The 57,671-nt window shown below is 60.9% G+C and carries 43 protein-coding genes (2 of these 43 cut by a window edge); 26 read left to right on the top strand and 17 right to left on the bottom strand.

All coding sequences use genetic code 11. From position 1 onward, the window contains the following. Positions 1-540 carry the 3' portion of a peptide chain release factor 1 gene (gene prfA, locus ROSERS_RS14760; RefSeq protein ID WP_041335494.1) on the top strand. 543 nt of this gene lie to the left of the window's left edge, so the window shows 540 of its 1,083 coding nt (coding positions 544-1,083); its start codon lies off the left edge, out of view; the stop codon is at positions 538-540. 114 nt (positions 541-654) lie between these two features. Then, a complete protein-coding gene (gene add / locus ROSERS_RS14755; protein WP_011957579.1) occupies positions 655-1,716 on the top strand; it encodes an adenosine deaminase in 1,062 nt (353 codons plus the stop codon). 18 nt (positions 1,717-1,734) lie between these two features. On the opposite strand, the gene folK is transcribed toward add, so the two are convergent. Beyond that, positions 1,735-2,235, bottom strand: coding sequence for a 2-amino-4-hydroxy-6-hydroxymethyldihydropteridine diphosphokinase (gene folK, locus ROSERS_RS14750; RefSeq protein WP_011957578.1), 501 nt, complete (start codon positions 2,233-2,235; stop codon positions 1,735-1,737). Positions 2,236-2,377: 142 nt separating this feature from the next. On the opposite strand from folK, the gene ROSERS_RS14745 reads away from it, so the two are divergent. The 6 genes from ROSERS_RS14745 (at position 2,378) to ROSERS_RS14720 (ending at position 7,808) form a co-directional block, all read left to right on the top strand. Further along, positions 2,378-2,815, top strand: coding sequence for an SRPBCC family protein (locus ROSERS_RS14745; protein WP_011957577.1), 438 nt, complete (start codon positions 2,378-2,380; stop codon positions 2,813-2,815). 5 nt (positions 2,816-2,820) lie between these two features. Further along, positions 2,821-3,372 carry a bifunctional pyr operon transcriptional regulator/uracil phosphoribosyltransferase PyrR gene (gene pyrR, locus ROSERS_RS14740; protein WP_011957576.1) on the top strand — a complete coding sequence of 184 codons (552 nt, stop codon included), beginning with the start codon at positions 2,821-2,823 and terminating at the stop codon, positions 3,370-3,372. Positions 3,373-3,385: 13 nt separating this feature from the next. Beyond that, positions 3,386-4,342 carry an aspartate carbamoyltransferase catalytic subunit gene (locus ROSERS_RS14735; RefSeq protein WP_011957575.1) on the top strand — a complete coding sequence of 319 codons (957 nt, stop codon included), beginning with the start codon at positions 3,386-3,388 and terminating at the stop codon, positions 4,340-4,342. 11 nt (positions 4,343-4,353) lie between these two features. Beyond that, a complete protein-coding gene (locus ROSERS_RS14730; protein ID WP_011957574.1) occupies positions 4,354-5,847 on the top strand; it encodes a dihydroorotase in 1,494 nt (497 codons plus the stop codon). Further along, positions 5,847-6,632: an iron-sulfur cluster-binding protein gene (locus ROSERS_RS14725; RefSeq protein WP_011957573.1), complete on the top strand. Its 786-nt coding sequence runs from the start codon at positions 5,847-5,849 to the stop codon at positions 6,630-6,632. The genes ROSERS_RS14730 and ROSERS_RS14725 overlap by 1 nt, the downstream gene beginning before the upstream one ends. A 90-nt stretch (positions 6,633-6,722) precedes the next feature. Further along, complete coding sequence (locus ROSERS_RS14720; protein ID WP_011957572.1) at positions 6,723-7,808, top strand: quinone-dependent dihydroorotate dehydrogenase; 1,086 nt, start codon at positions 6,723-6,725, stop codon at positions 7,806-7,808. 36 nt (positions 7,809-7,844) lie between these two features. On the opposite strand, the gene menC is transcribed toward ROSERS_RS14720, so the two are convergent. The 3 genes from menC to ROSERS_RS14705 are packed head-to-tail and all read right to left on the bottom strand — an operon-like array spanning position 7,845 to position 10,707. Further along, the gene (gene menC / locus ROSERS_RS14715) at positions 7,845-8,957 is read right to left on the bottom strand and encodes an o-succinylbenzoate synthase (RefSeq protein ID WP_011957571.1); all 1,113 of its coding nucleotides are present in this window, start codon (positions 8,955-8,957) and stop codon (positions 7,845-7,847) included. After that, positions 8,954-9,805 (bottom strand): hypothetical protein, encoded by an 852-nt coding sequence (locus ROSERS_RS14710; protein ID WP_011957570.1) that lies wholly within the window; start codon positions 9,803-9,805, stop codon positions 8,954-8,956. Before ROSERS_RS14710 ends, menC begins: the two co-directional genes overlap by 4 nt. Positions 9,806-9,846: 41 nt before the next feature. Further along, positions 9,847-10,707, bottom strand: a complete 861-nt coding sequence (locus ROSERS_RS14705) for an alpha/beta fold hydrolase (RefSeq protein ID WP_011957569.1) — start codon at positions 10,705-10,707, stop codon at positions 9,847-9,849. 254 nt (positions 10,708-10,961) lie between these two features. On the opposite strand from ROSERS_RS14705, the gene ROSERS_RS14700 reads away from it, so the two are divergent. The 10 genes from ROSERS_RS14700 (at position 10,962) to ROSERS_RS14655 (ending at position 24,004) form a co-directional block, all read left to right on the top strand. Next, positions 10,962-11,981: a LacI family DNA-binding transcriptional regulator gene (locus ROSERS_RS14700; RefSeq protein ID WP_011957568.1), complete on the top strand. Its 1,020-nt coding sequence runs from the start codon at positions 10,962-10,964 to the stop codon at positions 11,979-11,981. Positions 11,982-12,073: 92 nt separating this feature from the next. Further along, positions 12,074-13,225: a Gfo/Idh/MocA family protein gene (locus tag ROSERS_RS14695; RefSeq protein ID WP_011957567.1), complete on the top strand. Its 1,152-nt coding sequence runs from the start codon at positions 12,074-12,076 to the stop codon at positions 13,223-13,225. 12 nt (positions 13,226-13,237) lie between these two features. After that, complete coding sequence (locus ROSERS_RS14690; RefSeq protein ID WP_041333757.1) at positions 13,238-14,404, top strand: dihydrodipicolinate synthase family protein; 1,167 nt, start codon at positions 13,238-13,240, stop codon at positions 14,402-14,404. 3 nt (positions 14,405-14,407) lie between these two features. After that, on the top strand, positions 14,408-15,232 hold the full coding sequence (locus tag ROSERS_RS14685; RefSeq protein WP_011957565.1) for a sugar phosphate isomerase/epimerase family protein: 825 nt from the start codon (positions 14,408-14,410) through the stop codon (positions 15,230-15,232). 443 nt (positions 15,233-15,675) lie between these two features. After that, the gene (locus ROSERS_RS14680; protein ID WP_011957564.1) at positions 15,676-17,400 is read left to right on the top strand and encodes an IS1634 family transposase; all 1,725 of its coding nucleotides are present in this window, start codon (positions 15,676-15,678) and stop codon (positions 17,398-17,400) included. 339 nt (positions 17,401-17,739) lie between these two features. Further along, a complete protein-coding gene (locus tag ROSERS_RS14675; protein ID WP_011957563.1) occupies positions 17,740-18,687 on the top strand; it encodes a PAS domain-containing protein in 948 nt (315 codons plus the stop codon). Next, positions 18,687-19,832, top strand: coding sequence for an acyl-CoA dehydrogenase family protein (locus ROSERS_RS14670; RefSeq protein ID WP_011957562.1), 1,146 nt, complete (start codon positions 18,687-18,689; stop codon positions 19,830-19,832). Before ROSERS_RS14675 ends, ROSERS_RS14670 begins: the two co-directional genes overlap by 1 nt. 82 nt (positions 19,833-19,914) lie before the next feature. Beyond that, entirely contained in the window at positions 19,915-20,964 is a 1,050-nt protein-coding gene (locus ROSERS_RS14665) for a Gfo/Idh/MocA family protein (protein ID WP_011957561.1), read from the top strand. Beyond that, positions 20,958-21,389: a hypothetical protein gene (locus tag ROSERS_RS14660; protein ID WP_011957560.1), complete on the top strand. Its 432-nt coding sequence runs from the start codon at positions 20,958-20,960 to the stop codon at positions 21,387-21,389. The genes ROSERS_RS14665 and ROSERS_RS14660 overlap by 7 nt, the downstream gene beginning before the upstream one ends. Further along, positions 21,380-24,004, top strand: a complete 2,625-nt coding sequence (locus ROSERS_RS14655) for a CBS domain-containing protein (RefSeq protein ID WP_011957559.1) — start codon at positions 21,380-21,382, stop codon at positions 24,002-24,004. Before ROSERS_RS14660 ends, ROSERS_RS14655 begins: the two co-directional genes overlap by 10 nt. Here ROSERS_RS14655 and ROSERS_RS14650 read toward each other — a convergent pair. From ROSERS_RS14650 to ROSERS_RS14640, 3 genes are read right to left on the bottom strand one after another with little or no spacing between them, the layout of a single operon-like run. Beyond that, complete coding sequence (locus ROSERS_RS14650) at positions 23,988-25,352, bottom strand: DNA-processing protein DprA (protein WP_011957558.1); 1,365 nt, start codon at positions 25,350-25,352, stop codon at positions 23,988-23,990. The genes ROSERS_RS14655 and ROSERS_RS14650 overlap by 17 nt on opposite strands. Further along, on the bottom strand, positions 25,349-25,573 hold the full coding sequence (locus tag ROSERS_RS14645; RefSeq protein ID WP_083763304.1) for a hypothetical protein: 225 nt from the start codon (positions 25,571-25,573) through the stop codon (positions 25,349-25,351). Before ROSERS_RS14645 ends, ROSERS_RS14650 begins: the two co-directional genes overlap by 4 nt. Beyond that, on the bottom strand, positions 25,570-27,543 hold the full coding sequence (locus ROSERS_RS14640; protein WP_011957557.1) for a hybrid sensor histidine kinase/response regulator: 1,974 nt from the start codon (positions 27,541-27,543) through the stop codon (positions 25,570-25,572). The genes ROSERS_RS14645 and ROSERS_RS14640 overlap by 4 nt, the downstream gene beginning before the upstream one ends. A 774-nt stretch (positions 27,544-28,317) precedes the next feature. Here ROSERS_RS14640 and ROSERS_RS14635 point away from each other — a divergent pair. Next, positions 28,318-29,280 carry an IS110-like element ISRfsp2 family transposase gene (locus ROSERS_RS14635; protein WP_011957556.1) on the top strand — a complete coding sequence of 321 codons (963 nt, stop codon included), beginning with the start codon at positions 28,318-28,320 and terminating at the stop codon, positions 29,278-29,280. Between the two features lie 224 nt (positions 29,281-29,504). On the opposite strand, the gene ROSERS_RS14630 is transcribed toward ROSERS_RS14635, so the two are convergent. Beyond that, positions 29,505-31,793: a GAF domain-containing protein gene (locus tag ROSERS_RS14630; protein ID WP_041335490.1), complete on the bottom strand. Its 2,289-nt coding sequence runs from the start codon at positions 31,791-31,793 to the stop codon at positions 29,505-29,507. 222 nt (positions 31,794-32,015) lie between these two features. Between ROSERS_RS14630 and ROSERS_RS14625 the strand changes: the two genes are divergently transcribed. Together ROSERS_RS14625 and ROSERS_RS14620 are read left to right on the top strand one after the other, a co-directional pair. Beyond that, entirely contained in the window at positions 32,016-33,278 is a 1,263-nt protein-coding gene (locus ROSERS_RS14625; RefSeq protein ID WP_011957554.1) for a glycosyltransferase family 4 protein, read from the top strand. Between the two features lie 5 nt (positions 33,279-33,283). After that, positions 33,284-34,495, top strand: coding sequence for a glycosyltransferase (locus ROSERS_RS14620; protein WP_011957553.1), 1,212 nt, complete (start codon positions 33,284-33,286; stop codon positions 34,493-34,495). A gap of 41 nt (positions 34,496-34,536) precedes the next feature. Here the strand turns inward: ROSERS_RS14620 and ROSERS_RS14615 are convergent, their stop codons facing one another. The 4 genes from ROSERS_RS14615 to ROSERS_RS14600 all read right to left on the bottom strand — a co-directional run bounded on the left by ROSERS_RS14615 (position 34,537) and on the right by ROSERS_RS14600 (position 40,958). Continuing rightward, a complete protein-coding gene (locus ROSERS_RS14615) occupies positions 34,537-36,105 on the bottom strand; it encodes an arginine decarboxylase (protein WP_011957552.1) in 1,569 nt (522 codons plus the stop codon). Between the two features lie 470 nt (positions 36,106-36,575). Then, positions 36,576-37,580, bottom strand: coding sequence for an amidohydrolase family protein (locus ROSERS_RS14610; RefSeq protein ID WP_011957551.1), 1,005 nt, complete (start codon positions 37,578-37,580; stop codon positions 36,576-36,578). A 28-nt stretch (positions 37,581-37,608) separates the two neighbouring features. Next, positions 37,609-38,028 (bottom strand): metal-sulfur cluster assembly factor, encoded by a 420-nt coding sequence (locus tag ROSERS_RS14605; protein ID WP_041333752.1) that lies wholly within the window; start codon positions 38,026-38,028, stop codon positions 37,609-37,611. Positions 38,029-38,360: 332 nt separating this feature from the next. Further along, a complete protein-coding gene (locus ROSERS_RS14600; RefSeq protein ID WP_011957549.1) occupies positions 38,361-40,958 on the bottom strand; it encodes a metallophosphoesterase in 2,598 nt (865 codons plus the stop codon). Between the two features lie 235 nt (positions 40,959-41,193). Here ROSERS_RS14600 and ROSERS_RS14595 point away from each other — a divergent pair, with 235 nt between their 5' ends. Further along, the gene (locus ROSERS_RS14595; protein ID WP_011957548.1) at positions 41,194-42,279 is read left to right on the top strand and encodes a glycoside hydrolase family 172 protein; all 1,086 of its coding nucleotides are present in this window, start codon (positions 41,194-41,196) and stop codon (positions 42,277-42,279) included. Positions 42,280-42,308: 29 nt separating this feature from the next. Further along, positions 42,309-42,521, top strand: a complete 213-nt coding sequence (locus ROSERS_RS14590) for a hypothetical protein (protein WP_232282622.1) — start codon at positions 42,309-42,311, stop codon at positions 42,519-42,521. Between the two features lie 45 nt (positions 42,522-42,566). On the opposite strand, the gene ROSERS_RS14585 is transcribed toward ROSERS_RS14590, so the two are convergent. After that, positions 42,567-43,529, bottom strand: coding sequence for an IS110-like element ISRfsp2 family transposase (locus ROSERS_RS14585; protein ID WP_011957546.1), 963 nt, complete (start codon positions 43,527-43,529; stop codon positions 42,567-42,569). 317 nt (positions 43,530-43,846) lie between these two features. Between ROSERS_RS14585 and ROSERS_RS26480 the strand changes: the two genes are divergently transcribed. Beyond that, positions 43,847-43,990: a hypothetical protein gene (locus ROSERS_RS26480; protein ID WP_011957545.1), complete on the top strand. Its 144-nt coding sequence runs from the start codon at positions 43,847-43,849 to the stop codon at positions 43,988-43,990. Positions 43,991-44,039: 49 nt separating this feature from the next. On the opposite strand, the gene ROSERS_RS14580 is transcribed toward ROSERS_RS26480, so the two are convergent. The 3 genes from ROSERS_RS14580 to ROSERS_RS14570 form a co-directional block, all read right to left on the bottom strand. After that, on the bottom strand, positions 44,040-44,714 hold the full coding sequence (locus tag ROSERS_RS14580; RefSeq protein WP_011957544.1) for a lysophospholipid acyltransferase family protein: 675 nt from the start codon (positions 44,712-44,714) through the stop codon (positions 44,040-44,042). Positions 44,715-44,737: 23 nt separating this feature from the next. Continuing rightward, positions 44,738-45,178 carry a DUF2231 domain-containing protein gene (locus ROSERS_RS14575; protein ID WP_011957543.1) on the bottom strand — a complete coding sequence of 147 codons (441 nt, stop codon included), beginning with the start codon at positions 45,176-45,178 and terminating at the stop codon, positions 44,738-44,740. Positions 45,179-45,321: 143 nt separating this feature from the next. Continuing rightward, positions 45,322-48,234: a S8 family serine peptidase gene (locus ROSERS_RS14570; protein ID WP_232282621.1), complete on the bottom strand. Its 2,913-nt coding sequence runs from the start codon at positions 48,232-48,234 to the stop codon at positions 45,322-45,324. A 490-nt stretch (positions 48,235-48,724) separates the two neighbouring features. Between ROSERS_RS14570 and ROSERS_RS24245 the strand changes: the two genes are divergently transcribed. Continuing rightward, the gene (locus tag ROSERS_RS24245) at positions 48,725-53,650 is read left to right on the top strand and encodes an ExeM/NucH family extracellular endonuclease (RefSeq protein ID WP_011957541.1); all 4,926 of its coding nucleotides are present in this window, start codon (positions 48,725-48,727) and stop codon (positions 53,648-53,650) included. 745 nt (positions 53,651-54,395) lie between these two features. Here the strand turns inward: ROSERS_RS24245 and ROSERS_RS14560 are convergent. Continuing rightward, a complete protein-coding gene (locus tag ROSERS_RS14560; RefSeq protein WP_011957540.1) occupies positions 54,396-55,757 on the bottom strand; it encodes a S8 family peptidase in 1,362 nt (453 codons plus the stop codon). A 137-nt stretch (positions 55,758-55,894) separates the two neighbouring features. Here ROSERS_RS14560 and ROSERS_RS14555 point away from each other — a divergent pair, with 137 nt between their 5' ends. Next, on the top strand, positions 55,895-57,671 hold the 5' portion of the coding sequence (locus tag ROSERS_RS14555) for an alpha/beta fold hydrolase (RefSeq protein ID WP_232282620.1). Its footprint extends 233 nt past the window's final position; only the first 1,777 of its 2,010 coding nucleotides appear in the window; the start codon lies at positions 55,895-55,897; the stop codon falls past the right edge of the window.

Genomic DNA, 57,671 nt, shown 5'->3' with positions numbered 1-57,671 from the left:
CGCGTGCAGCGGGTGCCGGCCACCGAAGCGCGCGGGCGGATTCACACCTCTACTGCCACCGTCGCCGTCCTGCCGGAAATTGAAGAGACCGAGATCGAACTGAACCCGTCCGATTATCGGGTCGATGTCTTTCGTTCGAGCGGGCATGGCGGTCAGGGGGTCAACACCACCGACTCGGCGGTGCGGATTGTGTACAAGCCGGGAACGCCGGAAGAAATCGTTGTGACCTGTCAGGATAGTCGTTCGCAACTGAAGAACAAGGCATCGGCGCTCGCCGTCTTGCGCGCCCGTCTCTATGCTCGCGAAGAAGAGAAGCGCCGCAAAGAACTGGGAGAGTCGCGTCTGGCGCAGGTCGGCGCCGGCGAACGCGCCGAGAAGATTCGCACCTATAACTTTCCGCAAGACCGGGTGACGGATCATCGGATCGGGCAAAACTTCTCGAATCTTCCAGGTATCCTCGATGGCGATCTTGACCGTCTGATCGATGCGCTGATCATTGCTGACAACGCCGAACGCCTTGAGGCTGTGGCAACTCGCTGATCGCGCCTGATCCGCCCCGGTTCATAGCAACGACGCCCCGCTCCGACGTACACGGATCGACGCCGTAGACCTGCGCCTGGTGACCAGATACGGTGCGTCTGTTGAGGAATCGAGGTGGCTGTGAGCACCCAGCAGCAACTGCTCCCCGAGATCGATGAGTTCGTCACCCGCATGCCGAAGGTTGAACTGCACCTTCACCTGGAAGGCGCTATTCGTCCCTCTACCCTGCTGGCGCTTGCCGAACGCAACGACGTCGATCTGCCAGCGCGCGATGAAGCGGGGGTGGCGCAACTCTTCAACTATCACAACTTCCACGAATTCCTGACCATCTTCATGGTTCTGGCGCGATCCCTGACAACCGGGCGCGATTTTGAGCAGGTGGCGTATGAACTTGGCGAGGATCTGGCGAAACAGCGCGTTCGCTATGCTGAAGTGATGATTTCGCCGGTTCAGTATCATCGCCGCGCTCTCGATCTCGATGAAGTGGTGCAGGGTGCAGCATCCGGTTTTGCACGCGCAACCCGTGAGTATGGCGTGCGGTTCGGGCTGGTCTTCGATTATGGGCGCCAGTTCGGGGTGGAACTGGCCTGGCAACTGCTGGAGCACGCTATCCGCAATATGCCCTATGGTGTGGTTGGCTGGTCGATCGGCGGCGATGAGATTAACCATCCGCCGGAGCCGTTTGCCGGAGTTTTTGCTGCGGCCCGGCGCGCGGGGTTGCAGGTGATGGCGCACGCTGGCGAAGTGGTCGGTCCTGCAAGTGTCTGGGGCGCGATCGATGCGCTGGGTGTCCGCCGCGTGGGGCATGGCATTCGCAGCATCGACGATCCAGAACTGATCACTGCCCTCCGAATGCGCAATATCGTGCTCGATGTCTGCCCGACCAGCAATGTGCGCACCGGCGCCGTCTCTGGTCTCGATGCGCATCCGCTGCGTCGCCTCTTTGATGCTGGCGTACCACTGACGATCAACACCGACGATCCGGTCTTCTTCAACACAACCCTGTGCAATGAATATCGCATGGCAACCCGGCTTTTCGGCTTTACCGCCGATGACCTGACGCGGATAGCGTTGACCGGCGCGCACGCGGCGTTCCTGCCCGAAACGGACAGCCTTGCACTGGCGCATGAACTTGAGGAAGAGATAGCCGGTCTGCGCACAGAACTGGGGATATGATGCCTGGCGGCATCAGCATCAGACGCCTGGATCGTACAGTTTCACCTGGTCGGCATCATCGACATCGGCAAGTAACTGGGTGACGGTATAGTACAACACCGGGTGCATCAGATCGGGCGCAAGTTCGGCAAGCGGCTTCAGGACGAATGCGCGCTGAGCCAGACGGGGGTGGGGGATGGTCAATTCAAACGACTCCATCTGCGCCGTACCGTAAAAGAGAATGTCAAGATCGATAGGGCGCGGACCGTACTGAATCCCCCGGCGCCGCCCCATAGCACGTTCGATCTTTTGCAGTTCAACCAGCAGATCGAACGGCTTGAGCGTCGTGCGACCTTCAACCACTGCATTGATGAACGCATGCTGGCTGACATAGCCCAGCGGCGCCTGCACATACAGGCGTGAGGCGCGCGTAACCTTGATGACCTGGCTCAAACGCACGACCGATTCCCGTAGCCGGGCAACGCGGTCACCAATGTTGCTGCCAAGCCCGATATAGACGGTTGTTTCATGCTGCGCCATTGATGGTGGATCCAGAAAGCGTTTCTCGATTGTCAATCTGTCTGTTCTCCCGTATTATACGACCGAATCGCGCGCTGCGCTGTTCCGTAGCACGGAGCCGTCCGCAACGTTTCGATCATGCAGTTGGGAAAGGAGCAGGACAATGTCGTCGGTGGAACACAGCATCTTCATCAATGTGCCGGTTGATACGGTGTTCGAGGCGCTTCTGCGCGTCGAAGACGCGCCGAAATGGGTTGTCGGTCTCGAAGAAGTGCACGATGTGACCGGGCGCAACGTTGGCGACACGTTTGCCTGGACGTTCAAAATGGCGGGAACGCTGACCTTTCGCGGCAAAACAACCTTCGCCGCGATTGAACCGGGGCGCTATCTGCGCGAAGAGGGGAGCGGCGACCTGTCGAATGTCTGGGTGTGGCGCCTGACCCCCGAAATGAGCGGCACACAGGTGCATGTGCGCATCGACTACACGGTCCCGGGCGGCGCTCTGATCGGCGGGATTCTCGACAAACTGTTCGTTGAACGGCAGAACCAGAAAGACCTGGAGCAAACGCTGAGCAACCTGAAACAGATGCTCGAAGGGTAGCGCATATGGGGGAAAAGCAGATCCTGGATGCTGATGATATCCGCCGCGCCATCACTCGTATTGCGCACGAGATCGCCGAGCGCAACGCCGGGGTGCGTGATGTGGCGCTCGTCGGCATCCGGCGACGTGGCGCTCCGCTGGCGATGCGCATTGCGGCTGCACTCGAAGAGATCGAGCGCGTGCGCGTGCCGGTCGGTGTGCTGGACATCACCCTTTACCGTGACGACCTCGGCATCCGCGGTCCGGCGCCGGTCGTGCACGCTACCGATATTCCCTTCGACATCAGTGGGCGCACGGTCGTGCTTGTCGATGATGTGCTCTACACCGGGCGCACTATTCGCGCAGCGCTCGATGCACTGACCGATTTCGGCAGACCGGCGCGCATTCAGCTGGCGGTGCTGATCGATCGCGGTCATCGCGAGTTGCCGATCCGCGCCGATTTCGTGGGGAAAAACGTACCTACCTCGCGCGATGAACGGATCGCCACCCGCCTGCATGAGGTCGATGGCGGCGTGGATGGCGTCTTCATCGTGCGCACCACAGCGACCAGCGGGTAAGGAGTTCTGAGTTATGAGCGTACCTGCGGAGGCGGGAAAACGACGGGATCGTCGCCGGCACGTGCTCGATCTCGACGATTTCTCAACTCAGGAGATCGAAGAGATTCTCGAAACCGCCGTCAGCATGAAAGAGGTGCTGGGGCGGGCAATCAAGCAGGTGCCGACCCTGCGCGGTAAAACGATCGTCAACATGTTCTTTGAAGAGAGCACCCGCACCCGGATTTCGTTTGAACTCGCCGGGAAAGCGCTCTCCGCCAATGTCGTCAACTTCACGGCGCGCGGCAGCAGCGTCGAGAAGGGTGAATCGCTGATCGACACCGTGCGAACATTGCAGGCGCTTGGCGCCGATATGCTGGTCATGCGCCACAGTGAGTCAGGAGCGCCGTACCTGGCAGCGCAGTATTTCCACGGTTCGGTGATCAACGCTGGCGACGGGCGCCATGCGCACCCGACCCAGGCGCTCCTCGATCTCTTTACAGTGCGGCAGCGACTGGGGCGTATCGAGGGTCTCAAGGTGGTGATCGTCGGCGACATTCTGCATAGCCGGGTTGCGCGGTCTAATCTGTGGGGCTTTACCCGTATGGGCGCTTCGGTGACACTCTGTGCGCCGCAGACGTTGATCGGTCCGGAGTCGTTCTGGAAAGCGACCTGGCCCGACCTGACGATCACCAGCAACCTGGACGAGTGTATCAAAGATGCCGATGTGATTATGACCCTGCGCTTGCAGAAGGAGCGAATGGAAGCAGGGTTGCTCCCTTCCCTGCGAGAGTACAGTCGCTTTTTTGCCATCACTGCTGAGCGCGTGGCGCGCGCTGCGCCGCACTGCCTGGTGATGCACCCCGGTCCGATGAACGAAGGCGTCGAGATCATGCCCGATGTCGCCACATCAGCCCAATCCGTGATCGAAGAGCAGGTCGCGAATGGCGTGGCAGTGCGGATGGCGTTGCTCTACCGTCTCTCTGGCGAGTGAAAAGAGTTCCTATGCGGTATCTGATCAAGAATGGTTCGATTATCGATCCGGCACGGCGTGTTGCCACCATCGGCAACGTGCTGGTCGAAAACGGCAAGGTCGTTCAGGTGATCGATCTTGCCGATCTGACCATCGCGCCGGAGCCACTCGATGACCACACCGAGGTAATCAATGCGCGCGGTGCGGTGATTGCCCCTGGCTTCCTCGACCTGCATGCCCACGTGCGCGAACCGGGCGAGGAGCACAAGGAAACTATCGAAACTGCGACGAAAGCGGCAGCTGCTGGCGGATTTACCACGCTGTGCGTGATGCCGGATACGCGCCCGCCTATCGACTGCGCTGCGGTGGCGCGTCAGATCCGTGACATTGCGCGGCGACGCGGCGTGGTGCGTATCGAGCCGATCGGTGCGATCACCGTTGGACGCGCCGGGCAGACCCTTACCGAGATGGCAGAACTTGTCGAAGCCGGATGTGTCGGCTTTTCTGATGAGGGAAACACCGTGATGGACGCCACAGTGATGCGGAACGCGCTGGCATATGCGGCGATGCTCGACACGCCGATCATGGCGCATTGCGAAGATGTGCGCCTGACCCGTGGATGGGGCATGCACGACGGCGCTGTCGGTATTCGCCTCGGTCTGCCAGGGTACCCGGCTGCTGCCGAAGAAGCCATGGTTGCGCGCGATATTGCGCTGGCGGAAATGACCGGCGCGCATCTGCATATCTGCCACGTCAGCACTGCCGGAAGCGTCGCGCTTATCCGCGCTGCGAAAGCGCGCGGCGTGCGTGTAACCGCCGAGGTGACGCCGCATCACCTGACACTGACCGATCGCTGGGTTCTGGGCAATCTCGATGTACCGCACGGCGAAGGGAAATCAGGACATCGCGCGGGGCGTGAGCGTGTCGATGCGAATGAGGATGGTCTCGATCTTCCGTCACGTCTCAAATCAACCCTGTTGCCGCCCTACCACACATCGACGCGCGTGAGACCGCCGCTGCGCACCGAACAGGATGTGGAGGCGTTGATCGAAGGATTGCGCGACGGGACGATCGATGCCATCGCGTCGGATCATGAACCGCAGAGCGCGGTTGATAAAGAGTGTGAGTACCGCCTGGCCGCGTCGGGCATCAGCAGTCTCGAAACGGCGCTGGGGCTGGCGTTGACCCTGGTGCACCGCGGGAAACTCGACCTGGTCGACCTGGTCGCCAAATTTACCGAGGGTCCGGCGACGGTGCTTGGACGTGCGCCAGCAACCCTGCGCCCCGGTTCGCCAGCGGACATCGTTATTTTTGACCCGGACTCGCCGTGGATCGTCGATCCTGCGAGGTTTTTCTCAAAAGGGCGTAACACGCCGCTCGCCGGTCAACGCCTCAAAGGGCAGGTGATGCTGACCATGTACCGCGGGCAGATCGTGTTCCGCCGCGGCAATTTTGGCATCGGCACCGGCGCGTTGCAGCAGGCGTCGCGGCTCGAAGGCATCCTCGGCAACGAGAATGGCGAATAATGGCACGCCAGCACACACTTGCGATCGCCGACCATCGCCAGGTGACGGCGCACCTCCGCTGGCTTGCGCTGCATGCGCCCGATCTGGCGCGTGATGCGCGTCCCGGTCATGCACTGCTGGTGCACTGCAACGACTCCGATGACCGGTATCGGTTGCTGCGTCGTCCGCTCTTTCTGGCTGCAACGATGCCGGAAATTGGACAGCTGGCGCTGCTCTATGAACCGCACGAGCCGGGGCTGGCATGGCTGGCGCGCCGCTTGCCGGGTGAAACCCTCGATGTCGTGGGGTTGTCTGGACGTCCCTTTCCCCTGAATGATCGTCAGCGCAATCTGTTGCTGGTTGGCGCCAGCGCGGGGCTTGCCGCGCTGATCTTCATGGCACGCTTTACCGCCCCCTACGCTGCTGTGACTCTGCTCGCCTTCGCCGATGACCAGGAACGCCTGCCGCCACCCTTTCTGCTCCCCTCCGCCGTCGAGTATGTCACTATGGTGGACATGGATGTTGCAGCATCCGTTGCGGCAGCGCTGCAACCGACGGACAAACCGTCAATGCTGGCGTGGGCGGACGCGGTCGTGGCGGCATTGCCGCGCGAGGCGCTTGCGGAGCTTGGGCGGATCGTGCGAATGGTGCGCCTGCGCTGGGCACGCGGGTTTGCGGAGATGCTCATCGAATCGCCGCCTGGCTGCGGGTTCGGTGCGTGTGGAACATGTGCTGTCGAACTGCGAGGCAGAGTGCGCCTGCCGTGCGTCGAGGGACCGTGGTTCGACCTCCGCGACGTAGCATGAGAATCGCAGGGAGAGATGAACCATGAGAGTACGCCGATGCGAGCGCCAGAGCGGTTCTCACAGAGGTTGGGCAGATTGGACAGGGTTGAAATGACTTCTCTCTATGCATTGATCCGACCGCTTCTCTTCCGGCTCGACGCCGAGCGTGCCCATGATCTGACAGCGAAGGCGCTGCGGGTGACGAGTCGTGCGCCGTTGCTGCCGCGTCTGATCCGTGCGCTGTATGCCTGGGAGGATCCGCTCCTGGCGGTCGATTGGTCGGGGCTGCACTTCGCCAATCCTGTCGGCGTCGCCGCCGGGTTCGACAAACGCGCCGATCTGGTCGATGGGCTGGCGCTCCTCGGTTTCGGGCATATCGAAGTCGGCACAGTCACACCGCGCCCGCAACCTGGAAACCCGCGTCCACGCCTCTTTCGTCTGCCGGAAGACACTGCGCTGATCAATCGCCTCGGCTTCAACAGTCCGGGCATGGTTGCGGTGGCGCGTGCATTGCGCGCGCGTCGCTCACGCGATGTTATCGTTGGCGTCAATATCGGCAAGAACCGCGACACGCCACTGGAACGCGCCGTTGAAGATTATGTCGCAACCTTCGTTGCACTGGCGCCGATCGCCGACTATGTGGCGGTCAACATCTCATCGCCGAACACGCCAGGCTTGCGTCGCCTGCACGAACGCGCGGCGCTCGAGACGCTCCTGCACGAACTGACGCGACTCAATCGCGCTCTGCCGCATCCGCGCCCGATTGCGCTGAAGGTGTCGCCCGATGAGACCCCGGATCAACTCGAAGCAGTCGTGCGCGCCGGTTGCGATGCTGGCATTGCAGCCTTCATTGCCACCAACACCACCCTGGCGCGTGATGATCTGCACAGCCGGCTGGCAATCGAAACCGGCGGATTGAGCGGTCGTCCACTGACGCAGCGCGCGCGTCAGGTCATCGGCGCGATCTACCGCCTGACGCACGGGGCGCCGCCGGTGATCGGCGTCGGCGGCATCGCCACGGCGGAGGATGCCTATCAGCACATTCGTGCAGGTGCACGGTTAATCCAGATCTATACCGGCATGGTGTACGCAGGACCTGCAATCGCGCGCGACATCAAGCAGGGGCTTGCGCGCCGGTTGCGCCGCGACGGATTCACATCACTGGAAGAAGCGGTCGGAGTGATGGTCGCAGCATAAACGCAGCCATTGCCGGGAAATGGCAGGGGAATAGTCTCATCCTTTCCCAATCGTCATCTCGCGCACCTGTACGACGCGCAGGCGCTCCGGCAGAACGACGACGCCTGTGCCGGGAATATCGGGAACGGTAATGGTCGAGTCATCGTTCAACACAAAGTCGGGTGTCGCAATGTCGTGGTGATAGTAGCGCGCCGAGGCGGAAATATCACCGGGCAGCGTAAAGTTGGGCAGCGCTGCCAGCGCCAGATTCACTGCACGCCCCACATTCGTCTCCAGCATGCCGCCGCACCAGACCGGTACGCCGCGATCGGCGCACAGATCGTGGATCTGGCGCGCAGCGGTCAGTCCGCCAACCCGCCCGATCTTGATGTTGATCACGCGGCAGGCGTCGATATCGAGCGCCCAGCGGGCGTGCTCCGGCGAGTGAATGCTTTCATCCAGGCAGATCGGAGTTCGCAGTTGCGCCTGAAGACGCGCATGATCGACAATGTCTTCGTGATGCAGCGGTTGCTCGATCAGCAGCAGGTTCATCTCGTCCAGTTCGCGAAACACCGGCGCATCAGCAAGGGTATACGCCGAGTTGGCATCCACCTGCAACGCAATATCGGGCCAGCGATCACGGACTGCACGCACAACCGTCACATCCCATCCTGGTTTGATCTTCAGTTTGATGCGTGCATATCCGGCTTCAACAAATTGCGCAATCCGTTCGAGTTGGGCGGCGAGTGTCGGTTCGATTCCAACGCTCACCCCCACCGACACCCGCTGCCGCGTCGCGCCGATAAGTCGCGCCAGCGATACGCCGTGCACCTGAGCAAAAATGTCCCAGAATGCGGCTTCGACGGCGGCGCGCGCCATTGGATGACCACGCACGTGGGCAAACCGTTCAACAATGGCTTCAGGCGAGTCGATATCCTGATCGATCAACATCGGAGCCAGAAACTCACCGATGATGTGCCAGGCGGTGCCAATGGTTTCATACGCATACCAGGGTCCTGCCCCGGCAACGCATTCGCCCCAACCGGTTCGTCCATCTGCACGCATCTCGACCAGAATGCAGGGGCGGTGCGTCTCACGCCCGAAACTGGTCTCGAACGGCGCCACCAGCGGCATATCGATATGGTGCAGGGTGATTGATTCGATCTTCATACAATGCTCCAGTGCTGGTGCAGCAGGTAGTAACTGCACGATCCTGCGGTGAGAACGTCGGTGATCGTATACCCGGCGGCAAACGACCGTTCGCACAGATCGCGCACCTGCATACGCCAGGTCAGCGCCTCTGCGGGTCGCGTCGCCTTGATCGCCTGAATGTCGGTGGGGAAACGGATGAGCACGCGAGCGCCGGACGGATTGCGGCAAACCGGAGCGGGCGCATCGTCGGCGGCGCCGGGGGACGCCGGGTTCAGAACCACTCCGCCCTCAGCGAGCAGCGTGGCAAGGTCTGGCTCAGGTTCGGCGCGCGCCAGACGCGCTTCGACATGCCGCGATGCCAGATGCCATTCCACCTCGAAACGATCACTGGGAACCCCGGCGTTCAGCCGGTCGCTCATCGTGCCATACAGATTACGCGCATACGTGCGACAGATAGCGCCGAGTTTACGCAGGTTCAGGCGCGCATTCCGACTCTGGAGCGGGTCGAACGTCCAGGTCATCAACGTGATGCCCTGCGCAAGCACAAAGTCGCGTTGACGGCGCTTGAGTTCCTCGCCGATCCTCCGATCACGATAGTGCGGCAGCACGCCGAGCATGTGCGAACAGTGTTTGATCTGTCCCGCTGCCGTGAGACCGACGAAACCGAACACAAAGCCGATCAGATCGTCCGGCGGCGTCAGGTCAGCATCAAACGCACCGAGCGCCAGCCCGCCGTTCTTATTGGCGGTCAGCAGCAGATGGAGCGGAACGATATCACGCGCATCGCTGCCCCACACCTGCGTCTGAAGGTCTTCGACGGCGCGGTATTCGTCGATGGTTTCAATGCGGCGATAGACGATTGCCATACGTTTCACCAGTAAACGCGCTCACGCTCAGGCGCTTTCGGTCATTCCAGGAATGCGCGCATAGCGGCATTGACTTCGTGCGGCGCAACCTGCTGCACCCAGTGCGACGCGTGCGGCAGCATGCAGATGCGCAGATCGGGAACAAAACGCTCCGTCCTCTGGACGACCTCTGGCGCAAATGCGACATCCTGCTCACCCCAGATCAGCAACGTCGGTACGGTGACCCGCATGCTGGCGCCGCGAAACAGATCTCCTGCACCATACCGTCCCATTGCGCGGTAGTAGTTAAGCGCAGCGGTGAGAGCGCCGGGGCGCGCCATCGCCTGTTTATAGCAGCGGATCGTTTCGTCATCGAACACCGCTCGATCAATCGGCGTCGAACGAAAAATGCGGTCGAACGCCGCACCGTTGCGCGCACTCAGCACAAGTTCAGGCAGCCATGGGATCTGAAAGAAGAGGATATACCGCGAGCGACGACGTTGTTCCGGATTCTGCCGCAGTTCCTGGAAGAAACGCGCCGGATGCGGCATGTTCAGCGCAATCAATCGCTCGACGCGCTCCGGATGCGCAATCGCCAGCGACCAGGCGATCATGCCGCCCCAGTCGTGCCCGGCGACGTATGCCCGCTGAAAGCCAGATGCCTGAATCAGTTCCACAATGTCCTGCACCAGCACCGGCAGTTCGTAGCCGCGGGCAGGTTTCTCGGTTTCATTGTAGCCGCGCAGATCGGGCGCAACGACGGTGTAGTGATCGGCGAATGCGTTGATCTGATGACGCCATGACCACCAGAACTCTGGAAAACCGTGCAAAAGCAGCAGGAGACGATCACCGCACCCTGCGCGGACGACATGGAAGCGAATGCCGCTGATGCGGAGATAGTGATGTTCGACAGGCGTATCCACTGTCGTGTGCCTTCCTCCCGCTGCCGCTCATGACCGATTGGCAGGTTTACACCGCAATGCATCTGGCGCAAACACCGATCCTGAGCAGCGCCGCGTCGGTTGAGGGATGATCGCGGATCTGGTTTGTATTATACCCTGTCGCGACCTGGACGGCGCTCCCTCGCAGCAGTAACGTTCTTCGGAAATCGCTTTCAGTAAATGGCATATCGCATGGTATAATCGGGATGTCAAACGAAGGTTGAAGCAAAAAGCGTATGGCTGTCACCCTTGCTGATGTTGCTCGTCGCGCCGGAGTTTCGCTGGCTACTGCATCACGTGTGCTCAACGGCAGCGCGCGCGCCGTGAGTGATGAGATGCGCGCACGCGTTACCGCTGCCGCGCGTGAACTGCACTACGTTCCTAATGCGCACGCGCAAGCGCTTGCCCGCGCTGCTACACAGACCGTGGGGGTGATCGTCCACGACGTCAGCGATCCATACTTTGCAGAAATCCTGCGCGGCATTCAGCGCAGCGCCGCCGATGCCGGGCGGTTGATGATCGTGTGCAATACCTTCCGCGATCCGCAGCGTGAACTGGAGTATGTGCATCTGCTGCAGAAGCAGCGCGTCGAGGCGATCATTCTGGCAGGCAGCGGTCTCGATGATCGCGCCTACTGCCGATCTATGACTGAGCGACTCGACTCGTTTGCCTCAATGGGAGGACGGGTGGCGGTCATCGGTCGCCACAATATCGCTGCCGATGCCGTTGTTCCCGATAACGTCGGCGGTGCGCGGGCGCTGGCGCACTATCTGCTCGACCTGGGGCATCGCTCATTCGGCATAATCGACGGTCCTGCGCTGCTGACCACCTCCCGTGATCGGCGCAGCGGCTTTGTGCAGGCGCTTCAGGCAGGCGGGATCACGCTGCCGCCCGACGCCATCATTCCCGGCGATTTTACGCGCGATGGCGGCGCACAGGCGGCGATCCGCCTGCTGGAGCGCTTTCCATCGATCACGGCGATCTTCGCACTCAACGATGTGATGGCGATCGGCGCGCTCGCTGCGCTGCGGGAACGCGGGATCACAGTGCCCGATCAGATGTCGATTGTCGGTTTCGATGACATCCCGATTGCCGCCGATGTGACACCGGCGTTGACGACCATGCGCGTGCCGATGAGCCAACTCGGATCAGAAGCGCTCGCACTGGCGCTCTCGGCAGAAGATACCCTGCGCACCATTCACCTGCCGACCGAGATGATCGTGCGTCAGAGCACGGCGCCGCCATCCGCAACATAACCGGCACGTCTCATTCGAGATATGCGCTGTCCAGGCGCGCCGCCTGAGCGCGTTCGTTTTTTGTTGTCGTTTTTCGGCAGAAAGGATGTTCTATGGCTACACTCTCGCTGGGTATCATTATGAATGGCGTCACCGGACGAATGGGAACCAATCAACATCTCGTGCGCTCGATTGTTGCTATTCGTCAGGCTGGCGGCGTGCCGCTCGCAAACGGCGATGTGGTGATGCCTGACCCGATCCTGGTCGGGCGCAACGAGCAGAAGGTGCGTACACTGGCAGATATGTACGGCATCTCCCGCTGGAGCACCGATCTCGATGCATGCCTTGCCAATCCTGCCGATGTGATCTACTTCGATGCACAGACAACCCAACGTCGCGCGGAAAGCGTGCGCGCGGCGATTGCAGCCGGAAAACATATCTACTGCGAAAAACCGTCTGCGGCAACCCTCGACGATGCGCTCGACCTGGCGCGCCGCGCGAAAGCTGCCGGTATCAGGCATGGCGTCGTGCAGGATAAACTCTTTCTCCCCGGTTTGCGCAAACTCAAACGTCTGATTGAAAGCGGTTTCTTCGGCAGAATCCTCTCGGTGCGCGGTGAGTTCGGCTACTGGGTTTTCGAGGGGGACTGGCAATCCGGGCAGCGTCCTTCCTGGAACTATCGCAAGGAAGAGGGCGGCGGCATTATTGTCGATATGCTCTGCCACTGGCGCTATGTGCTCGATAACCTGTTCGCTCCGGTGCGTGCAGTGATGTGCCTGGGTGCGATCCATGTTCCCGAACGGGTGGACGAACAGGGGCGCCGGTATGCGGTGACCGCCGATGACTCGGCATACGCGACGTTTGAACTCGAAGGAGGCGTCATCGCTCAGATCAACTCATCGTGGTGCGTGCGGGTCTACCGTGATGATCTGTTCGTGTTGCAGGTGGACGGTACCCACGGCAGCGCCGTCGCCGGATTACGCGAGTGCCGCGTCCAACCGCGGGTAACGACGCCTCGCCCGCTCTGGAATCCCGATCTGCCGAACTCGATCGATTTCCGCGCTGGCTGGCAACCGGTTCCCGACAATGAAACGTTCGATAATGCGTTTCGTGTCCAGTGGGAACTGTTCCTGAAACACGTCGCCGGTGAGGGGTCCTTCCGGTGGAATCTTCTGGAAGGTGCAAAGGGGGTGCAGCTTGCCGAACTGGGGTTGCGCTCCTGGCACGAACGCCGCTGGATCGATGTTCCGCCGCTCGAGGTATGAAAGAAGGTGTGTATGCCGCCAACGTTGATGCTCCCATTTCCCGACCGCTCGCTGCGCCCCTACGCATTGCGCGCTTCTGCCGGATTCGCACCGCCGCGCGCGCCGCTGCGCAGCCGCGTCTTCTTCGCCGCAGCCCACGTTGTCGCCGATCCGCTCGCCGATACCACGCCAGTATCGCCGCCAGCGCTCGACTGGGACACAACTCTGGCATACCGGCGCTATCTCTGGTCGCTCGGTCTGGGCGTCGCCGAGGCGATGGATACTGCCCAGCGCGGTATGGGTCTCGACTGGACGACCGCGCGTGAACTCATCGAACGCTCGGTCGCAGAAGCGCGCGCCGTCGGCGGAATGATCGCCTGCGGCGCGGGAACCGACCATCTCCCGCCGCGTCCCGATCTTTCTCTCGATCAGGTCGAGGCGGCGTACCTCGAACAGATCGAGGCGGTCGAACGGTGCGGCGGGCGCGTGATCCTGATGGCAAGCCGCGCGCTTGCCGCCTGCGCGCGCAGCCCCGATGACTATGCGCGCGTCTACGGACGTCTACTCTCACAGGTGCGCGAACCGGTCATTCTTCACTGGCTCGGCGATATGTTTGATCCGGCGCTGGCGGGGTACTGGGGCAGCCATGATCTCGATGCCGCCATGGAAACGGCGCTTGCCATTATTCACGAGCACGCGGCAAAGATCGACGGCATCAAAATCTCGCTGCTCGACGCGCAACGCGAGATCCAGATGCGGCGACGGCTCCCGCCCGGCGTGCGTATGTACTCCGGCGACGATTTCAACTACCCGGAGTTGATCCTCGGTGATGACCAGGGATACAGCGACGCACTGCTGGGAATCTTTGATGCGATTGCTCCGGCGGCTTCAGCGGCGCTCCAGGCGCTCGACGCCGACGATCCGGAGCGCTTCCGCGCGATCCTTGAACCAACTGTACCCCTCTCACGGCATATCTTTCAACCGCCAACCTACTTCTACAAAACGGGGGTGGTCTTCCTTGCCTATCTCAATGGGCATCAGCGCCACTTTCGCATGGTCGGCGGGCAGGAGAGCGCACGGTCCGTTCTGCATCTCGCGCGCCTGTTCATCCTCGCCGATCAGTCTGGCGTGCTTTGCGATCCTGATCGCGCAGTTGCACGTATGCGCCTCGTTCTGGCGCTGGCAGGTATTGAGGAGTAACCAATGGCGGGTGATCTTTCACGCCTGAGCTTGAATCAGGCAACCACAAAATACTGGTCGCTCCGTGAAGCAGTCGATGGGTGCGTCCGCGCCGGAATCCCGGCGATTGGCGTCTGGCGCGACCGTCTCGCCGAAACGGGAGTTGCCGCCGCCGCGCGCCTGCTGCGCGATGCCGGATTGCACTGCTCCAGTCTCTGCCGCGGCGGTTGGTTCCCCGCTGCCACACGCGCCGAACGCGCCGCTCGCATTGACGACAACCGGCGCGCCATCGAAGAAGCTGCGACGCTGAACGCCGATGTTCTGGTGCTGGTGTGCGGTCCAGCGCCTGATCGCAACATCCGTGCAGCACGAATGATGGTCGAAGAAGGGATCGCTGCCGTCCTGCCGGATGCGATTCAGCACGGCGTCACCCTGGGCATTGAACCGCTGCACCCCATGTTTGCCGCCGACCGTTCGGTCATCACCAGTCTGCACGAAGCGATCGTCCTGGCGGAACGCTTCGACTCACCTCACGTCAAGGTTGTGATCGATGCATACCACGTCTGGTGGGATGCCGGGGTCTACCATCTCATCCGGCGGTGTGGCGCGCGGATTGCCGGTTATCACGTGTCCGACTGGATCACGCCGCTGCCTGATGTGCTCAACGGGCGCGGCATGATGGGCGATGGCGTGATCGAACTGCGCTCGCTGCGCGAAGCGGTCGATGCCGCTGGCTATCGCGGTTTCATCGAAGTCGAGATTTTCAACGAAACGATCTGGAAGATGCCTGGAGATGCCATCCTGTCTCTGATGTGCGAGCGCTACCTGGCGCATGTCGCCCCGACCTGATGCCAAATCTTGATTCGGTAGGGCGCCTTCCCGCCAGGGCAACCGACGATCGTTCCGGCATTATTCCTGCCTGCGCAGGTCTGGGGGCGCGGGCGTCGCACCCGCATGCCTGAGGGCGCGGGCGTCGCACCCGCATGCCTGAGTGTGCAGGCGTCCCGCCCGCATGCCTGGGTGCGCGGGCGGGCTTCGCCTTGCCTGGCCGAGGGCGTATGGTCTTTGAGTACATAATCCGCCATAGCCCGCGCAGGCGGGCTTTGCATTCCATAGCTGAGGGCTTCAGCCCCACGGCTGGCGCGGTAGAGCGGAATAAATGCTCAATCGTCATCAGCCCGACGGCAAGAGGCGCATACCGGATGATAGCATTTCTCGCAAAGTTTGAACCCAATCCCTTCTTTCGTGCAAAACGAAAGGCCAAAAACCGAATTTATAGTATACTCGGCCGTATGGCCGAGAAACTCACCTTAACCCACGAGCGAGTTGATGACATCCCTCTGCTGATCGGGCTTGCGCAGAAATTGCACCTTCCCGAAGTTCTGGACCGCCACCTGGGCCACCACGGCAACCACCAGGGGCTGAGGAACGGCTGGCTGGCAACGGTCTGGCTGGCCTCTATCCTCTCGGAAAGCGACCATCGCAAGTCCAGCGGAGAAGAGTGGGCCGGGCAGCATCGCCAGACGCTGGAACGGTTGCTGGGGCAACCCATTCGCCGTACCGAATTCAGTGATGACCGGCTGGAGATCGTGCTGCGCCGCCTGAGCCAGCAGGCCGCCTGGGAAGCCCTGGAGGCCGACCTGTGGCAGGCAACGGGAGACGTCGATGACCTGGACGTGACCAGCGTTCGCCTGGACAGCACCACCACGTATGGCTACCATACCCTGACGGAAGACGGGGTGATGCAATACGGGCATAGTAAAGACCGCCGTCCCGACTTGCCCCAGTTGAAATTGATGGCCGCCGCAGCCGAGCCGTGGGGTCACCTGCTGGCCTGCAATGTCCACCCCGGCCAGACCGCCGACGACCCGTTGTACCGCCCCCGCATCGCTCGGGTGCGCCAGATGCTGGGCCGGTCGGGGCTGCTGTATGTGGGCGACAGCAAGATGGCTGCTCTGGCAACTCGGGCGGACATCGTGGCCCACGGGGACTACTACCTGATGCCCCTGCCCCTGACCGGCGAGACCGCCCAACAGGTGGAAGCGTGGATTGACGCCGTGGTGGAAGGGGAGCAGACGGTGACCCTGATCTGGGATGAGCAGAGTCTGTTGGGCGGCGGGTATGAGTTTGAGCGGCCGATGAGCGCCCGGGTGGATGGCAAGCCCGTGACGTGGACCGAGCGGGTGCAGGTGGTCCGCTCGTTGGCGCTGGCGGAGCGGGAGAGCCAACAGTTGGAGCGGCGCCTGGCGAACGCGGAGGCAGCTTTGCGGGCGCTGACACCGCCCCCCGGTCGGGGCCGACGACCGTATCGGGACGAAGCGGCCTTGCAGACAGCGGTATCCCAGGTGCTGGAGCGATATGATGTGACGGGCTTGCTGCAGGTCACCTGGCGACGGGAGGAAGAGACCGTCACGCGCTCCGTGGGACGCGGACGGGGACGCCCGAAGCGCCCCGTCCGGACGGAGGTGCGCGTGCGTTGCGTCATCGCCGAAGTCCGGCGGGACGAAGAGGCGATTCAGCGCCGGAAATATCGTCTGGGATGGCGGATTCAGGTGACCAGCCTGCCGTTGGCCCAGATGTCGCTGGCCCAGACGGTTGTCCATTACCGGGGTGGGTGGTGTCTGGAAAGAGATTTTCACCTGGTGAAGGATCGTCCCATCGGCATCCGCCCGTTGTATGTGCGGCGGGATGATCAGATTATCGGTCTGACCCGCCTGCTGACGCTGGCGTTGCGGCTGTTGACGTTGATAGAAAGCCAGGTACGGCGTGGGCTGGCCCAGGCGGGTGAGGTCTTGAGCGGGCTGTACGAAGGTCAGCCTCGGCGGACCACCGACCGGCCGACGGGCGTACGCCTGCTGAAGGCGTTTGCCCGGGCAGAGATTACCCTGACCCGGATTGAGATGGAGCCTCAGGTGATGTGGCATATCACGCCGCTCTCTGGTTTGCTGGAACGAATCCTGGCGTACCTGGGGCTCTCGGCAGTGCTCTACCAGCGCCTGGCAGAAAATTCATCATAGGTCCCTTCCAATTGCACGAAAGAAGGGCCAATTGGACGGGGTTGAACATTCCCAGAGTCGCGCCCCACGCGATGACCGAAATACATTTCGGTCTACTCTCTGCTGGAAGCGATCGTCTCGCGCGACACGGCAGACCCAGACAAGGGTCAGTGTATCTGAGAACTGCTGTAAATTCTCAATCTCCATCTGCCCTCGGCCGCCTGCAGGTCGGTATGTTCCCGTAATGCAGACACCGTACACTACGGAACGGGGTCGTGTGCGCTTCCACGCCGCGCCTGCGACTTCTGTACTATAATAGCATCAGGTCGTACACATCTTTTCTACCATTGCGAGGCAGACATGTCCGACGCTCCCGAAACCGAGATCGAGCGACTCCGCTCGCGGATCGCAGAACTGGAGCAGCAGATGCAACGTTATGCGACCATCGAGGAAGAACTGCGCGCCAGCGAAGAACGGTTGCGCTTCTTCGTCGAAAATACCCCTGCTGCGGTTGCCATGCTCGACTCCGACATGCGTTACATCCTGGCGAGTCAGCGCTGGATTCGTGATTACCATCTGGAGGGGCAGGAAATCATCGGTCGCTCCCACTACGAAATCTTTCCCGATCTTCCCGAACGCTGGAAAGAGGTGCACCGCAGGGCGCTGGCTGGCGCCTTCGAGGAAGCGGAAGAGGACCCATGGCCCCGTGATGACGGTTCAACCGAATGGTTGAACTGGAAGTGTTACCCCTGGTTCAAAGGAGATGGCTCGATTGGGGGGATTGTTTTCTTTACCGAGGTAATTACGAAGCGCGTGCTGGAGCGCATGGAACTGGAGCGCAGCCGTGAGCAACTACGCGCAACCGTTGAGGAACAGGAACGTCTCATCGAGGCGATCCGCGAAATGTCGACGCCGGTTGTGCCAATCTATGACGAAATTATTGTGCTCCCGCTTGTCGGTTCGATCGATAGCCGGCGCAGCGCGCAGATTATGGAGGCGTTGCTCAGTGGCATTCAGCACTATGCCGCCGAGATCGCCATCATCGATATCACAGGAGTGTCGGTTGTGGATACGTCGGTCGCCAACCACCTGATCCAGACGACCCGCGCGGCATCGCTCCTCGGCGCCCATTGCGTGCTGGTCGGCATCTCGGCGGAAGTGGCGCAGGCGATGGTGCACCTGGGCATCGATCTGAGCACCGTCGTGACGCGCAGCAACCTGCAAGCGGGGATTGAATATGCGCTTGATCGCCTGGGCAAACAGATTACGACCCGCTCACCCGCTCCAGCGCTGGATACCCTGGTCTGATGAAACGCACCCTGTTTGATCCGGAACATGACCTTTTCCGCGCCGCGTTTCGCGCATTCATCGAACGCGAGATTGCGCCCTTCCACGCCGAATGGGAGCGCGTTGGCGCCGTTCCGCGCGACCTCTGGCAGGCGGCGGGTCGCCAGGGATTTCTCTGCATGGATGTACCGGAGGAGTACGGCGGCGCCAGCGCGCGCGATTACCGCTTCAACGTTGTTATTGGCGAAGAGTTGTGGCGCGCTGGCGCGACCGGTCCGGGTTTCGTGTTGCATACCGATATCGTCGTTCCCTACATCACGCACTATGGCACGCCGGATCAACGCCGACGCTGGTTACCGCGCTGCGTCAGCGGCGAGTGCATCACCGCCATTGCGATGACCGAACCGGGCGCCGGCAGCGATCTCGCAGCGATTCGCACAACAGCGCTACGCGATGGCGATGTGTACCTCCTGAACGGACAGAAGACCTTCATCTCCAACGGCATCCTCAACGACCTGGTGATCGTGGCGGCGAAGACCAACCCGGAAGCCGGGCATAAGGGGATCAGTTTGCTGGTCGTCGAGCGTGATATGCCGGGGTACGAGCGCGGCAGACGCCTGGAAAAGATTGGACTGCACGCGCAGGATACCGCTGAACTGTTCTTCCACAATGTGCGCGTGCCGCGTGATCACCTCCTCGGCGAAGAAGGACAGGGCTTTCGTTATCTGATGGAACAATTGCCGCGCGAACGCCTTGCGATTGCGGTTGGCGCCGTGGCTGCCGCAGAAGTGGCGCTCGAACAGACCATCCGCTACTGCCGCGAACGCGAGGCGTTCGGTCGTCCGATAGGTGCGCTCCAGTCGGTGCGTTTCACCCTGGCGGAACTCGTGACCGAAGTGCAGATCGGGCGTGTGTTCGTCGATCAGTGCGTGCTGGCGTTGAACCGGGGCGAATTGACCGCCGAGACCGCAGCGATGGCAAAATGGTGGACGACTGAACTCCAGCAGCGTGTGGTTCATGCATGTTTGCAACTCCATGGCGGCTATGGCTATATGCGCGAATATCCGATTGCGCGCGCATTTCTGGATGCGCGCGTCCAGACGATCTATGGCGGAACCACCGAGATTATGAAGGAAATCATCGGACGATCGCTTAAACTGGAGTGAGGAAGGACCGGCGTCTGGCAACCAGCACCGGTTCTGTCGTCGATGGTGACAGACGCTTCATTGCATACGGAGAAGCCGCCCCATGGAAGAAGTACGCATCGCTATTGTTGGCATGGGCATCGGTAGAGCAAATGCGCGCGGCTTTCTGAACACGCCGCGCGCGCGTATCGTCGCACTCTGCGACATTGATGAAGAGCGGATGCACAAACTGGCGACGGAACTGAAGATTCCTGAACCGCTCGCCTTCTACACCGACTACCGCGAGATGTGCCGTGACCGCTCGATTGACGCGGTGTTCGTCGGCACGCCCAACCAACTCCACGTCCCGGTTGCGCTCGAAGCCGTGCGCAACGACAAGCATGTGCTGGTCACCAAGCCGCTCGCAGATGCCGTCGCTCCGGCGCGCGATCTCGTTGCGGCAGCCGAGGCAGCAGGGGTAGTCAATATGATGTCGCTCTCGACCCGGTTTTCCCGCGAGACGCAGATCGTCGGCGCTATGGCAGCACGTGGCGAACTCGGCGAAGTGTACTATGCGCGTGCGCGCAGTGTACGCCGGAGTGGCATTCCGCACTGGAGTCCGGGGTTTGTTCAAAAGGGCGGCGGCGCCTTCCGCGATATGGGGGTGCACGTGCTCGACGCCGCATGGTGGATGATGGGCATGCCGCAACCGGTGAGCGCGGTCGCAGTCGCGGGGGCAAAATTCGGTCCGCGCGGCATTGGCTATTTCGATTATAAGCCACAACCGGCGCTGGCGCAACAGTATGCCGCCGATGACTACGCTGGCGGTTTCATTCGCTTTGCCAATGGCGCCGGGCTTCAGGTCGAAAGTTTTTGGGCGGCGCATCAACCCGACGATTTCCAGATCGAGCTATTCGGTACCGAAGCAGGCGTGCGTTGCTATAATCCGTTGACCATCTATCGCACCATCGCCGGTACGCCGGTGGACAGCACGTTCCACATTCCCAAAGACTGGGAAGGAGTATGGAATGCTATCGCTGCCCACTTCGTCGAATGCATCCTGGACGGTGTGCCATGCCAGGCGCCGCTGCGCCACGGGTTGATCGTGCAGGAAATGATGGAAGCTGTTCTGGAGAGTGCAGAGACCGGACGCGAAGTTGCGCTGTCATGGTGAATCGTGCTGTTATCGTGCGTTCAGCCCTCGTTCTTGCTGTCTGCGCCCTGATGTGCATTGCCGCCATCGGGGCGCTGCTCGCATTGCGCCCGCCGGTCATCCGGTCATATGAAGATCAGGTAGCCTACGCTTTGCGCGCACAGCGCATCCCCTACCAGCAGATCCGCTTCGGCGAGATGCACCCTGATCGGGTCAATCGCCAGTATGGCGACTATGTCGGACCGATCACCATCGCAGTCTATGTTACACTGAATGACGGGCGTGAAGTGGCAGGCTGGGTCGAGTGTCGCCGCATGGCGGAGAATTGCACCCTTTCGCTGCTCGACCTGGGTCTGCGACGTGCGCCGTTACCTGAGTTCAGCAAGCAGCGTGTCTGGCCCTGGATTGAATGGTTCGAACGCGCTGTCGCCGATTTATGGAACTGATCCTCACCCATAGCAATACCGATTTCGATGCGCTGGCATCGCAAATGGCGGCGACGCGCCTCTATCCCGGCGCACTGGCGGCGCTCAACCCGCAGTTGAACGAGAATGTGCGCGAGTTTGCTGCGCTGTATCGCGAGGAATTGCCGTTCGTCCGCATGAGCGATCTGCCGCGCGAACCGGTGACCCGCCTGATCCTGGTGGATACGTCTACCGTCCCGCGCCTGCCATTGCTGGGTGACACACCGATCCCAACGATCATTATCGATCACCATCGCCCTGAACGCAATCTCGCTCCCAACGAAGAACTGATCTACGCCGATACCGGCGCCACCACGACGATTCTCGTCCGCCGTCTGATGGAACATCACCTGCCGTTGACTTCTGTCGAAGCGACTCTGCTCCTTCTTGGCATTTATGAGGACACCGGCAACCTGACACTGCCCGGCACACGCGCCATCGATGCAGCCTGCGCTGCCTGGTTGCTCGAACGCGGCGCACGGATCGAGGCGGTTGGCGAGTTTCTCCGCCGTCCCCTATCGGCAGGTCAAGAGCAGGTGTTGCATCACCTCGAACAGACCATGCGCCTGGAAGAGATCAGCGGCTGGAGTGTGCTGTTCGCCTGGGCGCGTGTCGATGGACCGGTGCCCGAACTCTCATCGCTTGCCCATCGCCTGCGCGACCTGTACGCCCCGGCGGTCATCGTGCTGGCGATAGCAACCGGTGATACCGGCACGCAACTTATTCTGCGCGCCAGCGCCGATACGCTCGATGCTGGCGCGCTGGCGGCGCGGTTCGGCGGCGGAGGACATCGCTATGCTGCCGCTGCGTATGTGCGCGGTGTTGATGCCGTTTCGCTGCTGAAGCAGGTGGAAGCGGCAGTACGCGAACTGATGCGACCGGCATTGACCGCCGCCGACATCATGACCCGTCCGGTGCATACGGCGCCGCTCGATGCAACGGTGGCGCAGGCGGAAGAACTCCTGTTGCGCTATGGTCATGGCGCATTGCCGGTCGTCAATCACGATGGGGTTGTCCAGGGTCTGATCTCACGGCGCGATCTCGACCGGGCGCTGCGTCACGGGCTGCGCGACGCGCCGCTGGCGCGTTACCTGTGGCATGGACCGACGCTGCTATCGCCGGATGCATCGCTTGCAACGGTGCGCAGCGCACTCGCCGCCGATAACGGCGACCGCACCGGGCGTCTGCTGGTGGTTGACTCTCAGAAACGACTGCTGGGGATCATCACCCGCAGCGACCTGCTGCGCGCCTGGGCAGCAGGGCAGGTCGCAGGCACAAGCGATCACGATCTTGTTGGTGAGGCGCTGGAGCGATTTCTCGACCGCGACCTGCTCGCCATTCTCCGTCGAGCTGGTGCAATTGCGCAGCAGCGCGGCGCCGCGTTGTACATCGTCGGCGGCGCAGTGCGCGATATGATCCTGCAACGCACCCCCGATGATCTCGATCTGGTTGTGGAGGGCGATGCAATCGGTCTGGCGGAAGCGCTGGCTGCCGAATTGAACGGTACGGTGCGCAGTCATGCAGCATTCGGCACAGCGACATTGACCCTTGCCCGCGAAGAGGGACAAGCCCCGCTGACGCTCGATTTCGTTATGGCGCGCACCGAGTTCTACGAGCGCCCTTCGGCGCTGCCCGATGTTGAAGCAGCGTCGTTGCGCCACGATCTGCACCGACGCGATTTTACCATCAACACATTGGCGATCTGTCTCAACCCGACGCGCTATGGCTGGCTCTACGATTTTTACGGCGGGCGGCGCGACATCACCCGCAAGTTGATCCGCGTCCTGCACAATCTGAGTTTCATCGACGACCCGACGCGCATCTTGCGCGCGGCACGCCTTGCCGCACGTTTAGGGTTCACCATCGAGCCGCGTACCCGCGCCCTGATCGGCGACGCCCTCGAACAGGGAGTTCTCGGTCGCGCTACACCGCAGCGGATCATGCACGAACTGCGGCTGATCCTGGCGGAAGAATCTCCTGAGCCAGCCCTGGCGCTCCTCGACGACCTGGGCGTGCTGCGCGCGTTGCATCCTGCACTGCGATGGACAGACACGATCGCCGAATGGTTTGCCGTCGCGCGACAGGCAGCCTTTCCCGACACGGCGCTGCCCGACCTGTATCTGGCGCTCCTGCTCTATCCGCTGACCGGCGACGAGCGCGCGACGTTTGCTGCAACGTATCGCCTGCCGGCAAGTGAAACGCGCCTGCTGGCAGACATCACCCTGGTGCGCGAACGCCTGGAAACCCTGCTCGCTGAAGCGGAACACCCTGAGCAGCGGATCGCTGACAGCGCGATTGATCGAGCATTGCATGGCATTGGCACTGCCGCACTCCGGGCAGCGCAGATCGCGGAACCGCACACCGCTGCGCAAGCCATTCAGCGCTACATCGACCATCTGCGCGGCGTCAGGCTTGCAGTTGACGGAAAGTTCCTCGAATCGCTCGGATTGCGACCAGGTCCCCGCTTTGGCGAACTGCTTGCCGGGTTGCGCGCTGCATATCTCGACGGTATCGTCACCACACGTGAAGATCAGGAAGCCTGGATCCGCCAGGCAGTCGCCACACAGCACACGGACGACATCAGGCGTGGCGGGTGATCGGGGAAGCGATGACGTACCGCGTTGGGCGGGTCAGGCGCGCAACCAATCCTTTCTGCACGGCGCGTTGCAGCCAGGCGCGCGCCTGCGTTAGCTCAATGCCGCAGCGCTGCGCCAGTTCGCGCTCGGTCTGCGCCGCATACAGCAGTTCGCGCTCGGTCTGCGCCGCATACAGCGCCTGCTCCAGATATGGCCAGACAATCGGAAATAGATCGACGGTCGGCGCGGAGGTGTTGGCTTCGACAGCTGTCAATTCCAGCACCTGCTGTTCCGACGACAGATTGGTTTTGGTTTGATCGCCAGCGGACGCCGTCTGTTCTTCTGCATGTCCGCCATCTGACGCACGAGCATTGGAAGATGCAACCATGCCGTTGCCTGACAGCACATGTTGAGGTGTGGTTTCATCTGCCAGGCGTTTGAAAAGATCGTGCACTGACTCGCCAGCACATTGGTTTTCACTGAATGGCAACGCACCCATATCGCGCAGACGTTGGTTGCCTGGCAACGATTCATCATCGATCCAGACAAACAGCGGAACCCAGCGTTTTGTCAGATTTTCAACAGCGCCGCTCCACGCGCCACCCTCACCCAGCGCTGCACTGACCACCAGCGCATAGTCGCTCAACGCATAGATATACTTGTTTCGTCCCATCGCATTCCCGACAGTAAAACCTGCTTCGGGATCACAGGCTGATACCAGGACGAGATTGCCGTTCCGCACAGCCTGACGATAGTTCCTGCCAACCGCTGCCTTCAAGAGACTGTCTGCCAGAACGCCGATCACAACACCTCTCGCATCGAGCGCCGCCTGCATCGCCTCGCTATCAACCCCGCGCGCTGCACCGGAGAGAACAGGCATACCCTGACGTGCGCACATACCGGCAATCCGACGTGTAAAGGCAAGTGCGTGCGCAGCACTGTTGCGTGAGCCGAGAATCGCCAGCCCGCCCTGTCCGAGCAATTGTCGATTTCCAGCGCCGTACAACAGCGGCGGCGCAGTGCGTCCCAGGCGTGTCTTGAGGCGCTGTGGATAATCTGCATCGCTCCTGCTCATCACCCATAGCCCTTTGTTGACCCATTTTTCAACTGAGAGCGCAAGCGCACCGCCACGTGCCAGCAGCGCCGTCAACCGTTCCGGGTTTACCGGTACATCGGGCGATGTTCGCAGAGCGGAGGCGCCGTCTGGCAGCAACAGATCACCCGGACGCATCTGATGGGCATACAACCAGAGCGCCAGCGCATGATATTCTGTCGGACTGAGCGGCGCCGCTCCTGTTTCGTGTCTGCCAAACGTCCCGCAGAGAAGCAGAATAGCCTGTGTGTCGGGACGAAGCTCAACTCCGGTCATAACGCTCCCCTCTCATCTCGACTGCACCAGCGCCAGCGCCAGCGGAAAGACCGGACCACTGCCGGCTTCCCGCAACAACCGGTGCGTTGCACAACGAGCAGGCGCGCCTTTCGCTCAACGAGATCGGCTATTGCTTCCCACTGACCATCCCGAAAGGTTGCAGCCGGATTGTTGAGCATCCGCTTCAGCAGTTGTCCAGCGTATCGGTGCAGCTCCATCATCCCACGCGCACTCCTTTCCGGATCACTCCCTCCAGGCATGCCTTAAGTTCTGCGATATCGAATGGCTTGTACAGAAAGCCATCTGGTCGCAGTTGCGCAAAACGTTCCGCCAGTTCTTCACCCGCGTACCCGCTCATCAACACAATCGGCGCATCAGGGCGTATGGCGCGCATCATCTGAAGCGCCTGCGCTCCACCTATGCCTGGCATGGAGACATCGAGCAAGACACAGACTATCGAGTCGGCATTGGCGCGGAACAGGTCAACACCCGCAACACCATCAGACGCCTGCAATGTCGTGAAACCCACATGTTCGACCATGCGCGCCGCCACCGAACGCACCGTCGGTTCATCATCGACGATCAGCACAAGGTCCTGCATTGCATGCGCGGCTGATCGTTGATCGACCGGGGGAGCAGGGGCGAAACCCGCAGACGCAGATTGGACCGGAGATGCCTGATCGTCGAGCGACTGAACAATCGTAACCGCAGGAGCGGTCTTCGTCTCAGGATACTCCTGTGCAGTCGGAATGAACACGCGAAAGACGCTGCCCTGTCCAGGAGCGCTTTCCACCTGAATAGCGCCACCGTGACTGCGCACGATCCCCAGTGTTGCCGCGAGTCCCAGACCACGCCTCTCTTTTTTGGTTGTGAAGAACGGAACAAACAGAAGGTCCCGCGCATCCTCGTCAATTCCGCAACCGGTATCGCGCACCTCGATGACTGCGTAGCGCCCGGCGCGCAGATCGGCGCCGACAGTGTCGCGCGGCAGATGGTCTGCATCGAACAGGCGCTCACCTATCGTCACCGTGATCTGTCCCACGTCATCATTGATCGCATCGACGGCATTGTGGATCAGCGCGACAATAACCTGTCGCAATTGTGTGCGGTCGAAGCAGACCGGGAGCGGTCCTGGTTCGAGCTGATAGTTGATTGTAATAGTCGCAGGCGCAGCGGTGTCCAGCAGTGTCTTGAGATCGTTGAGCAGATGACGCACATCGATCACCTCGCGCGCTACCTGACCGCGCCCGGTGTACGCCAGGATCTGTCGCGTTATCTCGGCTGCGCGCTGGGCGGCAATTTCAACCTGCTCCAGATACGCGCGCGCTGGCGCGTCTGCCGGAATATTGAGCAGCGCCAGGTTTGTATTCCCCAAAATGCCGGACAACAGGTTATTGAAATCGTGCGCCAACCCGCCTGCCAGTGTACCCATGCTCTCAAGACGCTGCGTTTCCTGCATAGCGCGTTCCACCGCCAGGCGTTGCGCCTCGGCTTCACGTTGTGCAGTCAGATCGAAAAAAATCACCAGAGTCTCATGCGGTTCGCCAGCCGCGTCGCGTATCAGCGTTCCTTTGACCTGCATAGGGATCTCTCGACCATCCCTGGCGACGTAGCGCTTTTCGACCGACGCTTCGCCATCGATGGCTGCGATCAGCGCACTGTGCAGGCGAATGTGCCGATCTTCGGGGTGGGCGAAATCATTGATCATCCGTCCCTTGAGCGCATCGCGCTCATACCCCAGCACGTCGCAGAGACGTTGATTGAACCACTTCAGACGACCGTGAACATCGGTTATTGCCATCGGCGCAGGAGCGCGCTCGAACGTGCAGCGAAATCGCTCTTCGCTCTCCTGCAATGCGCGCGCCATTGCGCGCTGACGGCGCATGACACGATAGACGCTTTCACAGATCAGGAATGCTGCCGTCGTGGCAGCTGCCGCTGTTGTCGCTGATCGGTTGAGGTCTGGAACAACCAGCGGCAGAGTTATCGCCGTCACTGTGACACCAATGCCGATAAGGATCAGGTACATGCGCCAGGGAACAAGCATGGCGCTTAGAATAACGGGCCAGATTAGAATGAAGAGCAGGAAATCGTACCCACGCAGCGCAATGACCAGCGCACCGAGCGCCAGTGCCAACGCCGTATAACCGGCGATAAAGAGTCCTGGACGGGATGTGATCTGCTGTGCCACACGCTTGCCTTTCCGACACTGTCCTGCCAATAGGCGATAGCCGATAGCCGATAGGCGATGGTCGATAGGGTTGCCTTTGGAGTTCGCGTTCCGCGCAGGCGGGCTTCGCCCTGCCTGACCGAGGGCTTATGGTCTTTGAGGAAATAATCCGCCATAGCCCGCGCAGGCGGGCTTTGCCCTGGATAGCCGAGGGCTTATGGTCTTTGAAGAAATAATCCGCCATAGCCCGCGTAGGCGGGCTTTGCCCTGGATAGCCGAGGGCTTCAGCCCGACGGCCAGCGCTCCTCTCGGCTATCAGCTATCAGCTATCGCCTATCGGCTATTCATTCAGCCCGACGGCACGCGGCGCATACCGGATTAGATTCTCAATCTCCATCAGCCCGACGGCCAGCGCTCCTCTCGGCTATCAGCTATCAGCTATCGCCTATCGGCTATTCATTCAGCCCGACGGCACGCGGCGCATACCGGATTATAGCAATTCTCAGATATATTGACCCTTGTCCGGGTCTGCCGTGTCGCGCGAGACGCCCGCTTCCGGCGACGGGTGCAGTCCAGTCCAACCGGCCGTGTGAGCGCTGCGCTCCTATCTCCGCGCCTTCGCGCCTAGTATAATCTAACGGGACACGGTATACCGTTCTGCGCCAGGTTCACGAGATCGCCGCGGAGTGTTGGGTAGCCGTGTCCTTCAACGCGACCAAGCCGAACAGTTATCTGGGCCCTCAAACCCGCATATGCTAGCAAGGCTGGCGCCGTTTTCCTCAGGAGGTTCTGTGTATGGCTTCCCGTGAGTCGCTCTTTATCGGCATTGATGTCTCCAAACAGACGCTGGATGTGGCGTTTGGCGCCGACCCGCACGCGCCACGCGAGACGATACCGTCTACCGACGAAGGTGTCCAGCTCCTGGTCACGCGACTCCAGCGCCTGCAGCCGACCCTGATTGTGCTGGAGGCGACCGGCGGGCTGGAGCGCATGGTGTTCGCCCAACTGCTCCAGGCTGGCGTGCCGACGGCGCGGGTGCAGCCACGCCGCGTGCGCGCCCTGGCGCACGCGGAAGGACGCCAGGCGAAGACCGACCGCCTGGATGCCCGGTTGCTCGCCCGCTTTGCCGAACGGGTGCGCCCGCCGCACCACCAAGCGACGGACGAGCAGCGCGCATCCTTGCGCGACCTGCTGGTCCGGCGGGAGCAGGTGATTCAGATGCGGACGGCTGAGATCAATCGGTTGACGGCTGCCGCGCCGAACCTCCGTCCGGGCATCCAGCAGCATATTGATTGGCTGGATCAGGAGATCCGTGCGCTTGAGCAGGAACTCGACAACGAGGCGGAGCGCACCGACGAGGTGCGCCGGAAACGGGAGCTGCTCGAAAGCGTGCCCGGCATCGGCGCGATCACCGCACTGAACCTGCTGCTCCGCCTGCCCGAACTGGGGACCATCAATCGCAAGGAAGCGGCGGCCTTTGTGGGCGTTGCGCCGTATGCCAATCAGAGCGGCGCACAGCACAAACCCCGGCATATCTCCGGCGGCAGGAGGGATGTGCGCAGCGTGTTGTACATGGCGACCCTGGCGGCCACGCGGCGCCGTCTGGTCAGGCGCGCCTTCGATCAGCGCCTGTGTCAAGCTGGCAAGCCGCGCAAGGTCGCCATCGTCGCTGCGATGCGCAAGCTGCTGACTATTCTCGGCGCAATATTGCGTCAGCAAAAGCCCTGGGATCCGGCTGTGCATACGAGCGCCCCTTGACAAGCAACACAGTTACTCCGCGTGAGCCGGTCCGATGCACACAGAGACGCGGAGCACGCGGAGAGATGTCGCACGAGGCGTCTGCTTTCGATGGCGTGTTCAACCCTGTTCAACAAGACCAATCTTTGTGAGAACTGCTATACATGCTCAATCTTCATCAGCCCTGCAGCAAGGACAGACCACCTTCGCTCCGTGGTAGCCAGCGCAGCCGATTGCCCTGCGACTCACACTGATTCGTCCGGCTTCCCGGGCGAGAGGAAGATAGTACTCACCCGGGGCGGCGACATATGCGGCGCAATATGGGGGCAATGACCGGCCGCATCACACATGTCACACCAGATGACCAGACGATCCTTTCCCTGCTGTTTGGCGTAGAGCAACGACTGATCGGCGCAGGCGATCAGCGTCTCGACATCCGGCGTCCTGATACGCTGACTCACCGCTGCGCCAAAACTCGCGGTGATGTGCACGTCGCCGCGCTCGGTCGGTATCGCGCTCATCAGACGCGACCGCAGGCGTTCGACGACCCGCACAACTCCGCTGCAATCGGTTTCGGGCAGCAGCACAACAATTTCCTCGCCGCCATAGCGAGCAAGCAGGTCAATCGAGCGCAGTTCACGGCGAAAGATGCTGCTGACCGCCTGCAACACCTGATCACCAATCGGATGACCATAGCGATCATTAATCTGCTTGAAATTGTCGAGATCGGCAATGAGCACCGACAGAGCGTGATGATGACGCCGCGCGCGCTCATATTCACGTGTCGCCGCGCTGAAAAAGTAGCGCCGGTTGTAGATGCCCATCAGTGGATCGGTGATTGCCAGATGCTGCACTTCGGCGAACAAACGCGCATTCTTGATGGCAATCGTCGCCTGCTGCGCAAATATGCTGAGCAGACGTATGTCGTCGTCGGTGAACACCCGCTTGAGATTGAAATCGCCAGCGCTCAGCGTGCCGATCAATTCATCACCGGACAGCAGCGGCACACCAAGGACATTTGACGACGGCATTTCCTGAAACAGCGGCGTGCGCCCCTCCCATTGGTTGTAGTCATAGACCACGAGCGGCTGGCGCGTCTGCGCTACTCTGCCGATGACGCCTTCGCCGGGCGCAATCCGCATACCGGCGTAATCACGGTTCATACCGACGCTGTAATGAATCCGTAAATTGTTCTGTTCTGGATCATACAAAGCGATCATTCCGTGCGTGACGCGCAGCAGGGCTATTGTCCGCTCAACGATTGCCTTCAGCACCGTATCGCGATCCAGATTGCCGGTAATATCGGTCATGATGTCGTACAAGACATCGAGTTGCTGCACTCGCCGCCACAATTGTTCATAGAGCCGGGCGCGCTCGATGGCGACGTTGATGTGCTCCGCCAGTTCGGTCATCACGCGCAGATCGTCGTCGGTCAACACTACACTATCGGTGCTTTCGATATTGAGCGCGCCAATGACCCGATCCTGGTCGCGCAGCGGTACGCAAATCTCCGATACGATGTTGTCCATCACACCGATGAAATCCGGGTCGCTGCGCACATCGGCGATCAGTGTCGCCCGACCGCTGAGGATCGTGCGACTGATGACGCCTCGACCGAAGGGAATGCGATCCAGTTGAACAGCATAGCCTACCTGATGCTGGAGCGCCAGTTCGTCGCCGTCGCGCAGATAGAGACAGACGAGCGAGTATCCAAATGTTGCCGCAATCGACTCAACGACGGTACGAAACAGGGCGGGCAGATCGATCTCACGTGCCATGGCTTCGCGCACCTGCCCGATCAGGTGCAACTCCTGCGCCTGCCGTCGCGTGACGGCATAGAGATCGCGCATCCGTTGCTCATTCGCGCGCACTTCGTTCTCGATACGCCGGCGTTCTGCCAGTTCCTCCTGCGCGATTGTATAGAGACGCGCGTTATCGATGGCAATTGCTGCAAGTTCGGCGAAGCGCATCAGCAGTGTCACGATCGACTCGAACCCTTCCAGGGTCGGCGTATCGTAGGAAACGCCCAACACCCCAATGATCGCCGATCTCAATCGCAGCGGCACGGCAATGACCGTCCCGAAATCAGACGTATCGATCGAGCGCACCCGTCCTTCCCAGTTGCGGTAGTCCTCAACCATCATGGGCGCACCGGTTTGACAGACACGTCCGCTGATACCTTCACTGATTGCGATCACGCTGCCGCGATTCCGGGCATGTTTACCGATGCCGATCTTCATCTCCAGCAACGTGCCATCGGGCGACAGCAGATCGATAAACCCGTCATTCGCTCCTGCCAGACGCGCTGCATGCATCATGATGGTTTCAAGCACATCGTTCAGGTCGAGGCGACTCATGATCGCCAGCGCCGTTTCGTGCAATACCGCGAAATAGTCAGGGGAATCTGTGCGAGATTCGCCAGAAGAGAGATGGTCGGTGTGCGCCGTCCTCTGAAGACGCTGAAGTTCGTCCTCAAGTTCGCGCATACGAGCACGCAAGGCGTTATTCTCAGCACGGAGCGATTCGAGATCCATAGTGGTTTCTACAGGTGACGGCACGGATACGAGGTGCGCCAGCATCTTCACACAGGGACAGGTGCGCATTCCGCACTCTCATTGTAACAAAAGCTTATCACACGACCATTACCTCTTCTTCAACGTGCGTTGTGAAAACTGTATGCGAGAGTGTGGTACACTCCTGAAGCATGCAAAAGCATTCATCTCTGTCACGCGATCATTGTGATAGATTAACACACTATGACAATTCTCTACTTCATTCCCCGTTACGATCCCGCGCTGATGGGGAACCGCATCCATGCCGAGGTCATAGCTGCCTGGCGCGCAGAGGGGGTCGATGCTGAGGTGATCACACTCACCGCTGGCATCTCCCGTCTGATCAGCGAAGTTCAAGAAGGTATCCTCGTTCATCGTCTGCCGGTGAGTTCGCCCCGCGCCTTAAAAGTGATGAACCATGCACTGGCGTTGCCGACCGGGTATCCGTATCTGGCAGGGGCGCTGGTGCATTTCCGACGGTTCATTGCCGCGCGACGGTACGACCTGGTGCATATCGAAACGGCATTCCCGCTTGGGTTCATCGCAGCGCTGGCGCGGCGTCGTCACTGCCCACCATTAGCGATCACACTGCCCGGCGCCGATATTATGAGCGTGCCGGAGTTCGATTACGGGTATGGGCGCTTTCTTGCGGTTCGTATGATCCTGCCGTTCGTCTTCCGCCAGGCTGCTGTGTTGCGCGCCGATTCGCCGCAGATCCGTTCGCTGGCGGTGCGTCTGGGCGCTCAGCCCGCAAAAGTGACCGCTATTCCCTATAATATTACTGCCGATAGTTATCCGCCTCCTGGCATAGACCTCGACGCATTGCGTCAGCAGTGCAGAGCCGACATCTGTGCGCGCTACGGTCTCGACCCTGCACGTCCAATTGTTGTAAGCCTGAACCGGCTCCATCCCTTCAAAGGGATCGAATATCTGGTGGAAGCCATTCCATATGCGCGCGAGGGCGGGATCGATCTGCAGGTCGTGATTGTGGGACCAGACCGCAGCACGAAGCGATTTGGCGACTATGGCGCATACCTGAAGCAACGCGCGCAGGAACTGGGCGTTGCGCCGTTCATCACATTCACCGGCGGCATTCCGCATGATCAGACAATGGCGCATCTCGCAGCCGCCGATACGGTCGTTGTTCCCTCGGTCGCCGAGTCGTTCAGTCGGGTGGTGGTCGAAGCGGCAGCGGTCGGCGCCCCACCCATCGTCACCCGCACTACCGGCGTCAGTGATTATGTCGCCGAAGCGGATTGCGGGATCGTCGTGGCGCCACGCAGCGGCGCCGCCATTGGTGAGGCGTTGGTGCGGTTGCTTCGTGACCGGTCGCTGTGGGAGAGGTATGCGCAGCGCGGACCGGTTATGGCGGCAGCGTTCAATTCGCAGACGATCGCCGGGCAATTGTTGCGTCTCTACGAGCCGTTCCTGTCGGGCAAGAGCGTTCCTTCCACGCACAAGGGGTAATCCCCATGCGCATCTGCTACGTCGCCTATCCCAACAGTCTCAAACTGCGCTCTGCCAATGCCGTGCAGACGTATGCCACGCTGCGGGCGCTCAAAACGCTAGCGCCGGACACACTGGCGATTGTACCGCGCATCGAATCCGGTCTAGGCGCGTTCGACGGGTTGGCGCTCCACCTGCCACGCATCGGAATCGGTCGTCTGTCACGGGTCTATCGTTCCACCCTCTGGTACTATGCCGAGCGCAGCGCCTATGCCTGGATGGTGCTGGCGCTGCTGACCTGGCTGCGCCTGGCGCGTCGCCAGCGCTTTGATGTCATTTATGTGCGTGAAGTGATCTGTGCGCTGTGGCTCGCGCTGCTGGCGCCGCGTCTGACCGGCGCGCGCGTGGTGTATGAGGTGCACGATCTGGAAAGCCGCAACCCATCGCGCGCGAAAGAAGGCTGGGCGCAACCGCTGCTGCACCTGATCGACCGCCTGACGCTGACGCGCCCTGCGGCATTGACGTCACTCACCGCCACGTTCCGTGATATGCTGGCATCGACTGGATTGCGTGACCCTTGCGAAGTTGCTGTGCTCCCCGACGCCTACGATGAAACACGCTACGCGCCGCAAGACTGCAATGCCGCCCGACGGGCGCTTGGTCTGCCGGATGAACCCACGATAGTCTATGCCGGGCTGACCTTCGCTTACCGTGGGGTTGACCTGCTGCTCAACGCCCTGGTTGACACGCCAGGCGCGCGCCTGATCCTGGTCGGCGGACGCGACGCCGAACGCACGGCGCTCGCCGGGCAGGCGCAGCGTCTGGGGATCGGCGAGCGGGTGACGTTCATCGGCACACAACCGCAGGATCGGGTGCCGCTTTACCTGTCCGCCGCCGATGTGCTGGTCATTCCCGATACGGTCACCGACGTAACGGCGTCGCCGTTGAAATTGTTCGAATACATGGCGATGGAACGTGCAGTGGTGTGTCCCGATCTTCCGGCGCTGCGCGAGATTACCGGAGGAGACGGCGCACTGCACGTTCCCCGCGGCGATGTTGCGGCGCTGGCGGCTGCGCTGCGCACCCTGCTCGACGATTCTGCGCTGCGACAGACGCTGGCGCAACGCGGGCGTGAGCGCGTGGCGCCCTACACCTACACATGGCGCGCAGCGCGCCTGATTGCCGTGTGCGAGCGGGTGGCGCAGGCGCGCGATCGGGTGTGTATCAACGAAGTGTAGCGCCGTTGAACGCAACGGCGCCCGGTTATCCGTAACGACATTCACATATGCCGTGCCGCACTGCCGTAACGCGGCGGCGGCGCGCCACGCGGCATGTTCCGCCGTCGCGCCGAACGGAGCAGGCGCAAAGGCTCGCGCACCACCCGTCGCTCCACCGGTGCACGCACCGGTTGATGCACCGGCAATTCCAGTGTTTCACAGGCATACCCCAGCAGCGCCATAATCTGTCCCAGGTTCTGGGGCGCAACCTCGCGCACCACCAGTGCGTCTTCGTCGCGTTCGATAATAATGCGTCGCATTTCCGGCGTCAGGCAGTGATGCGCCCCACCCCGCCCGGCAATCATCTGCTGGTAGGCGCCGACGCCAAAGAATGCGATCTTTTGACCAGGATAGGGATCGGGCAGCAACAGCGGCGGCGCTCCCGGTCGCGGGAAAAAGTCGTCACTGTCGCACGTCAGGCGACCGGCAAGGCGCACCGGGCGCACCGGACGATCCCATCCATCCAGCGGCAGGATGATGAACTCCTGACCCGGCACGATCAGGCTATCAGGCAGCGACACCATCAGGCTGCCGTTGATTAACACCCAATCCGGCGCATCACCCTGCCCACGCTTGACCCGTCCGACTTCCATGATGAAGACATTGTGCGACGCAACGGTATAGCGACCAAACTCGCCAACCAGGGTTGGTTGCGGCACATTATGGGCAGCGCAGGTCGACGCCAGCGTGCGCATCAGGCGCTCGAGAAAACCGACGTAGTCAAAACGAAAATCGAGCGAATAGGCGGACGTCGGCATGCCGCCGCCAAAGTTGAACAGCATCAGCGATGGCGCCTGCTGTCGCAGGCGAGCATACGCCTCAGCCGAACGCGCCAGCCGCATATTCCAGCGATCGGCATCCTCGATCTGACTCCCAACCATTGCGTGGTACATCACCAGGCGGTGCGGCGTATGGCGCAGTCGTTCCACAACCTGCTCAATCTCGTCCGGCGTCAAGCCAAACCGTTCACCACCGGGATGATCTGCATCGACATCGGCAGGCGCGTGGCGCTCCCGTACACCGAGCAGCAACGGTTCGCGGCACATCGCCAGCAGTGTCTCCAGTTCGTCCAGGTCATCGATGACCGGCACAACACGCGCGAAGCCAGCACGACGCAACGCACTGATCGCAGCCAGGTAGGCATCGTCCTTCGAGCCGTTGCAGAAGATGTATCGATCCGACGGCAACACTCCCTGCTGCCACAGGCGATGCGCGATAGTCACATCGGCGGCTGCGGAGGTTTCGTAGTGGGCGCCAGCGCCGATGGCAGTGCGCACAACCTCTTCGGCAAAGTTGGCTTTCGTCGCATACGCATAGATAAAACCGCCGACATACCCGCTCCGCATGCGCGCGTCGTCCGCCCATGCCAGCATCCGCTCGATCTGAAGCGTGATCTGCGGGCAATACGCGACCTCTAGCGGCGCGCCGTAGCGCGCCACCATCGCATTGAGGTCTATCTGATCCGCCAGAAGCAATCGGTCGCCACGACGGCTGATGAAATCGTTGATCTGTCCTTCAGGGCCGACGCCATAACGGTCGGTGAACGCGGTGACGTAGGGCTGCCCATTCAATTGGAGTGAACCTCCTTCATCTGCACGAGGCTGGCAGAAGCGCCAGCAAAACGAGTCCAGAACATGCGACCAGACTCACCCGGCAGACAAGGGGACACAAAAAACCCCCGCACATTCGACGTGCGGGGGCGCATGCAACAGAGGTTCGTCAGAGGAGACTATCTCGAACGGCAGGCGCACACCCGCACGCCGGGGAGTGCATCGACTCCGGGCGCGACAGGTCGCGGCAGGATAAGTTGGCTTTACCGTCCATACACTCTTCCTGAACGCTCTACCGGGACCATCCGTTCATGCGAAGATGAACCGTTCTCTGATGGCGCTCCAAAAATCACGCTGCATCCTTGCGCGGATTTTTGCCGGAGAGCACGAACACCTATGGCGCACAGGCGCCAGGAACGTATTGTAGTGGATTCTGGCGTGATGTCAAGAGGGAAAATGACCCTCATCCCACCACACATCCCAACCGAAATCTACGCTGCCAGCCCCAGGCTGCGTTTCTTCTCCTCGACATCGATCCCGTGGAGACGTGCCAGATTCAGTCCGAGGATCTTCTTCTTCGCCTCCTTCGTCAACTGCCCGCATCCATACCCCTGCACGATGTCGTCCGGCAGTTCAAACTCCCAGAACGCTTTCAGCGCGCCGCGCGGATGCCAGATCGGCGTCTCTCCGCCGTAGATGATTTTATCTTCGCCGCACCAGAAGAGCAGTTTTGCCATGGTCTCGGCAAAGACGCGCGGTGAGCGCACAACAAAGTTGACTGTCGCCGCAATCGAAGCGTAGAGGTTCGGATAGCGCACCAACTGCCAGCAGATCTCATCGATGAACGGTAATCCGACGTGGAAGATAACGAAATTGATCTCCGGGAACCTGGCAGCTGCGCCGTCCATGTCCCACGCCTGGGTGTGTTCAACCGGTTGCGGTCCCAGCGGAACGCCTTTGTGGACTCCAATGATGTTGACACCCAGTTCGAGCGCCTTCTCGAAGACCGGAAACGCCACCCGTGGATCGTCCATGCGCCACGGGAACGGCTGACCGTAGTCATAGCGCACATTGTAGAGTTTGAACCCACGGGCGCCGTACTCCTTGACCTGAATCTCCATCAGATCGAGCGCCTTCTTTCCTTCGAGCGGGTTGATCGATCCCCAGAAGATCGTCCGATCGGGATATTTGCGCGCCATCGCCGCGCACTTTTCCCAACTCGAAAGCCCGTCCTTGAACAGATCGGTCAGCGGCAACGGCTGCGCAATGATCATGTCGGTGGGGCTTTCGTCGAAAACCATGCGCGCGATTTCATCCGCCGTCCATTCGCGCATGTACTCTTCACGGGTGAGAGTCTTCTCGCCGGGAGCGTTGAGCACCTGATGAAAGGCGTACAGATGCTCGATGAACATCTCCCCCGGCTTGCCGAACGCATTGGACTTATCGAAGTTGAAGACGTGGCACACACCGTCGAACACGAACGCATCATCAATCATGGCAATCCTCCTCAACATCGCCGATACGCTACCGGTCCGACTCATGAAGGCGTTGATCGCGCGCCAGGCGCGCTTCACGGAGCGGCAGGAGTTGTTCCAGCGGGAGTTGGAGCCGCTCACGCGCTGTTGCTGACAGACGATCTGGTGACCAGGGAGTGTTCCAGGTGATCTGGACGTTGACCCCCTCGACACCTTGAATGCCCCTGACTTCCTCCTCCATCATTTGCAGCAGATGAAGCGAAAAGGGGCACCAACCCGTCGTCAGAATGATGTCGATATCGACCTGACCACCCGAAACCCGCACCTGTTCGATCAGTCCCATGTCCACGACGCTGACCTGTCGCTCTTTGCAGCATGGGTCATAGCAACGCTGAAGGACGGTCATCACCTCTTCCACAGACACGGGGGTTTGCGTTCCTGGAGAATCAGCGGTTACACCTTCGACCATGGACACCTCCTTGTGCTAAACGGCAAGACGAACCACACGACCATCCTGACGAACAGGGTGGCCAGCGATCAACACGTGCGCTACGCGACCGATGCCATGTTTGTGTATGCCTCAAGGGCGAACGTTTCTCTTGCGGCGCGGAGATATGCCTGACCAGCATAGCATGTACCGGACAGGTGCGTCAAGATGTATTCTGGCTGACATACGAAACAGATGATACCGCAACTTGATAAGGGAAGGAAGAAATAATAAGACAGCGTGCGGAAGCCAGTCTCCCGCACGCTGGATAGATATCATCCTACATCGTCGTCACATCCTCAAGCGTGATCGCCTTACCGATCACCACCGCCAAAATGATCGAAGGCGGCGTTACTCGCTTCGTGGAAGAACAACCCGATGCGACCACCGCGATTGACGTACAATCCGCCGACTACGGTGGTTGTATCAGCTACCCCCATCGGTACGTAATTCACATACACATGCACCGAGCCGTCTGCCAGCGCGCGTGCACCGAGCACATCACCCGCTTCAAGGGTGATATTCGAGAATGTTTGAACCTGATACCAGCCCCAACCGGGCCGCAACGCTTCGACGACGATCTGGCGTTTCACTGCATCGTAGGAGACCAGAATGGTGCCTTGCGTCGCATTCGCGCCACGCCCTTTCAGCAGCAACGTGTGATGCTGACTGTTCGGATCGATAGTGCTCAAGGTCACGAAGGCTTCCTGGTTGGCGCCGAACTGCTGACGCCAGAGTACAGCGCCGCCCTTCTCGACATCGACCTGGTTGCCGGAGATGCGGTACTGGTCGGGTTGTGTCGCGCCGATCCAGTCGCGTCCCAGGCGTCCATCGGCGCGGTCGAAAGCGTCCCGAAGAGGAGTCGCCGGGAAGACATCGACAGCAGCAGGCTTCAGGAAGAACTCATCAAACTTCACTACCGCGCTGTCGGGTTTGCGCGTGTCGAATGCATAACTGCTCACTGCACCGGTGGCAGTGTCGAAGATGGTGAAGACGGTCACATTATTGCTGTCAACGAAGGGCCAGTTGCGATCAGTTCCTTCCATCTCACGCATCGGGTTGAAGAGGGTCGGCATGACCGGAGCGCGATTGTGAGGGTCGCCAGCGCGCGGATAGTCAGCAGGACTCCAGCGCGGGTTCGGACCGGTCACCTCGTTCCAGAACGATGTCGCCCAAGGCACGCGACTATCTTTCCATCCCGGCAGATAAGCGCCGAAGCTGTTGCCAACATTCGAGGTTTCGATGTAGTGAACCTGCCGTCCGTCGGCGCCTTCGACGATCGTGCGGTTCCAGACATGTGAGTGGGCGTTGTGAACCATCTGGACGCCGTGCTCGAGTAACAACGGCTCGATCTGATTTCTCCAGATATCTTTCTCAAGCGGATACTCGATGCGTATCTCAGTAATCGCGCGGGCATCGACAAGCGGTTGGATCTCGCTTTCCCACACCTCATAACTGACGGGCCAGACAAACTTCTTCTCCCCCGAAACGCCGCCGTCGTTGTAGATAATAGTTGTTTCGGGGTTGGCCATCACCGGAACGGAGTTGTCGCCAAGACCAAACATGGTCTGATGTGCCAGAACAATCCGGTATTTTGAGGATTTGAACGCTGGACTCTCAAACTGCCGCACGAGCCAGGCATACTGATCCGAGGTCGAGTCGTAGGTTTCGAACCACATATCGCCGAAACCCCACTCGCCAGGATTGTTCAGTTCGCTGGAGAACTCGGTATACTTCCCACGCGGGCTAAAGCGTGCGCTCGTTGGTCCTTCCTGCAGATTCCAGGTTCGCCAGACGCGCGAGACATTCATGGAGATTACAAAGACATCACCGATCTTGTAGGCATAGTACGACTCGCCAGCAGGTCCGTCATCCGGGAGTGTCCACACTTCGAAGTAACTCGTAAAGTTGTAGGAATTGTCGGTGATCCACTGCTCACGGAAGACGGGATCATTGGTGGGATTGAAGTTCGGGTCGCTCCTCTTCAACTGTTCGTAACGGATCTCAGCGAACCATCGCGGTTGCGGGTCGTTGTCCATAAAACTCAGGTTTGCCACCTGTGTGCGTCCATTCAGTGTGAATTCGGCGTTTGGTCGCCAGCGTCCAGGCGCTTCGTGATTGCCGATCGCGCCAAACAGTGGTGCGTGCTGGAGAATCTCACCGCCAGTGTAGGGGAATTCTGGGAAGATTTCCCGATATTTACCCTGGAGTGAAGGGAAGAATGCTGGTCGGGCATTGAAAAACGCCGGACGATTCGGATCATAGCCCGGATTGGCGGGGTTATTGACGTTGCGCCAGTTTGGATCGAAGCGATCAAACCACTCTGAGGCGCGGCTTGGCTCGTCAACGAAATCACCTGCGAAGAAGACCGCATCCACTCTGCCGACTGTCTCGATCACTTTCTGGAAGTTGGCGGGTGACATCAGGCGATTCTGCTGATCGGATGTGAGCAGGATTTTCATCGGTGTTCCAGGGGTCGGCAGTGGTTGAAGGGTAAACTGCCTGCTGGTAACGCTGTTGCCTGTATCATCGATGCTCGTGACCGTATACGGAACTCGCACATTTGGGATCAAACCAGTAGCGATTGCCTCATGGCGCCAGATGGGGCGCTCGGTCACCCTCGAGGGCGATGGACGACCCAGAATGCGCGAACTGGCATCTTCGTACATGCGCGTCATACGCATGGTAGTCGCTTCAGCCGTGTGTCTCAGTCCTTCGCCATAGCTGATGAAGTGGCGCTGACCTTCAAACTCTGTGAACCAGACCACTCGCACTGTTGTAGCTGTCGGCAACTGCAGGAAGGGATCGGTCAGCAGGCGAGGTCCTGTCGTTTGAGCAGCCAGACCTTGAGGCGTCATTGCCAGCGCCAGCATGTACAGTGCCAAAAGAACGATCATAATGTTGCGGTACATGTTCCCTCCTCATCTCTCACGACACCATCCAAACCAGGGCGCCTGCGAAACAAACCTGCGGCTGTTATGACAGAACAAAGGGGGGTTGCTTCAGCCAAACGAATCATGACAGTATCCTGGTTAAGTGCGCGCTAACCTGTGTAAAAATCTGGCTTAAGCAACGACGAGCACTCCTTGAGGTATAATCCCCGCAGCATCTGCTCGTTCTGCGCGCACGCGCAAAGGATTTCTGAGAATGACGCCGTTCAACGGTTTGGGCATGCACCTGGGCAATCTGGCGCGCCTGTCGCGGGCGCGCACACGTTCGATCAGCCCGGAGAATTTCACCGGCGAAAAGGGTAAAGGGGGAATGGCGACCGACGGCACTGGCGCGGCGTGCGCCCGCGACCTGGGGGTCGGGTGGAAGATCTCGCCGTCCATCCGCATCGCTCCTGGCGAAACGCGAACACTTGCCGATGTGCGCGGTTCAGGCGCCATTCAGCATATCTGGATGACATTGACCGGTCACTGGCGCCATAGTATTCTGCGCATCTACTGGGATAACCAGGAGACGCCGTCGGTCGAATGCCCGGCTGGCGACTTCTTTGCCTGCGGGTGGGGACAGTACGCGCAGATCAGTTCGCTTGCCGTGTGTGTCAACCCCGGCAGTGCGTTCAACTGTTACTGGGAAATGCCCTATCGGAGTGGGTTTCGCATGACGATGACGAATATCGCCGCGCAGGAGATGACGCTCTATTACCAGATTACCTTCACGGAGACCGATGTCCCCGACGATCTGGCGTACTTCCACGCCCAGTTTCGGCGCGTCAACCCGCTGCCGTACAAACAGGTCTATACGATCCTCGACGGTGTGCGCGGTCAGGGGCAGTATGTCGGCGCCTATATGGCATGGGGCGTCAACAACAATGGCTGGTGGGGCGAGGGGGAGATCAAGTTCTACATCGATGGCGACGATGAGTATCCTACCATTTGCGGCACCGGCACAGAGGACTATTTCTGCGGTTCGTACAATTTTGATGTGGGCAAAGATCAGGGAGGGTATCGCGAATTCACGACGCCGTACTCTGGTCTGGCGCAGGTCATCCGCCCCGACGGTCTCTATCGCTCGCAGATGCGTTTCGGTATGTACCGCTGGCATATTACCGATCCCATCCGCTTTGAGCGCGACCTGCGCGTGACCATTCAGGCGCTAGGCTGGCGCAGCGGTGGACGGTATCTGCCGTTGCAGGACGATATCGCATCGGTGGCGTACTGGTATCAGACACTGCCCACAGCGCCGTTTCCGCCGCTTCCCGACGCTGATTACCTTGAGGTGATATGATGAACGACCCTCACCAGAACGATGGTTTCATGACAGGGATAATTGCCGGCGCTCTGGTGGGAGCGACTGCCGCAGTGGTTCTGCTACGGCGCCGTTTTCCCGCAGGCCCAGGGAGCGATGAGCGGTATCTGGAACTGCCCCCGCCCGATAGCGTCACGCAGGAAGCGGCACGCACGGCAGCCGCAGCGATCGTTGCCCGCCTGCGCAGCTCGTTCCCCAACCTGGCGCGGATAGACACATAAATGGGGTCATTTCACCGCAGAGGCGCGGAGTAACTGTGTTGCTTGTCAAGGGGCGCTCGTATGCACAGCCGGATCCCAGGGCTTTTGCTGACGCAATATTGCGCCGAGAATAGTCAGCAGCTTGCGCATCGCAGCGACGATGGCGACCTTGCGCGGCTTGCCAGCTTGACACAGGCGCTGATCGAAGGCGCGCCTGACCAGACGGCGCCGCGTGGCCGCCAGGGTCGCCATGTACAACACGCTGCGCACATCCCTCCTGCCGCCGGAGATATGCCGGGGTTTGTGCTGTGCGCCGCTCTGATTGGCATACGGCGCAACGCCCACAACGGCCGCCGCTTCCTTGCGATTGATGGTCCCCAGTTCGGGCAGGCGGAGCAGCAGGTTCAGTGCGGTGATCGCGCCGATGCCGGGCACGCTGTCGCGCAGCTCCCGTTTCCGGCGCACCTCGTCGGTGCGCTCCGCCTCGTTGTCGCGTTCCTGCTCAAGCGCACGGATCTCCTGATCCAGCCAATCAATATGCTGCTGGATGCCCGGGCGGAGGTTCGGCGCGGCAGCCGTCAACCGATTGATCTCAGCCGTCCGCATCTGAATCACCTGCTCCCGCCGGACCAGCAGGTCGCGCAAGGATGCGCGCTGCTCGTCCGTCGCTTGGTGGTGCGGCGGGCGCACCCGTTCGGCAAAGCGGGCGAGCAACCGGGCATCCAGGCGGTCGGTCTTCGCCTGGCGTCCTTCCGCGTGCGCCAGGGCGCGCACGCGGCGTGGCTGCACCCGCGCCGTCGGCACGCCAGCCTGGAGCAGTTGGGCGAACACCATGCGCTCCAGCCCGCCGGTCGCCTCCAGCACAATCAGGGTCGGCTGCAGGCGCTGGAGTCGCGTGACCAGGAGCTGGACACCTTCGTCGGTAGACGGTATCGTCTCGCGTGGCGCGTGCGGGTCGGCGCCAAACGCCACATCCAGCGTCTGTTTGGAGACATCAATGCCGATAAAGAGCGACTCACGGGAAGCCATACACAGAACCTCCTGAGGAAAACGGCGCCAGCCTTGCTAGCATATGCGGGTTTGAGGGCCCAGATAACTGTTCGGCTTGGTCGCGTTGAAGGACACGGCTACCCAACACTCCGCGGCGATCTCGTGAACCTGGCGCAGAACGGTATACCGTGTCCCGTTAGATTATACTAGGACGCAGAGAGGGATTGAAGAAAGACTCTGCATTCCCGTCATCTCTGCGGTGCGTTTGTGCAGTGAAGTTGTGAATACAAATGCGCGCACCATTTGAGTGTGATATACTGCATTGGGCAACGAACACAGAAGGAGATGCCATACCTATGAACACAAGTCTGTTCGACGATGAGATGAAACGCCGTCTGCTGGTCGGGTTGCTCAGTCTGCTGCTGACCACCCTGGCAGCGCGTCTCGCGGTCTATATCGCCGATCTGATCCTGGGTCCAGAGGAGAAAGCGGAGGCGTAAGCGCCACCCTCCCGCAGGGTGGCGCTGCGGGAGGGAGACACGGCAGGGGTCATGACGATTTTTCCGCTGTCTCTGCCAGCATCCGTTCGCGGTAGTAGCCCCAGTATCGCTCCGGCATCATCGCTGCGATCCGCAGCATCATGTCATCGGTCAGGTCGTTCATGCGATCGAAGGGGATTTTGTCGCCTTCGACAGGCGGATGATATGGTTTGCCAAACCGCACCCGAATTGGACGCCGCCGCAGGATTGCGCCGATGCCCGCCTCGGTGCCCCAGATCGCAACCGGCACGATCGGGCATTGGGCGCGGATCGCCAGGCGCACTGCGCCGCCGCGCCCTTGCTGCAACTGCCCGGTGTCGCTGCGATGCCCTTCGGGGAACATGATCAGCACTGCGCCCCGCTTGAGCGCTTCCTCCGCCGCTTCGAGCGCCGCCAGATCGCGCTTGCCACGTTTGATCGGGATGACGTGCATCGTGCGGAACCACCATGCCGCAACCGGGTTGTTGAACAATTCGACCTTTGCGACCCACCAGGGACGATGGGAGAGGGGGAGGGAGGCGCCAACGACCAGAATATCGCTCCAGTGCAGGTGATTGACTGCCAGTATCATGCCCTGCGGGCGCGGCGGCAGATGCTCACGACCCTCGATCTTCCAGTTGGCCCACACGAGCCGTAACAGATTGAGCGGTATCCAGAGCAACAGGTAGAAGAACAGATCGAGCACAGCGCTCTCCTTTACGTCTCTGCTTACATTTCTATTCCCAGGCGCAGCGAATAGACCAGCTGCCCTCCCAGCCATCCGGTCAGCACAACCAGCATTGCCCCCAGCGTCAGCAGCGCCAGGTAGCTGCGCCGCGCTCCGGCATCGTCCAGGATTGCCGGGTTCCGTCGTCGCGCCTGCCATGCCTGCCAGTATACGACCATTATTGCCACTCCCGTCAGTGCGTGCGCATTAACCCAGACCAGCGCGTCGTCCCTGGGGCGCAGCGGATCGAACACCTGTCGCGCGGCATCGATCGTTCCGGTGACAACAGCAGGTAACAAGAGCAGCCATCCCAGCCACAGGCAATGATATGCCGCTGTTTCCAGCGAACGATCGCCACGCCAGAGGTAGAGCGCCGTCATGATGGCATTCCCGATCAGCAGACCGATCGGAAGATGAACTGTGAATGGATGGAGAGGAGACATTGGCGAACAAACACAACGTGCGACATCATTATACCATACGTCTCGTTGAGGTCATGAGGATTGCTATGCCGCCTGGGTTCAACGCCGGACGCACTGATGCCCGCTATGTCCAGCTTTGTTGGAATTGCTGAATTGGCGCACGATTACCGCGCCACGATGCCCAGCCATACCACATGCGGCGCCGGACGCATCGCAGCCTCAGTCATAATCGTTGCTGTGCGGCGACGCGGATCGCTGCTGGAGATGACAATGGTTGTGCGGAGATGGTTCCCCTGCGGCGGCGCCTGCCAGAAGTAGGTGAACGTCAGGTTTGTGCTGGCGCCCGGTTCAAGCGACCCTTTCTCCGGGTTCACGATCACCCAACCCTCCGGACGGAACTGTGGTCTGAACTCGATGGCCAGTCCCGGAGCGATCGGCGTATCGGCGCCGCAACCGATCCGTTGCACCTGGTTCAGGCTTTTCTGAATCCCAACACTGAGACGCTCCGGCAACGCTCCCAGATCGCGGTACTGGTAGACAATCCGGCCATCCTGGTGAAGCAACGTCTGGAACGTGAAGGTGTGATCCGGCGGACCTGCGGCGGTCGGTACATCCTCGAAACTGACCACAAACGTTGTGCCGTTGTTGACCGTTCCATAACGCACAATTCCGCCGCGCGACGGGTCAAGGTCGGTGCGGAATGGCGCAAGCAGGTTGAAGAATGCTTCAGTCGCCGGCAGACAACGCTCCAGCAGACCGGTGTACGGATAGGGCCAGTCAAACATCAGCGTCCCATCCGACGTGATGGAGGTCTCGGTAACCGTGTAGGTATAGAGCGGGAATGTCAGTCCCAATGGCACGCCATCGATCCGGGTTGTGTTCGTCAGTTCCAGGGTTGGTGCATCAGGTGGCAGGTCGATCCACCGGTACACCGGTCCCCCCGGCTCGTCACTGCGATAGATGCCGAATGGCGCATACCCGACCTTCGCTTCGAACGTCAATGGACGTGTGCCGGTGTTCGTGATCGTTACCGTGCGCGTGACACTGGTGTTGAAATCGAGTGTGGCTGTCACGTAATCGGTCGATAATGCAACCTGCGGCGCATCGAGCAGCAACCCAAAATCGACCGATCCGTCGGTCGGCACGGTGATCGTGCGTTGCCGGGGTGCATACGAGCGAGCGGAAGCGGTCAGGGTATGGACACCCGTGGTCAGCACCAGTGCGAATGTTCCGTCAGCCGCAGTCGTTGTGCTCGCGCCGTTCTCAGTGCGGACTGTTGCCGCAAGCGGCGTACCGGTCTCTGCATCACGCACAATGCCGGTCACCAGTGTACCGCCAGCACCGGTCACGACCATTGTGACCGTCACTGTTACCGGCGGAAGGGTCAGATCACCGGCATAGATCTGGATGCGCGCCGTGTAGATTCCGGGTGTTGCAACACCGCTGGCGTCGAGGGTCACGTTGACGGATGCGCTTTGACCGGGATCAAGGTTCAGGGTCGTCGTCGGGAGGCGCAACCAGGGAACATCAACGCGCGCGCGGGCAACAGCCGCGTGTGCGTCGATCAACCCCCACCCGTAGACATTGTTCCCGCCCCCTGCTACGACGCCACACTGCGGATCATCTCGCCGCCGCGCCGTGTCGCGCAGGATGGCATAGGTTGCGTCGTAATCGCCGATCAGCGCCGGATTGGCAGCGTAAAGCAGCGCAGCCACCCCGGCGACATGCGGAGTCGCCATTGATGTGCCGCGCAGTGTTGTGTACCCGTCATTGAGCGATGCAGAGTAAATGCCGCCATCACCGGGAGCGACGAAGTCCGGCTTCATCCGCCCATCGGCGGCAGGACCGCGCAGACTGAATGATGCAATCGAACCGCTGCGATTGGTGGCGCCGACTGCCACCACATCGGCATAATCGCCTGGAGACGCAATTGTGCGGCAGGCGCCGACGCCGTTGCCCGCCGCGAAGACCGGAAAGATGCCCGCTGCGCGCCAGGCGGCGGTATAGCCGGCATACCATGGGTCGTTGCTGCCGCCTGCCCATGAGTTGTTGACAATCATCGGGCGAAGGTCCGGTCGCGGATTGCGGTCGTTGAGATCGGTCGGCGCCAGGATCCACTGCGCGGCGGCAAACAGATCGCTTTCGCTACAGAATGACCCATCGCACCCCTGCGCAGCAATCCACCGTGCGCCCGGCGCAACGCCGAACCGCTCACCGCCCGGTCGACTGCCGACGATCGTGCCGGTGGTGTGGGTGCCGTGCCCGTTCTGATCGACCGGCATCGGAAACACACCCTGCGGATCGTACCAGTTGTAGTTGTGATCGTACATTCCGCCGCCAAGCGCGCCGCGATACCGGTCGCGCAGCGCCGGATGGATCCCCAACACGCCGGTGTCGATTGACGCAACGGTGACTCCCTGACCGGTGATGCCAAACTCATTCCAGACCCGGTCGGCGCCAATCGCCCGGATATTCCAGCACACCGGATTACCGTCCGAACTGCAACGCTCATCGAGACTCGCTGGCGCCGACACCTGCGGCGCAACCGCCACACGCGCATCGGTGCGAACCAGCGCAACGTCGGCGCGTCGTTCCAGCGCCTGCGCATCGGTGAGCGTTCCTTCGACATAGACCGCATTGACAATCCAGAATGGTCGGTATGCCAGACCGCGCGCCGACAGTTCAGCGCGCAGAGCACGCTGGGTGCGCTCCGCGTGTTCGACCAGCGTGCGGTAAACGAACCACCCGCGTTCCCCCCAGTCGGTTATGCCATACGCCGCGCTCAGGTCTGCCTGGTCGTGCAAATAGACAATGAACGCACCACGCTCGGAGGGTTCGTCCAGTTGCGTTGCCAGGCGCGGGTCGAGCGATTGTTCCTGCTGTGGCAATGGTACGCTGGCAGGACCCCAGGCATGCGCCATTGCCAGCGATGGTTGCGCATACGCTTCGTACAGCAAGGCGGTGATCGGGGTTGTCCCGGTATTCGTGATAACCAGCGGTCGCGTGACCTGCTGACCCGACGCCAGCGTTTCACCGATTGACTCAGGAGAAGCGGCAAGAACTCCTGATGCATGCACAGCGATTCTGCCAGAATCACCCACACACGAAGAAAGGAGAACCAGGACAATAATGAGGAGGCGCGAAACAGCAGCGCGAGCCGACATGCGACGATCCTGACACGAGCTCCGCTTTGACCACAGGTATCAGCATAGCACCCAGGAGCGGGCAGTGTCAAGGAAATACGCGGATGAAAACACTGTAATCATGTTATCCGTGGTGCTTAACAATTTCAGGCTTCTTTCTTAACCGCACTGTGAGTATAATCGCGTCGAGCCAGTTTGAGGATCAGGCGAGTGAAGAAAACGAGAAGGGTCGTTGCAAAGCAACGATTCGCGATTGGTGTCGCCCGACAGAATGCCGGGGTCTGAGGCATAACGCGCCGGTTTGTACGGCGCCTGCCGCAGGAGATCCCCAACCGGCGCGTTGCCTGATTCCCGGCATCCAGTGAAGGACACGTTACGACCGGTGATCCCTGATGTGAGAAGAGTGTCTGGAAGGAGCACGTGCATGGTTCATCCCAATCGCCGCCCGGTTGCGGCGCAGCGCCTGGTCATTGCAGCGGCAATGCTGGCGTTGCTCTTCGCTGGCATGCTCGGAATCGCGCAACCGGCGACCGCAACCACCACGATCATCACCCAGTGGACATTCAATTCCCCGACGCCTGACAACAACACAAATACTGGCACGACCGATCCGGCGATCGGCAGCGGAATCGCTTCCCTCGTCGGCGGCACAACTGCGACATTCGCCAGCGGCGATGCGAGCGGCGGCAGCACCGACCCCGCCACCGGCGATGACTCGGCGTGGAATACAACCACCTATGCGCCGCAGGGAACTCAGGATCGCCAGCGCGGCGTCCAGTTCGCCGTCAGCACGGTCGGGTATCAGAACATTCTCTTCAGTTTCGACCTGCGTCATAGTAATACCGCCGCCAACACCGTCGCGCTGCTCTATTCGACCGATGGCGGCGCGACGTTTAGCGAAGCTACCACCTTTGTGGCGACCGCGGGCGATGCGTGGTTCAACAATCGCTCGTTCGACTTCAGCAGCATCCCGGCGCTGAACAATAATCCGAACGTCGTGTTCCGCGTGGTGGCAGCGTTTGCCGCCAGCAGTAGCGTCTACGCGCCGTCCAATCCGGGAAGCAGCTACGGCGCCAGCGGCACCCTGCGCTTCGATATGGTCACCGTGCGCGGCGAGCCGATCAGCAGCGCCACCCCCACCCCCTCGCCAACACCAGAACCGACCCCGGTTCCGGTTGCCTGTAGCGCACCGGATACGCCGATCAACCAGGTGCAGGGGAACGGCGCCACGACCCCGCTCAGCGGCACGGTCGTCACCATTCAGGGCGTGGTCGTCGGCGACTATGAAGGTGCGACGCCGAATCTGCGCGGTTTCTACATTCAGGAGATTGCCCAGGTCGATGCCGATCCGCTCACGTCCGAGGGCATCTTCGTTTTCAACAGCAACAACGACTCCGTCAGCCTCGGTCAGGTCGTTCAGGTGACCGGCACGGCGACCGAGTTCCAGGATCAGACCCAGATCGGGAATGTGACCGCCATCGAGTTCTGTGGAACCACCGCGACGGTTGCTCCGGTCGATGTTTCCATGCCCTTCCCGGACGCGACCTATCTGGAGCGCTATGAGGGCATGCTGGTACGCTTCCCGCAAACGCTCTACGTCACCGAACATTTCCAGTTGGGGCGCTTCGGGCAGGTTGTGCTGAGTTCGGGCGGGCGCCTGCGCCAGCCGACCGACGTTGTGGCGCCGGGACCGGCGGCGCTGGCATTGCAGGATGCCAACAATCTCAACCGGATCATTGTCGATGATGAGTTGAACAACCAGAACCCCGATCCGATCCGTTTCGGACGCGGCGGCAATCCGCTGAGCGCCAGCAACACTCTGCGGGGCGGCGACACGGTGACGGGACTGGTCGGCGTGATGACCTACACCTGGGCGGGCAACCCTGCCAGCGGCAATGCCTACCGGGTGCGTCCGGTCAATGCGCTTGGCGGCGGCGTGCCCAACTTTGTCGCCGCCAACCCGCGCCCCGATCTGCCGGTCAATGTCGGCGGCGATATGCAGGTGGCAGCGTTCAACGTGCTGAACTACTTCAACACCTTCACCGGCTGTACGCTGGGTGTCGGCGGCGCTACGACCGGTTGTCGCGGTGCGGAGAACGCAACCGAATTCGAGCGCCAGAACGCCAAACTGATCCAGGCAATCCTGCGTCTGGATGCAGAGGTGCTTGGACTGATCGAGGTTGAGAACGATGGGTACGGACCCAACAGCGCGCTCGCCGAACTCGTGAATCGGCTGAATGCCGCCACAGCGCCGGGAACCTACGCTTTCATCGACGTCGATGCTGCAACCGGACAGGTGAATGCCCTCGGCACGGACGCGATCAAGGTGGCGCTGATCTACAAGCCCGCCGTGGTGACGCCGGTAGGACAGACGGCAGTGCTCAACACGGTTGCGTTCGTCAACGGCGGCGACTCGGCGCCGCGCAACCGCCCCGCGCTGGCGCAGACTTTCCGCCACCGCGCCAGCGGCGAGGATGTGACTGTTGTTGTCAATCACCTCAAGTCGAAGGGAAGCCCGTGCGATGTCCCGGACGCTGGCGATGGATCGGGCAACTGCAACATCGTGCGACGCAACGCTGCGCAGGAGTTGGTTACCTGGCTGGCGACCGACCCGACCGGCACAGGCGACCCGGACATTCTGATCATAGGCGACCTCAACTCCTATGCCCAGGAAGATCCAATTGACGTCCTCCGTGCAGCGGGGTACACCGACCTGGCGCGCACCTTCGTCGGCGAGAGCGCCTATTCTTACGTGTTCAACGGTCAGTGGGGGTATCTCGACTACGCCCTGGCATCGCCTCCGGCGCTGGCGAAGGTCAGTGGGGTGAGCGAGTACCACATCAACGCCGATGAGCCGAATGTGCTCGACTACAATCTGAACTTCAAGAGCGTGGGGCAGCAGACGAGCCTGTTTGCGCCAGACCAGTATCGCACCTCAGACCATGATCCGATCCTGGTCGGATTGAACCTGAACGACCCAATTGCAATCTCGGCAGTGGCAACTTTCGGAGCGAGCCAGGGCATCACCGGCGCCGAAATCATTGACATTCGCGGGAACCGCGCAGTGTTGAGCAATGCTGACGCTGGCATCGTGTATGTGCTCGACACTACCGACCTGTTCAACATCCGCGTCCTGACGACCATTACCGGATTGACCGGGTTGAACTCGGTTGCCATTCACCCGACACAGGACTACTTCCTGGCGGTTGCCGGTTCGGCGGCGCCGGCAGCAGCGCCTGTGAATGGGACGGTCTATGCCTATCGTCTCGACGGCACGTTGATCGCCAGCGCGAGCACGGGTATTCAGCCCGACTCGGTCGCTATTTCGCCGAACGGGCAGTATGCTGTGATTGCGAACGAGGCAGAGGGTTTCGCCGTCGGTGACAACGGCGGACCAGGGTCGCTGACGGTGGTCGATCTGAGCAGTTTTGACCCGGATACCTCGACCACGCTGAGCTTGACGCAGATCTCGCTGCCTTCACAGGCGAGTACGCCTGGTTTCATGACCAACCGCACCGACGATATTGCCCGACTGCTCATCGACAACACGCCTGCGACCCTGGAGCCGGAATCGGTCGTCTTCTCGGCAGACAGCCAGTACGCCTATGTCTCGCTTCAGGAGAACAACGGCGTGGCACGCCTTAACCTGGCGGACAACAGCCTGACGTTCTTCGGGCTGGGGAAGACGACCCACGTGTTCGATACGGTCAACGGCGGTGGCTTCAACCCCACGCGGTTGTTGAGCCTGTTCCGCGAGCCGGATGGCATCGCATACATTGAGATCGGCGGCAATGGCTACTTCGTGACGGCTGATGAAGGCGATACGCGCGACGATATTCCACCGGGTGCGATCAGCGGACGGGTGCGCGGCGGTCGCACGGTCAGCGTCTTCGATGCCACTACTGGCATGCTGGTTGGTGACACTGGCAACCAGATCGACGAACTTGCGGCGCGCTATGGTCTGTACCCGGACAGCCGCAGCGACCGTGGCGGTTCCGAGCCGGAGGTGCTGGACGCGAAGGTGTTCGGCGGACGGGCGATTGTCGCCGTTGGGCTGGAACGCGCCCGGTCGGTGGCGCTGGTTGATGTGACCAACCCCGCTGCGCCGAACGTCTTCCTGCTGTTGCCAGCCGGCACGAACCCTGAAGGGGTCAAACTGTTCGAACGCAACAGCGCGCTGTATGTTCTGGCAGCCAACGAAGTCAGCAATGACCTGACTGTGGCGCGCGTACCACTCGGCGATCTGCTCTTCACCCAGACGTACACCGAAGAGACGCCGCTGGCGTTGTACGACCCATTTGTCATCGATCCAGACTCGGCGCCGGTGACGGTGACGCTGACGGTTGATCCGGCGACTGCAGGAACGCTCAACGCAACCACGATCAGCGGCGCACCTGCCGCTGTGAATGCAGCGCTGGCGAATCTGACGTTCACCCCGGCGCTCAACTATGCCGGTCCAGTGACGATGACTCTCAGCGCCACCGACGGGCAAACCGAAACGAGTGGACGCATCCTGCTCAACGGCATCGCCATTCCGCCGGTGACAACCGCGAGCGTCAGCGGACCGACCACGCCGCTCTGCCCGGCAGACTGCTTCTTCGGCAGCGCGACGATCACGCTGACGACCGATGAACCGGCGACGACGCAGTACCGTGTGAACGGCGGTCCGTGGCAGACGTATACAACGCCTTTCGCAATCACAAGCGAAGGCGCGAACCTGGTTGAGTTCTTCTCAACCGACGAGTGGGGCGCTGTTGAAGAAGTGAAATCGATCACGGTGAAGGTCACGACCTTCCCGGCGACCGGCATCCTCGACACCTTCAACCGCGCGAATGGACGGCTGGGACGTAACTGGACCGGCGCGACGCAACTCGACCAGTATCGCATCGCCGGTAACCGGGTCGATGTCGAGCAGGGTGGCGCCGTGCTGTGGAAAACCCAGTTTGGCACAGATCAAGAAGCCTTCGTCACGTTGACCGCGATTGACCCCAACAGCGCACACCACACGCTGCTGCTGAAGGGGCGCGGCACAAACGCAACGCAGGGCGCCATTCTGGTCTCCTACGATGCCGTGAATCGCCAGATCGTTGTTGAGGCGCTTCAGCCCGGATGGGGATGGCGCACGGTGCGTGTCTTTACGAACGTGACCCTCACCAACGGTGACGTGCTTGGCGCGCGCGCGCTGGCTGACGGCTCGGTTCGCGTCTATGTCAACTGCACACTGATCGGTGTTGCCGATACAACCACAGTTGTCGGCAACCTGTACGTCAACCGCGGCGGTCGCATCGGTCTGTTCTATCACCAGGCGAACAATGCGCTTCTCGACGACTTCGGCGGCGGCAATCGGTAGGTGAGCATCAGGGATCGCGGGAAAGGGGCGCGTCCCCTTCCCCGTGACAACCATGACCCGCAGTATTTCAGGAGCGATGCAGTATGCTGCATCGCTCCTGTGGTTTATCGGGACCTGGTCTCCAGTTTTTCACCGGCTATGTTTTCGACTCGGATGCTTACCGCCTGCTGCGGCAGGAAGAGGTATAGAAGATTGAAAATTATAGCAGTTCTCATAGAGGTGGAACCTCCCTGGACGAGCGCAGTTACTATCGCACTCCCCGCGCGGCGACCAGCATGCATGTCGGTCGGTGAGAGAAGACATCCGACATCGTCCGTCGTCAGGCGTGACTCCGCTCGCGTGCGGGCTAAAGCCCTCCCTGAGCGCGTGGAAGCCCCTGCGGGGCTGGCGCGTCCAATCATCCTTCTTTATGCCGAGGGGTCGCCAGGTTGATCCAGCCCGCAGGTCTTGTCCGACCTCAGCCAGGGCTTATGGTCTTTAAAGAAATAATCCGGTATAGCCCGCGCAGGCGGGCTTTGCCTTGCCTAGCCGAGGGCTTTAGCCCCACGGCTAGTGCGGGATAGCGGATTTATTTCTCAATTCAGCCTGCTGAGGCGCACTCAATCTCCATGAGCCCGACGGCTCGTTCGGTAGAGCGGATTTAGAGCAGTTCTCACAAAGGTTGAACCTGTTTGGACAAGGTTGAACACTCCCCGGAATCGCACTCCCCACGCGGCGACCGAAATGAATTTCGGTCTACCGCCGCTTACGGGCGCGCAACCATCGGCAAGAAGGCGCGCTCCTGCATGGGGGTCAACGCACCGAGCGCAGCCGCAACATCGATGCGTGGCTTGATCACACCGTTGCGCGTATCGAGGATCGGTGTTCCGGTGTTGACCAGCGCTGTGACATAGGCATCCGAAGGGTATCCGGGTCGCGCACTACGCAACAGTGCGAGCGCCCCTGCCACATGCGGCGCCGCCATCGAGGTCCCCGATTTCATCGCAAATCCCCCGCCTGTTGTTGATGAAACGATTCCAACCCCCGGCGCCAGTAGCGTCAGGAACGATGCGCTGTTGGAGAACGACGCAACCTGCTCCGGGTTCGTCTTTGTCGTTGCGCCAACGCTGACAACATTCGACAGGCACCCCGGCAGGCTGAGCGCATTGGTCGCGCCACTGTTGCCCGATGAAGCGACCGTCGTCACGCCCTGGCTGCGCAGCGTTGCAATCGCGGGGAACATTGCTGCGCCGATTGGGCTTGCATCGCACGCCGTGACGCTGGTGAACGTTCCTACGCCCAGACTCAGATTAACGACTGCCAGCGGCGGCGTGAAGGCGGTTGATGCCAGCCAGTCGAACGCGCGTAACTGATCGGAAACGTAACTGAGTGCACATGGCGACGGCAATGAGAACGCCGAGCAACTGGCAATCTTTGAGAATACCTGGACTGCAATGATCGACGCGCCCGGCGCGATGCCGCCGTCTCCAGCAGCGATACCGGCGACATGCGTCCCATGGTCGCAGTTCGACAGCGAACAGGGTGCGGCAGCGCCGGGACCGAACGCCTGGGATCCGCCGCCGGGACAGAGCGATGTCGCTCCCTGGGCGGAATTGTTTGTCGAGAAGCATGCTTCTGCGATCACCCGCCCGCCCAGGAATGGATGCGCAGCATCGACGCCAGTATCGACGATAGCAATTGCTACGCCGGCGCCATTCGCTGCCTGTTGCGCCTGATCGGCATGGGTCAGCGGGACGCTGCCAGACAGGTGAGGCGCCGCCAGCGCGTCTTCGGCGACATTCGCCACCAGCGGGTGATTTGCCAGGCGGTTGAGCGCACCCCGTGGCGCTTCCACAATCATGACCGGCAGTGTGTCCAGGCGGGCGATCTCGCGCGCGCCTGCGGCGATGGCGGCTGGCGCAAATTGTTCCTGCACCTGCGCAATTGCATCCGGCGCCATCAGACCATCCCCGTCTGCCGCCGCAGGCGCGCGCAGGACGACGATGACCCGCACACTATTCCCTGACTCCGCACGACCCGCCGCAACGGGGAGCATCAGCGAGGCAATCAGCAGGAGAAACAGCAGGAAGGCGGATGTGTGGCGACGGTGAAAGGCTACGTTGAGCATGTCAGAATACTCGTGTGCTTGTGCGGTTCAAAATGCTGGTACCATAGTATCAACGCAGGAAGAGCATTGTTTGTTGCAATATGTATGTATCATACATATTGTCGCATAATTTTTTGATACCGGAAGGGGTCTTCGTTTTGATTATCATTCGCCAGCGCAGCGCGATGCTGCTCGTGATCATCCTGATGCTGATGGTGTCATTCATCGCATCTCCTGTCCAGTCAGCCACTCCGACTGGGACGTTTCAACCCGATGCCTGTATGTTCAAGCTGCCGTCCGGCGCGGTGGAAGGACGCGATCTGGAGTGCGGCTGGTTGCAGGTTCCAGAGCGCCACGAACGTCCTGACGGTCCCGTTATCCGGCTTGCGGTGGCGATTATCAAATCACGCGCCGCCAATCGCAAACCCGATCCGCTGGTGATGTTGCAGGGCGGTCCGGGTGGCTCGACGATCGACACGTACACCCGGACTCTCTTCGCCCCCGGCAACCGTCTGCGTGATCTGCTTGACCGCGATATTGTGCTGTTCGATCAGCGCGGCGCACTCTATTCCGAACCTTCACTGGTCTGCGAGGAACAGTGGGAACTGGTTGAACGCACCATCGAACAACGGTTGACCTACGAAGAGGCGGATCGATTGTCGCTGGAAGCGGTCACAGCCTGTCGTCGCCGCCTGGAGCGTGAGCGGATCGATGTTTCCGCCTTCAACAGTGTCGAGAACGCCGCCGATGTTGCTGCACTGGCACGCGCTCTGGGGTATGAGCAGATCAACCTGTACGGCGTCTCTTACGGCACACTGCTGGCGCAGCATGTCATGCGCGATCACCCTGGCATTCTGCGGAGCGTCGTGCTCGATGCGGTTGTGCCAGCCAGCGTCAATTACCTGACCGAGACTCCCCGCTCACAGGATCGCGTCTACACCGAACTGTTTGGCGCATGCGCGGCTGATCCCGGATGTCGCAGCGCCTACCCGAACCTGGAACAATCACTGGTGACAGTCATCGAACGGCTCAACCGCGAACCGGCGCGTGTGCCGATCACCGATAACGAAACTGGCAAAACGTACAACGCAGTGCTTGATGGCGACAGTTTCGCCAGTGTTCTCTTCCAGATCATGTACTCGTCGGGTTTCATCCCGGCGGTTCCACGGATCATCGATGACGCGACGCGCAACGATTTTCGGGTGCTGGGGCAGGTGTTGCCGCTGATCGTGTTTGACCGCACCTTCAGCCTGGGAATGCACTACTCGGTGATCTGCGCCGAGGATGCCGATTTCACGCCGGAGGACGCGCCGCTGGAGGGGGTGCGCCCCTTTATTGCGCTCGACGCGCGACGCAGTCTCGAAGGGTACCTGGAACGCTGCGCTGTCTGGCAGGTCGAACCGCTCGAACCGTTTGTTGATGAACCGGTGGTCAGCGATGTGCCAACACTGGTTCTGTCGGGGCGGTTCGATCCGATCACGCCGCCAGCGTTCGGTGATGTGGTTGCGCGCACCCTGAGTCGGGCATATGTGTATACATTCCCCGACACCGGGCATGCGGCGGTTGGTTCGAGCGCCTGCGCCGACACGATCCTGGCGTCGTTTCTCGATAATCCGTCGCAGCAACCGGATGCTTCCTGTCTTGCCGAAAGCACAGGACTGCGCTTCATTTCACCGGCGACGGTGATATTCACGCCGGTGGCATTCGCGCTGGCAACTTTCGATGCGAGCGGTCTGATGCCGTTTGGCGCGTTTCTCGCCGCGCTGCTGACGCTTCTTTCGGCGTGGCTGATCTGGCCCCTGGGCTGGGTATTCCGCCTGATCACCGGCGGCGAAGCGCCCAGGCCTTCGGCAGGCGCGACACTTGCGCGCTGGCTGATTGTGCTGGCGGGAGTGACGGGAGCGACGTTCGTTGCCACGGTTCTGGTGACATTTG

The organism is Roseiflexus sp. RS-1, from assembly GCF_000016665.1.
Classification (GTDB): Bacteria; Chloroflexota; Chloroflexia; order Chloroflexales; family Roseiflexaceae; genus Roseiflexus.
Note: the sequence above shows the minus strand (reverse complement) of the source record. Positions and strands in the feature narration are given on the sequence as shown.

What these genes read in the sequence shown, in the direction of transcription:
- folK (WP_011957578.1), bottom strand. Translation starts at nt 2,235, where the DNA reads ATGGCGCAGCATGAAACAACCGTCTATATCGGGCTTGGCAGCAACATT.
- ROSERS_RS14745 (WP_011957577.1), top strand. Translation starts at nt 2,378, where the DNA reads ATGTCGTCGGTGGAACACAGCATCTTCATCAATGTGCCGGTTGATACG.
- pyrR (WP_011957576.1), top strand. Translation starts at nt 2,821, where the DNA reads ATGGGGGAAAAGCAGATCCTGGATGCTGATGATATCCGCCGCGCCATC.
- ROSERS_RS14735 (WP_011957575.1), top strand. Translation starts at nt 3,386, where the DNA reads ATGAGCGTACCTGCGGAGGCGGGAAAACGACGGGATCGTCGCCGGCAC.
- ROSERS_RS14730 (WP_011957574.1), top strand. Translation starts at nt 4,354, where the DNA reads ATGCGGTATCTGATCAAGAATGGTTCGATTATCGATCCGGCACGGCGT.
- ROSERS_RS14725 (WP_011957573.1), top strand. Translation starts at nt 5,847, where the DNA reads ATGGCACGCCAGCACACACTTGCGATCGCCGACCATCGCCAGGTGACG.
- ROSERS_RS14720 (WP_011957572.1), top strand. Translation starts at nt 6,723, where the DNA reads ATGACTTCTCTCTATGCATTGATCCGACCGCTTCTCTTCCGGCTCGAC.
- menC (WP_011957571.1), bottom strand. Translation starts at nt 8,957, where the DNA reads ATGAAGATCGAATCAATCACCCTGCACCATATCGATATGCCGCTGGTG.
- ROSERS_RS14710 (WP_011957570.1), bottom strand. Translation starts at nt 9,805, where the DNA reads ATGGCAATCGTCTATCGCCGCATTGAAACCATCGACGAATACCGCGCC.
- ROSERS_RS14700 (WP_011957568.1), top strand. Translation starts at nt 10,962, where the DNA reads ATGGCTGTCACCCTTGCTGATGTTGCTCGTCGCGCCGGAGTTTCGCTG.
- ROSERS_RS14695 (WP_011957567.1), top strand. Translation starts at nt 12,074, where the DNA reads ATGGCTACACTCTCGCTGGGTATCATTATGAATGGCGTCACCGGACGA.
- ROSERS_RS14690 (WP_041333757.1), top strand. Translation starts at nt 13,238, where the DNA reads ATGCCGCCAACGTTGATGCTCCCATTTCCCGACCGCTCGCTGCGCCCC.
- ROSERS_RS14685 (WP_011957565.1), top strand. Translation starts at nt 14,408, where the DNA reads ATGGCGGGTGATCTTTCACGCCTGAGCTTGAATCAGGCAACCACAAAA.
- ROSERS_RS14680 (WP_011957564.1), top strand. Translation starts at nt 15,676, where the DNA reads ATGGCCGAGAAACTCACCTTAACCCACGAGCGAGTTGATGACATCCCT.
- ROSERS_RS14675 (WP_011957563.1), top strand. Translation starts at nt 17,740, where the DNA reads ATGTCCGACGCTCCCGAAACCGAGATCGAGCGACTCCGCTCGCGGATC.
- ROSERS_RS14670 (WP_011957562.1), top strand. Translation starts at nt 18,687, where the DNA reads ATGAAACGCACCCTGTTTGATCCGGAACATGACCTTTTCCGCGCCGCG.
- ROSERS_RS14665 (WP_011957561.1), top strand. Translation starts at nt 19,915, where the DNA reads ATGGAAGAAGTACGCATCGCTATTGTTGGCATGGGCATCGGTAGAGCA.
- ROSERS_RS14660 (WP_011957560.1), top strand. Translation starts at nt 20,958, where the DNA reads ATGGTGAATCGTGCTGTTATCGTGCGTTCAGCCCTCGTTCTTGCTGTC.
- ROSERS_RS14655 (WP_011957559.1), top strand. Translation starts at nt 21,380, where the DNA reads ATGGAACTGATCCTCACCCATAGCAATACCGATTTCGATGCGCTGGCA.
- ROSERS_RS14650 (WP_011957558.1), bottom strand. Translation starts at nt 25,352, where the DNA reads ATGACCGGAGTTGAGCTTCGTCCCGACACACAGGCTATTCTGCTTCTC.
- ROSERS_RS14645 (WP_083763304.1), bottom strand. Translation starts at nt 25,573, where the DNA reads ATGATGGAGCTGCACCGATACGCTGGACAACTGCTGAAGCGGATGCTC.
- ROSERS_RS14635 (WP_011957556.1), top strand. Translation starts at nt 28,318, where the DNA reads ATGGCTTCCCGTGAGTCGCTCTTTATCGGCATTGATGTCTCCAAACAG.
- ROSERS_RS14630 (WP_041335490.1), bottom strand. Translation starts at nt 31,793, where the DNA reads ATGGATCTCGAATCGCTCCGTGCTGAGAATAACGCCTTGCGTGCTCGT.
- ROSERS_RS14625 (WP_011957554.1), top strand. Translation starts at nt 32,016, where the DNA reads ATGACAATTCTCTACTTCATTCCCCGTTACGATCCCGCGCTGATGGGG.
- ROSERS_RS14620 (WP_011957553.1), top strand. Translation starts at nt 33,284, where the DNA reads ATGCGCATCTGCTACGTCGCCTATCCCAACAGTCTCAAACTGCGCTCT.
- ROSERS_RS14610 (WP_011957551.1), bottom strand. Translation starts at nt 37,580, where the DNA reads ATGATTGATGATGCGTTCGTGTTCGACGGTGTGTGCCACGTCTTCAAC.
- ROSERS_RS14605 (WP_041333752.1), bottom strand. Translation starts at nt 38,028, where the DNA reads ATGGTCGAAGGTGTAACCGCTGATTCTCCAGGAACGCAAACCCCCGTG.
- ROSERS_RS14600 (WP_011957549.1), bottom strand. Translation starts at nt 40,958, where the DNA reads ATGTACCGCAACATTATGATCGTTCTTTTGGCACTGTACATGCTGGCG.
- ROSERS_RS14595 (WP_011957548.1), top strand. Translation starts at nt 41,194, where the DNA reads ATGACGCCGTTCAACGGTTTGGGCATGCACCTGGGCAATCTGGCGCGC.
- ROSERS_RS14590 (WP_232282622.1), top strand. Translation starts at nt 42,309, where the DNA reads ATGACAGGGATAATTGCCGGCGCTCTGGTGGGAGCGACTGCCGCAGTG.
- ROSERS_RS14585 (WP_011957546.1), bottom strand. Translation starts at nt 43,529, where the DNA reads ATGGCTTCCCGTGAGTCGCTCTTTATCGGCATTGATGTCTCCAAACAG.
- ROSERS_RS26480 (WP_011957545.1), top strand. Translation starts at nt 43,847, where the DNA reads ATGAACACAAGTCTGTTCGACGATGAGATGAAACGCCGTCTGCTGGTC.
- ROSERS_RS14575 (WP_011957543.1), bottom strand. Translation starts at nt 45,178, where the DNA reads ATGTCTCCTCTCCATCCATTCACAGTTCATCTTCCGATCGGTCTGCTG.
- ROSERS_RS24245 (WP_011957541.1), top strand. Translation starts at nt 48,725, where the DNA reads ATGGTTCATCCCAATCGCCGCCCGGTTGCGGCGCAGCGCCTGGTCATT.
- ROSERS_RS14560 (WP_011957540.1), bottom strand. Translation starts at nt 55,757, where the DNA reads ATGCTCAACGTAGCCTTTCACCGTCGCCACACATCCGCCTTCCTGCTG.